Genomic DNA, 57671 nt, shown 5'->3' on the forward strand with positions numbered 1-57671 from the left:
GATTGATACAATGAATGAAACTCTTAAGCATTGATATTGGAACTACACATTGTAAAGCAGGGTTGTTTACCGAAGAAGGAGATGCCGAAAAAATTGTCGTTCTTCCAAACATCAAATATTATGATCGGAACGGTTATCCATATTATAAGCCAGAGCAACTTTGGCAAACGATCGTAACCTGTATAAAAGATGTATTGATAGAAAATAAAGAAGTTATTTCTGCCATTGGGATAACGGGCATGGCGGAAACAGGTTTGTTATTGGATTTAAAGACAGGGCAGCCAAAAACAGATTTTATTCCATGGTTTAGTAAGTGTGCAGAAAAAGAGGCAGAGATGATATGTAAAGAGGATGATCCGTTTCTCCGCTTTTGTAAAACAGGCCTTCGTAGTAGCTATAAATATGGATTGGCAAAACTTCTTTGGTTGAAAAAACAAGATTCTTCCATTTTTAAAGATGCCATCTGGCTTTCTGCACCAGATTATATAGCATACAGAATAACAGGTACTATTAAAACGGATTATACGCTAGCTCAGCGAACATTTGCATTCCGAATTGATCAAAAAGTGTGGGATTTTGAATGGCTTGCCCATTTTGGGTTACCAAAAGAAATATTTCCTGAAGCTTTGCCAAGTGGTACCAAAGTAGGGGAAACTAATCAAGAAGAATTAATAAGGTTGGGCATTGCCTTCGGAACACCGGTAGCTATTTCAGGACATGATCATGTATGTGCATCTGTAGCTGTTGGTGCAATTAATCCAGGGACTGTTTTTAATTCAATTGGTACAGCGGAGACATTAGTTGGTACCTTGAAGGAACGACAATTAGGTAAAAAAGAGTTTCAATCGGGATTATCTTTTGGCTGTCATGTATTAAAAAAACGCTTTTTTTGGATCGGAGGAATTCAGTCTTCTGGTGGTTCAGTAGAGTGGCTCAGAGTTTTATTATCGGATGTTAAATTAACTTACGAGCAGGTCCAAAGACTTTCTTCTTCAACTAGGGAAGGGCCGACCGGAATTTTATATTATCCATATTTAGCGGGGGCTGGAGCGCCGCTACCGGATTCTGCTGCCAAAGCTGCATTCATAGGATTGACGGCATCACACAAGAAAGAGGATATATTAAAAGCGGTTTTTGAAGGGATATCTTTTGAAATTGAAAGTATTCGTAGGGCTGCGGAACAAGTAATCGAATTACCTATTCGAAAAATGTTTGTTGTCGGCGGCGGCACAAAAAATCGCTATTGGATGCAAATAAAGTCTGATGTCACAAACTGTTGTTTGTCTATTCCGCCCGTTTCTGAGGCTACGCTTCTTGGAGCAGCGATTACAGCTGGAATCGGATGCGGAATCTATAAAGATGAAAACGAGATGGTTACTATTCTTTCGCAAGGCGAAACAACAGAAATTTATCCCAATCAAACATTCCACCAACGATATAAAACGTTATATGAGTGTGGATATTTGCAGTTACAACAAGCATTAAGGAAATTTTATCACATTCAGCAAACAGTCTTCTCAACGGAAAAGGAGAATCTAGTCAAATGAATAAAAAAATAAAATTTAAGAATGTTTTAACTTTAAAAAAGGTATTGGAACAAGCGGAGAAAAACGGATATGCTGTCGGTTCTTTTTCACCTCGCTATATACCAATGATTAGACCGGTTTTGCGAGCAGCGCAAAAAACAAAATCTCCAATCATTGTTCAAATCTCGCAAAAAGAAATGGATATATATGAAATTAAGCCGTTTGAGTTTGCTGCTGAATTTTATAGAGTACTAGAAGAAGAAGCAATTACGGTACCAGTTGTTCTTCATCTCGATCATACGAAAGAGTTATCTGTCATAAAAGAGGCTATTGCGGCAGGTTTTACCTCTGTTATGATTGATGCTTCGGATAAGCCGTTATTAGAAAATATGAAAATTACGAAAGAAGTAGTAGAATATGCACATTCTAAGGGGGTATCAGTAGAGGCGGAACTTGGAAAAATTGGATCAACAGATTTGGTCGAGACGGATACGGATGAAGAGCTATATACAGACCCTAAAGAAGCGATGCTTTTTGTTAATGAAACAAAATGTGACGCATTGGCAGTTTCCATTGGAACCGCCCATGGCGTTTACCAAGTACAGCAACCAAAATTAGATTTCAAGCGTTTACGGGCGATTCGTGAACTAACTCCTGTTCATCTTGTATTACATGGGGGGTCTGGAGTGCCTTCCGAGATGATTCAAAAAGCAATACATATTCCATGTGGCGGCATTAGCAAAGTAAACATTGCCACTGATCTAGAAGTAGCTTTATTAGAAGCGTTAGGGCGTAAGAAACGAATGACAAATTCCGAATGTAAAGCACTATCAAAAGAACAATTAGCATTGGCCCAAACAGCAGTAGAACAGATTGTTATAGATAAAATAACAAACTTTTTGGGGAGCAAAGCAAGGTCATCTGAGCTCTTCTGATTAGCAAGGAGTGAGTTACATGGTTCATTCCCCTTTTCAAATTCGTGGAGTTATAGAAGGGTTTTATGGGGTTTTTTATACACCACCGGAACGCAACAACTTAATTTCTTTTCTTGGTGAAAATGGTTATAATCTGTACATTTATAGTCCGAAAAATGACCGTCAGCACCGTGTGCATTGGCGTGAACCTTATCCTGATTCTATTATGGAACAATTTCAAAAAACGGTTGAACTTTCCCGAAAAGTCGGTGTTGAATTTTGTTATTCCCTTAGTCCTGGTCTTTCCATAAATTATGCATCTGAAGAAGACTTTAAGATTGTTGTATCTAAACTTAAGACGTTTTATGACATTGGTGTCCGTACGTTTATGGTTTCTTTAGATGATATCTCATCTAAATTTCGTTATAAAGAAGAGAAGGAAAAGTTTAAAACCTATGCGGAAGCACATGTATATCTTGCCAATCGATTATATGCATGGTTAAAAAAGCTCGATAATAAATGTCGCTTGATGCTTTGCCCGACTGATTATTACGGAAAAGCGCCTTTTAGTCAATACATCTATGAATTAGGAGAAGGATTGCATCCAGATATTGATGTTTTTTATACGGGACCTGATATTTGTTCCGAGACGATTTCTGAACAAGAAACCGGTGATTTTGCAGAGGCAATTAAACGACGGCCTATTATTTGGGATAATTATCCGGTTAATGATTTAGCAATGAGAGTAGAAATACATATCGGTCCAATAACAGGGCGCAGCGCTGCGTTGCCTAGTGTGTGTAAAGGGTTTGTTGTTAATACGATGAGTGAGGCCGAAGCCTCAAAAATTGCGTTGCTAACTTTTTCTGATTATTTTCGAGATCCTGTCCATTATCAACCTTGGGTGTCTTGGGAAAAGGCTTTGCAAAAAGTTGCAGGCAAAGAACATTCGGACGCACTGAAAATATTTGCGGAAAATACGTTATACTCCTGTCTTAAACATGTAAGTGTGGAGAAATTGAAACAGCTTACAGACAAAGCTTTAGACTTGCTTTATGCAGGAGAAAGGGCAACAGATAGTTTGGCGATACAAAGATTACATAGCTATTTGGATTCTATTGATGAAGCATGCTATGATTTAAAATTTCGAATGTCAAATTATGCGCTACGAAATAATCTCCTACCATGGATTGAGTCACTCGAAAGTTGGGCATGGGCTGGAAGAAGAGCTATTGCTGTTTTAAAAGCAATTGAAAATGAGGAAGATATAGCAGAACCGTATAAATGGTTGGAGGAATCCTTGAAAGAAGTTGAAAATCATCTAAAACGTGTATCTGGAAGTCTACTTGTTCCAATTATCGAGTATGCAAGATTAAAAGCAGATCAAGAAAAGGGGATAATAAGATGAGTAGACAAATTATCGACGAGAGCCTGGTGAAAGAAGGAAGAAAGCATGCTGAAAGATTGTTGATAGCAAATGGCGGGGAGTTAGGTTTACTAGGATCTAATCAAGCATATCAGCAAGTCTGGGCAAGAGATAGCATGATTAGCGGCTTTGGGCTATTGCTTTGTGACAGCGATGAAGGGAAAGCTATTCACAAACGTTCTTTGGAAACTTTGCGTAAATTCCAATCAAATCTTGGAAAAATTCCTCATAATGTTGGATATACAAATGTTAATGATCCAGCGCTAATCGCTCACGGAGGAAAACTTAAAGTAACTGGAAAAGAAGGAGTTCCGATTGAGGACACGATTCATGCAGGCTGTATTGACAGCAATCTTTGGTACATTATAGGGCATTATTATAACTATATGGTAACTAAAGATAAAGAGTTTCTTCAAAATGCATGGCCGAGTTTGGAAAAGGCATTGCTGTGGCTGCGCTATCAAGATTCTAATGAATGCGGGTTATTAGAAGTACATGAGGCCATGGATTGGGCTGATTTGTTTGGTAATCGTTATAACGTTTTATTTGACAATGTTTTATATTATGCAGTTTGGACTTGTATGGCACATTTAGCAAACGAACTGGGTTATAACAGTGACTTTTACATGAATCATGCAAAAGATGTACATAAAAAAATTAATGTTCTTCTTTGGGTAGGACCAGAAGAACCAAAGGATTATGAATGGATAGCAAATGAAAGAAAGGAATGGCTGTATCCGTTAAAGCGTGTTGAAACCGAACTAGTAGAACGTCCATTCTACTTGCCATACATGGGATTTCGTGATTTTGCTGATCGTTTTGATACATTGGCTAATTTGCTAGCTATCATTTTTGGAGTTGCAGATAAAAACAAGGCAAATAAAATTTTAGATTATATTCATGATTGCGGTTTAAATGAGCCGTTCCCTGTTCAAGCTCTTTACCCTGTTATTCGTCCGGGAGAAAAGGATTGGAGAGAGTATTATCGCGTTCGTAACCTAAATCAACCGCATCATTATCATAATGGAGGGGCGTGGCCTTTTATTGGCGGATTTTACGTGGCTGCCCTCGTTAAAGTTGGGCGAATGGAAGAAGCGGAAAGACAACTTGTAAAACTTGCCGAAATGAACAGGATGGGGAAGAAGCATGAATGGGAGTTTAATGAATGGTTCCATGGTTTATCTGGACGTCCAATGGGCTATGGCGTCCAATCCTGGTCAGCAGCGATGTATCTATACGCAGAAAATGCCGTCAACAGAGGAGAGTTAAATATTTTTAACTCTCAAAATGGCTGGGATTGCAACTAGTTAACTGCATAGTGCGGAGGGGTTTTTATGAAACAAATCTCAGAAAATTTATTTCTCTATGAGGACACTTGTAACGTGTACGTAGTCAAAAATGGCCATTCGGCAGTACTAATAGATTTTGGAAGTGGCGATGTATTAGACGAATTAGCTGCAATCGGTGTCAAGAGAGTGACGGATGTTTTATTAACACATCATCATCGTGACCAGTGCCAAGGGCTGGAAAGGGCAAATCATGAAGGGATTAACATTTGGGTTCCACATATGGAACAGGATTTGTTTCAAGAAGTAGATACACACTGGCAGGCAAGAGAAATTGATAATAATTATAACATGCGCCAAGACCGTTTTTCTTTGCTATGGCCTGTTACAATTACTGGCACATTAACTGATTATTCGACTAGAGTTTTCAATCAGCAGCTATTTACCATTATTCCAACACCAGGCCATACAGTTGGTTCGATAAGTATTATAACAGAACTCGATGGAAAAAAGATTGCTTTTACAGGTGATTTGATAGCTGGCCCAGGAAAAGTATGGTCTTTATCTGCAACTCAATGGACTTATAACGGTGGAGAAGGGATCGCACTAACCGTTTTATCTTTATTAGATCTACAGGAGAGGGAGATAGATCTTCTTCTTCCTTCGCACGGTGTCGTTATCGATGAACCTGATTTTGCGATCAATCTGCTCATTGAGCGTTTGCGTGAATTAATGAAGCGCCGCAAACAGAATCCAAGATTATTTGAATTAAGAGAGAAGCCGTATGAAACTATTACACCACACCTGTTAAAAAATCGTACTAGTTTATCTAACTCTTATGTGTTGATATCGTCAAGCAGAAAGGCATTAATGATTGATTTTGGTTACGACTTTGTCGGAGGTGTGGCTGCAGGGGCCGATCGCGCTTCAAGGAGACCATGGCTATATACCATTTCCGCATTAAAGAGGGATTTTCATGTAGACAGCATTGATGTTGTTATCCCGACTCACTTTCATGATGATCATGTAGCAGGTTTCAACTTGCTAAAAAGTGTTGAGAATACACAAGTTTGGTGTCCAGAAAATTTTTCTGATATTTTGGAAAATCCCCAGAGTTATGATCTCCCTTGTTTATGGTATGATCCCATCTCCGTCGATCGTAAACTTCCCCTTCACCAAGCTATTCAGTGGGAAGAATATGAATTGACATTGTATGAGCAGCCGGGCCATACCTTATATGCAGTGGCCATTCAGTTTGAAGTAGACGGAAAAAAAATGTTGGCGGTTGGAGACCAATACCAAGGGACCGATTATAACTATGTCTATCATAATGGCTTCCGTATTTGGGATTACCGTGCCAGCGCTCGGTTATACAAAAACATCCGGCCTGATATTCTACTTTTTGGTCACTGTGATCCTATATATGTAACGGACGAATATCTTGACATTATTACGGAAAATGGAGAAGCACTAGAACGATTGCACCAAGAATTATTGCCACTTGAGACGATAGATTTTGGAGCAGAGGGATTCGGAGCGACAATAAAGCCATATCAGATCTTTGTAGAGGAAGGTGGCACATTTTCCATTGAAGTGGAGATAAAAAATCCATTTCAAGAAGAAGAGGAAGCGATTGTGAATGTTGTTGTTCCTAACAAATGGAAAGTGAGAAACGGGAAGATGAAAGTGGGAATTTCTGGAAAGGGAACCGCCAAAGTGAAAACGGAAATCACAGTTCCTCCTCGCATGAAAATACGCCGTGAGCGAATTGCAGTAGACCTTACTATTGGTAAAAAGAGATTTGGGCAGCATGCAGAAGCGCTTGTAACTATCAAATAATGGAAAAGAGTTATTGAAGGGAGGTATTAATAATGAAAGAACAAATGCAAGTACAAGAAAGAACATTGTCGAAGCCGAAAATGAAAGAGAAAACATTACACATGATTGGCAATGCCCATCTTGACCCTGTTTGGTTGTGGCAATGGCAGGAGGGTTTTCAAGAAACAAAGGCTACCTTTCGTTCGGTTCTGGATCTTATGAAAGAATATTCAGATTTTGTGTTTACGAACAGTTCAGCAGCAAATTATGAATGGATTGAAAATAACGAACCTGAAATGTTTGAGGAAATTAAACAGCGTATAAAAGAAGGACGCTGGGAAATCGTAGGAGGATGGTGGGTGCAGCCAGATTGTAATATTCCTGGCGGTGAATCATTTGTGCGCCAAGGACTATATGGACAACGTTATTTTCAAGAAAAATTCGGTGTAACAGCAAAAGTTGGTTATAACGTTGATAGTTTTGGACACCATGGTATGTTACCGCAAATTTTAAAGAAAAGCGGAATGGATTATTACATTATGATGCGACCAAGTCCTCAAGAAAAAGGCCTTCCAGGCCGTCTTTTCTGGTGGGAATCGGATGATGGATCACGTGTGTTGACTTTTCGTATCCCATTTGAATATTGCACATGGGGGAAAGATCTTGAAAAGCATGTCCGTCGGTGTGCAGGTGAATTAAAAGCGCCATTTAACGATTTAATGTGTTTTTATGGCGTTGGTAACCATGGCGGTGGTCCGACAAGAGAAAATATTGAAAGTATCTATCGATTAAACGAAGATCCTGAATTTCCAACGTTAATATTCAGCACCCCGAACCGTTTTTTTGAAGAAATCAGTAAAAAAGATTTACCATTTCCAGTTGTTCATGATGACTTGCAACACCATGCAAGTGGATGCTACTCAGTTCATTCTGGAGTAAAAAAATGGAATAGGAAAGCAGAAAATTTGCTTATTAGAGCCGAGAAATTTTCTGCAATCGCCAGCTGGATAACTGGACAAAAATATCCACAAGATTTTGATCGTGCTTGGAAAAACGTGTTGTTTAATCAATTCCATGATATTCTTGCAGGAACATGTATTGAAGAAGCCTATGAAGATGCACGTGATATGTATGGTGAAGCAATGTCTATTGCTAGTCGTGGTTTAAATTATGCTATCCAATCATTGTCATGGCGAATTGATATTGAAAAAGAAGAAGGGATGAAGCCAATTGTTGTCTTTAATCCAAATTCATGGGATACTAAAGTGAATATTGAGGTCGAAGTAGGAGGGTTAAAAGACCATCATATCTTAGTCGATGAGCAAGGGAATCAAGTGCCAATGCAGTTAGTGCAGTCACATGCAACTGCGAATGGGCGTTTCCGTGTTAGCTTCCTTGCGGATCTTCCTTCATTAGGATATCGTGTCTATAAAATTGTTGAACGCCCATCCTCCCGTACATTTACAACGATTAGAGCAAATGATCATTTGCTGGAAAATGATCGTTATCGAGTCGCATTTGATCCTGAAACTGGTTTTATAATAAGTATTTTTGATAAGATCAAAAACCTCGAATTACTTGATGGCCCAGCAGCCAGACCAGTTGTGATGAAAGATCATAGTGATACATGGTCACATAATGTTCTGCAATTTAAGGACGTCATTGGTGAATTCAAAGCGAAAAGTGTCAAACTTGTAGAGCATGGAGCAGTAAAATCTGTGATTCGGGTAGTCAGCGAATATGGAAAATCAATTCTTGTGCAAGATTTTTCCTTGTATAAAGAACTAAACCAAATCGATGTAAAAGCAACACTAAATTGGCAAGAGAAGTTCAAAGTATTAAAACTCAAATTTCCTGTGAATATCGTTTTTCGAAAAGCAACTTACGAAATTCCATATGGGCATATTGTTAGAGAGTGTAATGGTGAAGAAGAACCGGGACAAAGCTGGATTGACATTTCTGGAACACATCCATTGACGGGCGAAATGTACGGCTTAAGTATCTTAAACGATAGTAAATACAGCTTTGACATTCATGATAAAGAGATGAGTTTAACGGTTGTGCGTAGCCCTATTTATGCGCATCATGATCCGGTTGTGCCAGAGGAAGACGGTCATTATTCGTTTATCGATCAAGGTATTCAAACGTTTATGTACACATTGTTGCCGCATGAAGGAAATTGGGAAACGGCAGGTACAGTGAAACGGGCGGCAGAATTGAATCAACCACCTGTGACAATCATTGAAACATACCATAAAGGGACACTACCACAAAAAGATTCATTCCTTTCTGTTAGTGCTGATAATATCATTGTTAGTGTTGTGAAAAAAGCGGAGGATAATGATGATTTAATTGTGCGTGCTTACGAAACGACTAATATGGAAACAAAAGCAATAATCACTTTACCAAAATGGAATCGCGTGATTGAAGCAACATTCAAACCATCGGAAATTAAAACATTTCGTGTGCCGCGGGATCAAGCAAAGCCGATTGTTGAAACCAACTTACTGGAATGGAGCGAGTAGACAGGGAGGATAATGAATGAATCAAACGGTAAAACAACTAATTGAAGCAGGGCGATATATGGTGCAGCATCGGTTAGTGTGGGGAAATGCGGGAAATATTAGCGCTCACACTGGCAAAGACCGATGCCTTATCACCGCTACAGGTACCAATCTTGGTGAGCTAAACGAAAAGGACTTTGTGGAGTGTGCCTTTGCTGAAGATCTAAATATGTATAAAAAAAGACCGTCAAAAGAATTACCAATGCATCGTGCAATTTATGAAGAAAGGCCGGAAATAAACGCCGTTTTACATGCTGCGCCATTTTACACCATGATAGTTGCTTGTTCAAATATACTTCTTCCTTCTAATTTATTTGTTGAGTCCATGTATTATTTAGAAAAAATAGAGAGGGTTCCTTATTTTCATCCTGGTTCGGAAGAATTGGGCGTAGCGGTAAGAAAAAAGCCGGAAAAGCAAATATCCTCTTTTTGGAAAATCATGGTATTCTTATCTATGACATAAATTTGAAAAGAAGTAATCATGGCTTTAGAAACATTAAAAATAGCTTGTAAAATGATGGTTATGGCACATAATAGTAAAATTGAGTGGAATTTAATACCAGAAAGTAAAGCGGAAGGATTTTTGTACTATTCAAGGTGTAGACCGAGAAGGAAGTGGGATGGCAAATGATGGGGATTGTAGCCGACGACATTACGGGTGCGAACGATATCGGGGCGATGTTTGCAAAATCAAATTATGTAACACATATCTACAGATATGATGAATGGGAAGCTTTCAAAAAGGAGAAAAATAATTTCCGTGATGTGTTAATTTTAGACACTGATTCAAGATTTGATTCGCGAGATGTTGCATACAAGAAGGTATTTCGTGCTACAAAAGCATTGCAAAGGGCTGGAGCTACACAATTTTTTAACAAAACATGTTCAGTTTTTCGCGGAAATGTTGGGGCGGAATTTGATGCGATGTTAGATGCACTAGAAGAAAATTTTGCGGTTATTGTTTTAGGTTTTCCGAAAAACGGCAGGAAAACAATTAATGGCATTCATTATGTGCATGGAGTAAAATTGGAAAATTCAGAGTTTTCCTACGATCCAATTCACCCAATGACAAATTCCAACTTATTGGATATTCTGCAATCCCAGACAAAAAGGAAAGTAACTGTTGTCGGTTATGAGATAGTCAAAAAAGGAGCTGCTGAACTTCGAAAGTACATTCATGCCTTGAAAGATAAGTTTCAATATATCATTTTAGATGTTACGGATCAGGAGGATCTCCGCATAATTGCGGAAGCAGTGTATGATATGAAAGTTTTAGCAGGAAGTTCAGCATTAGCAGAAGAGTTGGCTGCTTTTTTAGGAGAAAAGAAAGAACAGTCCAGTTCTATTGCTTTACCGCCGTTGGATAAAGAGAAAGGAATTTTTTGTGCAGCAGGAAGCTTAATGCCACAAACAGCAGCACAAATTGATTATATGTATCGTAAAGGAGCAGTCGTGTTCGAACTAAACAGCCTTCAACTTCTCGATGAAAACAAAAAATGCGAATATCTAGAAAAACTGACTGCACAAATTATCGAAAACATCCAAATGGGTCATAACGTCGTACTGCATTCATCTAATAGATCAGATGTTGTGAAAAAAACAAAGGCAGAGGCACTCAAAAAGGGAATGAATAATAAAGAAGTATGTCGTCTTGTTTCTTCTACGATTGCCAATATCACAAAGGAAGTTATTCAAAAAACTAATCAAAAAAGGTTTGTGATTGCCGGAGGAGATACTTCTGCAGCTGTTTGCCGCAGTCTAGGGATTTACGGAATGAGGGTTTGGCGGGAAATTCAGACAGGGTTGCCTTCATGTATTTCATTATCAAAAGATCCTATGTTGTTTGTATTGAAATCAGGTAGTTTTGGCAAAGAAAACTTTATTGATCAGGCAATTGCTCATTTGAAAGCACAATAATAGAAGAAAGGAGGAGAGTATGGATGATGGCTATTGAACGGCGTAATAAAATTAAAGAAATGTTATTGAAAAATAAAAGCGTTAAGGTTTCCGAGCTAGTAGAGCTATTCAACGTTTCAGAAGAAACAATTCGACGCGATTTATATCAGCTAGAAAAAGAAGGGATTGCCCAGAAAAATTATGGTGGAGCCATTTTAGTGGAAACGTTACAAAAAAATGACTTGATCCTCCCTGTTCGGCAAAGACAACTTCAATATTACCATGAAAAGGATATGATAGGGAAAACAGCCGCTAGTCTTGTGAAAGATGAACAAATTATTATTCTTGATGCTGGGTCAACTACCTGGTGTGTTGCGAGATATTTGAAAAATGCCAGCAACTTAACGATTATCTCTAATGCATTGAATGTTGTGGAAGAATGCAGCCAACATGAAACAGCATCAATTATTTGCTTAGGCGGAGAGCTAAGAAGAAATTCTATGAGCATGGTCGGGCCACAAACAGAAACAGAGTTAAGAAAATACAATGCTGATTACGTTTTTTTAGGAACGTCTGGAATCTCACTACGACATGGTTTTACAAGCTCTGATCTCTATGAGGCAGAGATTAAAAGAGCTATGGTATCGGTTGGGCGAAAAATAGTTGTACTGGCGGATCATAGTAAATTGCAAAAGGCGGGTCTTATCTCTTTTTGCAATTTTGATGAAGTTGATATTTTTATTACGAGTGAATTGGCGGATAAGGCTATTTTAAAGGAAATTGAAAAACGCGGGGTTGAAGTAATCACTACCCCTGTGTCGTAGTAAGAATTTACAAAATAGTCAGTGAAACAGTTATAAAGAGAGGGGAATTATGAAAGCAGCAATACAAAAATTGTTACAAAAGTATCCTGAACTTTCTAGTTGTGTTCCTGATATTGAAAAGGCGTTTGATATATTAAAAGAAAGTTTCCAAAAAGGAGGAAAAGTTCTTCTTTGTGGGAATGGAGGTAGTGCAGCGGACTGTGACCATATCGTCGGTGAATTAATGAAAGGCTTTTTATTGAAACGCCCGATTGATGCGGCATTTAAAAAGAAATTGGAAAAGGTAGCGCCGAATGACGCTGCCTATATTGCGGAGTATTTACAAGGTGCTCTTCCTGCCATTTCACTTGTTAGTCATTCCGCTTTTCTGTCAGCATTTTCTAATGATGTATCTCCTGATCTTGTTTTTGCACAACAGGTTTTCGGTTATGGAAAGGAAGGAGACGTCACTATCGGTTTAAGTACTTCCGGCAACTCTGATAATGTTATCTATGCTTTACAAGTGGCAAGAGCAAAGGGGCTTAAGACCATTGGTTTAACTGGAAGAAGCGGCGGGGCCATGAGTGAAATTTGCGATGTTACCATTAAGGTTCCAAGGGATTTAACGCCTGATATACAAGAGCTTCATCTACCAATCTATCATACGTTGTGTATTCTTCTGGAGGAGGAGTTTTTCGGTAAATGAGTGACTTCATCGCAGGATTAGATATTGGTGGAACAAAGTGTGCAGTTTTGATTGGAAAAAGGACAGAGAATGGGGTAGAAGTGGTAGTCAAAGAACAATTTCCAACGCCAAATTCACCTTATCAGGCAATTAAGCAAATGATGGAATTGTTGGATCGACTTCTAAAAAAAGTGGGGCGGATATCTATCAGTGCAATTGGCATTAGCTGTGGGGGGCCATTAGATAGTCGAAGAGGACTGATCCTTTCTCCTCCAAATCTCCCAAGCTGGGAGCGAATCGATATCATCAGCCCGTTTCGTGAAAAATATGGTGTTCCGGTTGGATTACAAAATGATGCTAACGCCTGTGCGTTAGCAGAATGGAAATGGGGAGCCGGAAGAGGAACAGAAAATATGATTTTTCTGACCTTTGGAACGGGAATGGGGGCCGGTTTGATTTTAAATGGTCAGTTGTACACCGGAACAAATGATATGGCTGGCGAGGTAGGGCATGTTCGCTTGGAAGATGATGGACCTTGGGGTTACGGTAAACATGGCTCCTTTGAAGGATACTGTAGTGGCGGTGGGATTGCAAGGTTAGCTATGTCGATGGCTGAACAAAAGTTAAAGGAAGGGAAGCCACCCCTATTTTGTCCATCGGTTGAGCATCTTCCCGCTATAACGGCAGAAAAGGTTGGAATGGCAGCTCAGAAAGGTGACGAATTAGCGCTTGAGATTTATCAGATTGTCGGTCAACAACTTGGCAAAGGGGTGGCGATGCTTATCGATATTCTTAACCCTGAAAAGATTGTCATTGGCAGCATCTATAGACGTCAACAAGCAATCCTCGAGCCAATCGTACTAGAAACTGTAAAGAAAGAATCATTACCAATTTCCTTGTCAATCTGTGAGATTGTTCCAGCCGAACTTGGGGAAAGTGTCGGGGATTTTGCTAGTTTATCTGTTGCTTTGCACGCAAAGGAAACCGAGAAATCGAAAATTTAGGACAGGTATTGTTTCTATTTATGGATTTTTCTACCTATAAGTTGTGAGGACCTAATACAAAGATGGGAGTGTTTTCTATCATGTAATGCAAAAAGAGGAGATGGCTATTGCGATGGTATATGTTTCTATGCCGAATAATAGACGGTACTCACGGAGCCAATGAAAATCTTCATCTATCTTGGAGTAGAAGAGAGAGAACTCGAAATGTCGAAGCAAATAGACGAAGATGTTTAAAAACATGATGTAAAGCTTATGGTTTCCTTTCCCTTATCATAGCAGAGGAAGATGCTTGATGTTGATCAGTAAAACTGCCCAACTACCAAATAAATACGGCCACTGCATTGAATGGAAGGCAAGAAAGGGAAGGAAAATGAAAACATGAAAATGAAAGCGAAAACATTAAAAGGGGAGAAGCAAATGGCCGACAGATTACGAGTAGCAATTATTGGCGCTGGTGGAATTGCTAGAGATGTACATATTCCCAACTATCTAAAATGTGGTAAGAAAGTAGAAATTGTCGCTATTGCTGATGTAGTGAGAGAGAAAGCAGAAGAATTAGCGAAAAACTTCAATATTCCTAATGTCTTTACAGACTATGAACAAATGTTAGCAGAAGTTGATATTGATGCAGTGAGTGTATGTACACCAAACAAATTCCATTATCCGGCAACAATAGCAGCTTTGAAAGCTGGTTGCCATGTGCTATGTGAAAAACCTCCTGCGATGACTGTTGTAGAAGCAGAAGAGATGGCATATGAGGCTGAAAAGGCAGGGAAGATTTTAACATATGGTTTTCATTATCGACATGCTCCTCAAGTAGAAGTATTAAAACGTTTCATAGATGCAGGTGAATTAGGCGATATTTATGCCGCTCGCGTTATCGCGATGCGCCGCCGGGGAATTCCAGGATGGGGAGTGTTCACGAACAAAGAGTTACAAGGTGGAGGACCGCTCATTGATATTGGGGTTCATATGCTTGATACAGCCTTATATTTAATGGGTTACCCTGAGCCTGATACCGTTTTTGGTGTCACTTATCAAAAAATTGGTAATCGTCCGGGTGTTGGCATTATGGGGGCTTGGGATTGGAAAAACTTCTCCGTTGAAGACATGGCACGTGGAATGATTACGTTTAAAAATGGCTCATCAATTTTACTTGAAGCTGCTTTTGCGGCTAATACCGAAAAAATTGATGAAATGAGCGTTACTCTCATGGGTGATCGCGGTGGTGCGGATGTATTTCCACTTAAAATCTATCAAGAAAAATATGACACGCTCATTGATATTACGCCGTCTTACTTACCAAAAAAAGGATTCCATGAGTTAGAAATTGAGAGGTTTGTTGATGCTTGCCTAACGGGCCGTGAACCGTTAAGTACTCCGAAACAGGGTGTTCGCCTGCAACAAATTATTAATGGTTTATATAAATCTGCAGCAAAAGGGGAAGCAATAAAATTAGGAGAAAAGGGAAAGGAGTAAGAGATATCGTTAGAAAATCATTCTAGATATTCTTATATGGAAGTGAGGAGAAAGTGATATGGGGAATATAGGTTTACAGTTATTTTCGATTTGGCTGGAGGCGAAAAGAGATTTTATATCTGCGGTGAAACAAGCGGCCGATCTAGGATATGAAGGTGTTCAGTTTGCGGGTTTTTTACAAACGCCGGCGAAAGAATTAAAAAAAGTATTGGCAGAGGAAAAACTTAAAAATGCCGGCGCTCATATTAGCATCGAACAGCTTTTAGGTGATCAACTGGAAAAAACACTTGAATACAATGAAACAATTGGGAATTATCTTCTTATTTGTCCAGCACTCCCCAGAGAAATGAGACAATCGGCGGATGATTATAAGCGGTCAGCAGAAATACTAAATCAAATTGGTGAAACATGTAAAAAAGCCGGTTTTACTTTTGCTTACCATAACCATGATTTTGAATTTGAAAAATATGGAGTTCAAACTGGATTCGATATCCTCTTTGAACAAACCGATCCAAAACTTGTGAAAATAGAACTTGATTGCTACTGGGCAGCGTTTGCCGGATATGATCCGCTAGAACTTATCAATCAGTATAAAGATCGTATCATATCTCTGCATATAAAAGATATGAAATTCGTCGGCAATCAAAAGAAAGGAACGACTATTGGAGATGGCATTATCGAATTTCAGACGATAATCCAATCAGGAATAAAGATTGGTGTGCAATGGTTTATAGTTGAGCAAGAAGAATTTGAAACAACTCTTTTTGAAGAATTAAAACTTAACAGAGAACGTTTACACTGCATGATTAGTGAAACGAAAGCAGAATGAAGCAACCGGGGCCGGAATACCTAAGAACCAATTTTCCTGTTTAATCGAAAATGAGGCCATTCTTGTGAAGTGTATAGTTATTTTGGAATGCAAAAATTATCTATTGAAGATGTTGAATTACCATTTGTTCAAGGTTTTTGTTGTACTCAAATGACAATGTTGAACAGGAAATAAATGGGCTGATCGTAAATCCAAAGTAGATTTAGCTTGGATTCGCAAAATGAATTCAAGAAAAAAATGTTTATAGGCTGTGGAGAAACGAATAAAAAATCAATTTTAGAGGTGGTAGCATGTTTTTCACAGTCGAAAAAATAACAAAATATTTGGGGGAAATCAAAGACTCGATTTATCGTCAAGTTCAAGATATTCCAACATTTAAATATAAGGAATGGCCATTCGGAGAGGAGATAAAAGAAGCTTATTTGCCGGATTTTGATGACCATGATTGGCAGGATTTCCATATTGGTGAATCGTGGGGGGGCTACGATAAGGCCGCATGGTTCCGAACAACTGTTTCAATTCCAGAAGAATGGAAAAATAAGCGGCTTGTGCTTCACTTTTTAGTTGGACCAAGAGATGGCGGTGGATCTACTGCTGAGGCATTGTTATACGTAAATGGAATGCCGTTACAAGGCATAGATGTTTGGCATGAAGAAGCTTGGATTCCGCCAGAATATTATTCAGAAAAAAATGAATTTCATCTTGCTATAAAAGCTTGGAGTGGCGTTTTACGAGTCCCTAAACGCAGGCGGTTTAAAGTAGCTCGGCTTGCTTGGGTGGATGAAGCTACGGAAAAATACTACTTTTTAGCTGACACCGTTTTAAAATCAGTTAACGTGCTAGATAAAAATGATATACGCAGACTAAAGATGTTACAGGCATTGAATGAATCTATATTAAAAATCGATTTTTTTAAACCGCGCTCTGAACAATATTATCATTCGATCCAAGAAGCATTAACCTATCTTCTACAAAGACTAGATGAACTAGAAAATCACACTGAAATGAAACCAAAAGTGTCGATAGTAGGTCATTCTCATATTGATATGGCTTGGTTATGGCGATTGTCCCATTCAAGAGAAAAAGCAGCACGAACTTTTTCGACGGCTCTTCATTTAATGAAACAGTATCCAGAATACCGTTTTATTCATACCTCCCCACAGCTTTATAAATTTCTAAAAGAAGATTATCCAGAAATTTTTGCCAAAATTAAAGAAAAAGTTGCAACAGGGCAATGGGAAGTCACTGGTGGTATGTGGGTTGAATCAGATACTAATTTGCCAAATGGTGAATCGTTAATCAGACAAATTTTGATTGGAAAGCGCTTCATAAGGGAAGAGTTTGGGGTTGATGCAAAAGTTTTATGGCTCCCAGATTCATTTGGATATACTTGGGCATTGCCACAGATTATGAAAAAGAGTGGCATTGAATCCTTTATGACAACGAAAATAAGTTGGAACCAATACAATCGCTTTCCATATGATACGTTTCTATGGCGTGGAATCGATGGAACGGAGATTTTGACTCATTTTATTACCACGCCAGAAAGGGGAGCAAAGCCTTATACATACAATGGAGTCGTTGAACCATACAGTGTCAAAGGAATTTGGGATGCTTACAAGCAAAAAGATATAAATGATGATTTGCTCTTGGCATTTGGCTGGGGAGATGGAGGAGGCGGTCCTACAAAAGAAATGATTGAGGCAGCAAGAGCGATGAAAAATCTCCCTGGGATTCCAAATGTGAAGATGGATAAGGTTGAGTCCTACTTTGAACGTTTGCAGAAAAAAGTAAAAGATAAAAAACTGCCAGTTTGGGATGATGAACTGTATCTTGAGTATCACCGTGGGACCTATACGTCACAGGCTTCCTTGAAAAAAGCAAATCGAGAAAATGAAATCTTATATCATAATGCTGAATGGCTATGTGTGATGGTCGGTCTTTTTTTAAATTGGGAAAAATATCCTCGTGAATCGTTAAATGCGGGATGGGAGATCATGTTGCTTAACCAGTTTCATGATATTTTACCTGGCTCTTCTATCCGCCAAGTGAATGAGGATGCAAAAGCTGATTATCAAAAAGTAAAAAGCATTGGTAAAAACGCCTTATCTGAGGCACAAGATTTCATTGTAAGCAATATTTATACCAATCAAGATAGTGTAGTTGTTTTTAACTCTCTTTCTTTTGAAAGAAACGGTATTGTTGAACTTCCTTTTTCGAATAAGATGAACGGCAACGTTACTATTATTGATGAGAAAGGAATAAAATCACCGGTACAAATTGTGGATGACGGTGGGAAAAAGAAAGTTCTTTTTGAGGCTGCAGAGGTTCCTGCATGTGGTTACAAAACCTATAAGCTGATAGAAAGTGAGCCATCTGCGTCAAATCTTGTCATTAAGCAGGATTATCTTGAGAACCGTTATTATCGAATTCATCTAAATAAAAATGGGCAAATTGTTTCCATTTTCGATAAACAAAATAAAAGAGAAGTATTGGCTAAAGGAGCGAAGGGAAACGTATTTCAAGCCTTTGAAGATAAACCAATAAACTTTGACGCTTGGGATATTGATCTGTATTACCAAGAAAAAATGCGTGAGATTACGGAATTAATAGAAGCGAAAGTTACAGAAGTAGGTCCAATCCGCGGAAGCTTAAAATTAACTTGGAAATTTTTTGACTCAACTATTACCCAATATTTGACGATATATGATTATTCTCCGAGAATTGATTTTCGGACAAAGATTGACTGGAAAGAGAAACAAACATTATTGAAAGTGGCATTTCCAGTAAATATACGTTCAACAAAAGCAACATATGATATTCAATTTGGGAGTATTGAACGTCCTACACACTGGAATACGAGCTGGGATTATGCACGCTTTGAAGTAGTTGGTCACAAGTGGGTCGATTTGTCAGAAGGGAATTATGGTGTCAGTCTATTAAATGATTGTAAATATGGCCATGATGTAAAAGATAATGTTATACGTCTTACGCTCATCAAGTCTGCTATAGATCCTGATGAAACAGCTGATCGAGGGAAACATACGTTTGTGTATAGTTTATTACCTCACAAAGGGGATTGGAGAGAGGGGAATGTAGTTAAGGAAGCATACAGTCTAAATTACCCATTATTTGCAAAAGGAATAACTGCCAACGAGAATGGAACTCTTTCTGAAACCTGCTGTTTTGCAGAAGTAGATGCCGACAATGTTCTTATTGAGACTGTAAAAAAAGCGGAAGATGATGATGCTATTATTGTTCGTTTTTACGAATATAAGCAATTTCGAACAAATGGCGTGAATGTGAAATTTGCAAAGCAAATCAAAAAGGCGGTTGAATGCAATCTGATTGAAGAAGAGCAACAGGAAGCGTGTTATGAAGGAAATATGCTTTCTTTTGACATTTCACCGTTTGAGATTAAAACATTCAAAATTTGGATGTAAACTTGACTAGGTTAAGTAAGGAATGGAACTACCTGTATATTTTAGTTGCAAAAATTGTTAATTTGTAGGGAGAGAACAAACATGGGAGAACAAGTAATTTGGTCAATTGGTTCTTCGAACGGTTGTTCCCGTGAATTCGTGGATAACTATAAACAGCCAGATTTACTAGGGAACGTAGTTTATTATGCGACAAATCAAGAAAAAAGCACACAAAAATGGCCATTGTTTCATCCGAGTGAAGCTGATCCCGATGGAGGTTATCGTTTTTATCCGTTCACGATTAAGTTTCATTTAAGTGAACAGCCTAAGGGAGATTATGCTTTCCGGATATATTATCTTGTGATTTCGCCTAGGTTGCCATATTTGAAAATCAATGTAAACGGAACAACTGGATTTGGGTATTTTCAACCATCTCCTTCTAAAACAACAGATATTGCTTTGCATGCTGGTTTGCATACGACCATTTACTCAGAAGGGGTTTTAGAAGTCATTATCCCGCCCCAATTGTTAAGAAAAGGGGAAAATTGCATTGAGTTGATTAGTTGTGATGGTGGTGATTTTATTCATATCGAGAATATCGAAAAAATTAAACGATTAGACCGGATGGCTAACAGCGCAGGTTTTATCTATCAATATATTACATTTTCTAAAATTGATAATAAGGGAGAAAGTATTTCTTCCCTTATTATCAAACCATCGGTTCTCTATAAAACAACAGCAGCAGGCGACCTTGTAGAACGATGTCATCTGTATATAGAGCTTAATAAACCAGTACCCAAAACAACTTTTTGGTTAGAAATAAAATACGAAAATGAAAAAGAAAAAGAGGTTATTGAAGTCCCAATACCAGAAACAAAGTTCGGTCATCTACACAAGGCTTTTTATATAAAAGATGGGACTGGAAATGTACACTATAAAATAACTGGACGCATTAATGGAGAAGAGTTTACACACTCCGGAACAATTTTAAGAAGGAAAAAATGGAAAGTCTATATTTCTCCTCATGTTCATACGGATATCGGATATACCCACCGACAATGGGAAGTTGCCGAAAGATTAGGTCGTAATATCGATACAGCATTGGATATTTTAGAAAAAGAGGAAACAGAAAAGCTAGATATTCCTGCTTTTGCATACCACCTTGATGCTTCATGGGTATTGGAAACATATCTTGCCACCCGCAGAAAGGAGCGAATTAAAAAGTTTTTTGAATATGTAAAGGCAGGAAAAATTGGTATTTCCCACTCTTATGTTGATTTGTTAACTCAATATGCTTCACTAGAAGAACTTATCCGAAATGGAGAGTATACGGAATCTTTGCTCCGTCCCGAAGGAATGAGATCTCCATTTACATCCATTGTTGATGTCCCATCGTTGTCAAGTTCTCTTCCTGCCATATACGAAGGTTCAGGTGTCAAATACGTAGTGCATGCCAGCAACCAGGATAGAGGTCCATTCCGATTAAATAGCGGTCTACACAAAATTTCGCCATTTTATTGGGAGGGGGTGAATGGGGGGAAAATTCTCGTTTGGTTAGCAAAAATGTACTGTGAACTTCGAAAAGTTTGTGGAAGCCCCCCAGTTATCAGTTCTGCAGAACGTGGAATAGAAATGTGGCTAGATGAATATGAAACTGAGTCTTACCGACCAGATGCTGTTTTACTGTACGGTCAAGAGGCAGATAATACTGATTTGGATCCGCAGCCAGTCCAATTCATTAAACAATGGAATGAAACTTATGCTTATCCTAAATTAATCGCTTGTAATGTAATAGACTTTTTTGAATATATAGAATCAAATTTTAGGGAGACATTGCAAACAGTAAAAGGGGACGGCGGTGCTTATTGGGAAGATGGGGTTGCTTCAAGTATTGTTCCATCCATAGACATCCGTCATGCCCAAGCAATGTTACCTGCAGCAGAACGTTTAGAGTCATTAGCTGTAATTCATAATGACGGGTGGGATTACCCTGAACAGCAGTTTGATGAAGCATGGCGTTCAACTCTTCAATATGTAGAGCATACTTGGGGCGCATTTTTAAGTGTAACAGATTCTAAGGCCGCGCTACAAGAAGATCAATGGGCTGTAAAAGAAAATTTCGCAAAAAATGGATTGCAGTGGGCTAAGAGACTTCTTCATGTCGCAGCGACGCGCCATAGTTTAAGCTGGAACAACAATGGTCGTGAAGTTGTCGTATACAATCCACATAGCTGGATGGTAAGCAGTATTGTAACAGTTGAGATTGGACGGAATGAAAAAGTTTTTGATTACCGAAGTGGTAAGGAAGTTCCGATGAGAGTTATTCAAACAACTGATTCGCAAGCTCTTGTCGCTTTATGGGTGGAAAATGTTCCGGGCTTAAGCTATCGACGAATGGAGTTAAAACCAACTGACACAGCATCAATTTATGAAGTTGCAAAGGTACAAGGGGGAACTAAATCTGCTAATGAGTTTCCGAATACGAACAAAGTGACCTTAGAAAATAAATATTATCGATTTATTGTTGATGTGACAAAAGGTTATGTGGTCAGCATATTTGACATACAATTGCAAAAAGAATTAGTAGATACAAAGGATGAATGGGGCTTTGGACAATTTTTATATGCAAAAGGTGGAGAAGGGACACGTCTAGTCGGAAACCAAAAAAATTTAGCTGATAGTAATTTGGAAGTATTACATCACTTTATATTGTTAGACTACAATGTTGAAACCTTTGCTTTTGGAACATCATTGATGATTAAAGCGAAAGTGCCATATGGAGAGTTAAAAGTTGAATGGCAATTACTGGATGATCAGAAACGGATAGATGTGAAATTTATTTACGAAAAAGAGGAGCGACTGGAGAAAGAAGCAGTTTATATTGCCTTTCCACTCGATGCTTCTTTAGCAAGAGTTCTATCCGATTCGCAACTTGGATGGGTTGATTGGGATAAAGATCAATTGCCTGGAGGATGTAAAGAATGGCTTCCGTTGCAAACAGGAATTCTTATAGACGGAAGAGATTATGACGTATTTATTGCTTCACCAGATATTCCGCTATTTTGTGTTGGTGATATTGTTCGAGGAAGTTGGCCAAAGTTTCAAAAGCTATCGGGAGGAAGAATTTTTTCATATGTCCTAAATAACTACTGGAACACAAACTATAAAGCCTCTCAAGGAGGAATTATTCATTTTCGTTATTCCATTACAAGCGATCATTTTATTGCGAAAGATCAAGCATTTCGGTTCGGGTGGGAAGCACGACTACCTCTATACGGACACCGAATTAGTCTTCAGGAATTTCGAAATCCGAGCCCTCCTTATAACAATCTGATTGAGGGAACGTTAGCAAAAATTAGTTCTGAAACAGTCACTGTGTCGACGATAAAAAAAGCAAAATGGAATGATGGATGGATTATACGCTTACAGGAAATTTCTGGATTAAAACAAAAAGCAAAAATCTCTTTTCCTGAGAAAAAAATCAAGGAGGCTTGGGAGATAGATTTGTTAGAAAAAGAGACTCGAAAAATAGAAGTGGAGAAGGATGGTTCGTTACGTGTCACTATAGGTCCTTGGGGACTTGCAACAGTGCGTATCACTTTTGAATAAAAGTTCGTGTTCGCATCTTCATAAGGAGCTAATAGATGGGAGCATGATTAAATTATCATATGTTTACTGGTATTATCGATGTTTCATTGTGGTTAGCAACAACTATATGGAAAAAACTACCGATATATGAGTAAAAACAATAGAGGTTTTAACTAACGAAAAATATTCATAAGAAAATTTGCTGAAAAGGAGAGAAAAAGATGAAAGTATCATGTCATTTAATTACGTGGGGTGAAGATTTTTTAAAAGGATTAAAAGAAGCTTCAGAACTTGGATTCCGTGCATGTGAAACTTTTACACATATTGCTCTTAAGTATGAAGAGCGATTAGAGGAATTTCAAAGCTTGCTTGCTACCCATCATTTTCAATTATCAGCATTATATGGTGGAGGAAGATTTAGTGAAAAAGGAAAAAGAGAAGAAATTATTGAGTATAACACTAGAGTAGCCAAATTTTTGGCAGCGAATAAAAGCGATCGAATTGTTTTTGGGCCTAGTGGTCCTCGGCGAGAAGGGGGCACTTCCTTAGAGGAATTAAAAATCGCAGCTAATACAATCAATGAGGCTGCTAAAAGATGCTATGATCTTGGTGTGAAAGCATGTATTCACCCACACCTTGGAACGGAAATACAAGATGAGAATGAGATTGACGTTATCATGGAGTTAACAGATCCTAACTATGTTTTCTTTTGTCCAGATACTGCCCACTTAGCCAAGGCAGGAATGGATCCGCTTACTATTATGAAAAGATACAAAGATCGGATTGCTTATCTACATATTAAGGATGTAACACCACAGGAAGCAACTAGTGTCTTAACATCCGATAAAGAATTGCCTGTTTTTTGTGAATTGGGTTTGGGTATCATTGATTTTCATTCCATCATTACGTTTCTCAAAAATATCCATTACGATGGATGGATAACAGTTGAAATCGATCAGTCAACAAGTACTCCTTACAACAGTTTGAAAATATGCCGTGATTTTGTCGAACATAATTTAGGTTTAAAAGTAGGAACGTAAAAACGCTTAGAAGAACAATAGCTTTTTGTTGTCAATAAATAAAAAATAGAAGGGGTGCTGGTTTATGAGAAAAGTAAAAGTAGGAATTATCGGTTGTGGAAATATAAGTGGAACTTATTTAAAATCCGCAAAACGATTTGATTCGTTGGAAGTTGTTGCTTGTGCGGACATTGATATTGAAAAAGCGCAGAAAAAAGCAGAAGAGTATAACGTGCCAAAAGCTTGTACGGTGGAAGAATTACTAGCAGACGAAGAAATTGAAATTGTCGTTAATCTCACTGTTCCAAAAGCCCATGCAGAAGTTTGTTTACAGGCGCTCAATGCAGGTAAGCATATCTATGTAGAAAAACCTTTAGCCATTACAAGGGAAGAGGGGAAAAAGATTCTTGAGCTTGCAAGAAAAAAAGGGTTACGGGTAGGTGCTGCGCCAGATACGTTTCTTGGAGGAGGAATTCAGACATGCCGCAAACTTATTGATGACGGTTGGATTGGCAAGCCAGTGGCGGCAACTGCTTTTATGATGAATCATGGACATGAAAGCTGGCATCCAAACCCAGAATTTTATTATGACGTTGGTGGGGGACCGCTGTTTGATATGGGACCTTATTATTTAACTACTCTTATTAATTTAATAGGTCCGGTAAAAAGGGTAACAGGTTCTGCCCGAATTACGTTTCCGGAACGCACCATTACAAGTAAACCGAAGTATGGCAAAAAAGTTCAAGTAAATACGCCTACACATGTTGCTGGGGTCATTGATTTTGAAAATGGAGCTATCGCAACAATGATTACAAGTTTTGATGTTTGGGGGGCTAAACTCCCACATATGGAAATTTACGGATCAGAAGGTTCGATCATCGTACCCAATCCAAATGAATTTGGTGGGCCTGTTTATGTGAGAAGGGCAGATGACAAAGATTGGAGAGAGGTTTCTCTTACGCATGGATATATTGATAACTGTAGAGGACTTGGTGTCGCAGATATGGCAAATGCAATTTTAACAGATAGACCTCATCGAGCGAATGGTGAAATGGCTTACCATGTTTTAGATATTATGCAGGGACTTTTAGAGGCTTCTGCGAAAGAAAAACACTATTATGTAACTAGCACCTGTCAAAAACCAGATCCATTACCTTGCATTGCGAACTGGAACTAATTTTTCTGTGCGCGCCGGTGCATTTCGTGCCGGCGCATCTGCTTTAAAAGGCTAGATCAATAAACCCCAATCACCTTTGATGAACAGCAAATTTAGTTGTTCTTTTTTAGCAGGAATTTCGCTGACATATTGTGAATTGTTTTATTAGGCAGCAAATATACAAAATATACAAGGAAAGAGGAGAAGCGATGTTACACACCCTTTCTGTTCCTATTATTCAAGCGCCAATGGCCGGCGGGGTTTCAACGCCGGCGTTAGCTGCGGCAGTGTCCGAAGCAGGAGGACTTGGCTTTTTGGCCGGCGGTTATAAAACAGCGGAAGAAATGCGAAAGGAAATTGCCGCGCTTCGAGCGCTGACTGATCAGCCATTTGGCGTTAATGTGTTTGTACCAAGCGAGGATGATGCAGATGAGAAAGCGGTGCGCCGCTACAAAGAGATGCTGGAAGAAGAGGCAAAGCGGTTAGGAGTATCCCTTGGCGAGCCTAAATGGGATGATGATGATTGGGAAGCAAAACTTACAGTTTTGTATGAAGAAAAAGTTCCTGTCGTCAGTTTTACGTTTGGCTGCCCTTCGTCCAAGATCATCAGCAAACTACAAGACAATGACTCCTTTGTCATTGTAACCGTTACCTCCAAAACCGAAGCGCAAATCGCGGCAGGGCAAGGAGCGGACGCCCTATGTGTGCAAGGGCCGGAAGCGGGAGGACACCGCGCTACGTTTCGCAATGACGAAACAGTGGATGAGAATGTAAGTTTGCTTGTTTTGCTGCAGCAAATTCGCGAGGCAGTAGACCTCCCGCTCATTGCCGCTGGCGGCATTATGCACGGACGCGATATTGCCGCGGTACTGGCGGCGGGGGCGTGTGCCGCCCAATTAGGGACAGCGTTTTTGCGCTGTCCGGAAAGCGGAGCGAGTCCGTTGCACAAAAACGCCCTTATCGACCAGCAGTTTCAAACAACCGCCATCACCCGTGCGTTTACCGGCCGTCCTGCGCGTGGGCTAGTCAACCGTTTTCTTACTGAATATGACGCGCTTGCTCCTGCAGCGTATCCTCATATTCATCATATGACAAAACCGCTTCGCAGCGCTTCGGCCAAGGCCAATGACCCGCAAATGATGTCTCTGTGGGCGGGGCAAGGGCATCGTTTGGCAAGGAATATACCGGCTCAGGAGCTTGTAAGGGAGTTGATGAAGGAGATGGAAGAGGCGGTACAAGGACTAATAAGGAAATAAGGCATTTTTGAATGGTAGAAGTAGAAGGAAAGTTTTCTAGAAGAAAATTTTGCAACAGCGAAAGCGTGAATGATGGGAAATAAGGGGATTTGCGGACAAATTGAACAAGATGACACCGCGCCATATTAATACGGCCGCGGTGTTTCTGTTTTTTTCCATCTTTTTAGCTTTTTGATCAGCGTGGAGTGATCGATTCCCAGCCGTTCCGCCGCTTTTCGCAGCGATGGGGATTTTTCGATCGCTTCATAGACAAGCCGCTTTTCAAACTGCTCCACTTTTTCTTTCAGCGTGAGGCAGGAGGAGGTGTCTGATCGACTGCGAATATGAGTTGGGAGGTCATCTGGTTCAATGTATCGGGCAGGGACAGAAACGACCAAGCTTTCCATTAAATTTTTCAGCTCTCTGACATTACCGGGCCAATGGTATTGCTGCAAAACCGCTTTTGTGCGTGGAGAAAGCCGCTTGTGGATGCGATAGAGCTTGCAATAAAATGTAAAATAATGGTCTAAAAGTGGTTCGATGTCTTCCGGGCGTTCCGCCAGCGGAGGGATAAATAGTTCGATCACTTGCAAGCGATAGTATAGATCGGAGCGGAATTTTCCAGACGCGATCAGTTCAGACAAGTTTTGATTTGTCGCCGCGATAATACGGATATCGAGTTTTTTTGCATGGCGGCTGCCGATGCGCTGTATTTGTTTTTCCTGCAGGACGCGCAATAATTTCACCTGTAAGGATAGCGGCATTTCCCCAATTTCATCAAGCATGATCGTTCCGCGGTCCGCCAGCTCAAATAAGCCGATTTTGCCGCTTGCTTGCGCGCCGGTGAACGCACCCTTTTCATAGCCGAACAGCTCGGATTCAAGCAGTGTCTCGGGAATCGCGGCGCAATTGACTTTAATAAACGGCTGATCTTTCCGCGGACTAAGATGATGAATCATATTGGCGATCACTTCTTTTCCTACGCCGGATGGCCCAGTGAGCAGCACGGTCGTAGGATAGGCGGCGATTTGTTCGACCTTGTGAATAAGCGTTTTCATGAGGGGACTGCGGCAAATGATTTGCTCATCGCTGTCGCTAGTGGAAAAGGTGTAGCGATGCTGGCTCATTTGTGAGAAACTTTTCGCTTTTTCCAGCTCCATTTTCAGCTCGTTCAGCTTGGAAATATCACGGACGCTTGTGACGATCATGTCAATTTCCCCTTGGTCGTTGAAAACCGGATTTCCCGTGACGATCACATCTTTTTTGCCGCCGATTTTTTGCAAAATGGAAATACGCTGTTTTTGTTGCAAAACGAGAAGGGAAACGGACTGGTCAAAGTATCCTTTACCAACCAGTTCCTCCATATGTCTCCCTATCAATTCCTCGCGGCGAAATCCGGTGATCTTTTCATAGGCGGAATTGACCATGAGCGTAACTCCGTTTCCATCGACGACATAAATGCCATCGGTGGAAAATTCGATAATCGTTTCCATTTTTTTAGACAGTTGATGATAATGCTCCATTTCCGAAATATCTTGCAGCACAGCGATCGCGCCGATGCGTTTGCCGTCGCAATAGAGCGGCGTGCGATTGACCAAACAGGCCCGTCCGGCGATGTTCACTTTGACGCCAATGGTGCTTTCTCCCGTTTCTACTACATGTGGAAGCTGGGTTGTCGGAATGAAACCACGAATATCTTTTCCTTTCCAGTGATCGTGTTCGATATGCAGCAATTTTTTCGCCGCCTTGTTTAAAAAGACGATGCGGTTATGCTTGTCGATCACTATGATCCCGTTATGAATGGAGGAAAAAATATGTTCGAGCATTTCGGAAGCGATGATGGCCATCATCCGATCTCTCCTTTAAAAACGGTGAATGATTTCACCGAGTGGTGAAAACGGTCACAATTTATTCATTTCGCTATCACTATGGTTTCTCCTTTGTTAGTGGTGATTTTTTTCAGCATGCCTATCAGTTTTTGCTAGATAAATCAGGCTTTTACGAGGTGGCATAGGACTTGCAAGACAAAAAAGGGGGGGAGAGGCCGATATTGAAAGCATTTTTTGTACACCGGTTGGTCCTGATGAAGAAGGAGCATTATTTTGACAAGGGGGAGGATCAATAATGGCGAATGTGATCAAAGCACGTCCTAAATTGTATGTGATGGATAACGGGAGAATGAGGATGGATAAAAATTGGATGATCGCGATGCATAATCCAGCAACGATTCATAATCCAAATGCACAAACAGAGTTTGTGGAATTTCCTATTTATACGGTGCTGATTGATCATCCAGAGGGAAAAATTTTATTTGATACCTCTTGTAATCCTAATTCAATGGGACCTCAAGGACGATGGGCAGAATCGACGCAGCAAATGTTCCCGTGGACGGCAACTGAGGAGTGCTATTTGCATAACCGTCTGGAACAGCTGAAAGTAAGACCGGAGGATATTCGCTACGTAGTCGCTTCTCATTTGCATTTAGACCATGCCGGATGTTTAGAAATGTTTACAAACGCAACGATCATCGTTCATGAAGATGAGTTTAACGGGGCATTGCAATGCTATGCAAGAAATCAAAAAGAAGGAGCATATATTTGGGCGGATATCGATGCATGGATAAAAAATAATTTGCAATGGCGGACGGTCAAGCGGCATGAGGATAACATCCTCCTTGCGGAAGGGGTGAAAGTCTTAAACTTTGGCAGTGGACATGCGTGGGGAATGCTGGGGCTGCATGTGGAGTTGCCGGAAACGGGAGGGATTATTCTCGCTTCTGATGCGATTTACACAGCGGAAAGCTACGGTCCGCCAATTAAGCCGCCAGGTATTATTTACGACTCGCTCGGTTATATGAACACCGTTGAACGAATCCGCCGTATCGCGCAGGAAACAAAGTCACAAGTATGGTTTGGGCATGACGCCGAACAATTTAAAAAGTTTCGCAAGTCTACGGGAGGATATTACGAATAAGAAAGGAGCAAGAACCAAATGTCAGTCGCACGCATCGTATTTACACCACTTAGCTATGTCGGCTGGGGAGCGCTAGATCATTTAGTCCCGGAAGTGGAGCGGTTTTCCGCGAAAAAGATATTAGTTGTCACCGATCCGGTGCTAGAGAAAATCGGCCTTGTCGTGCAAGTAACAAAACCGCTTCAGGAAAAGGGCTATGATGTTCATGTTTATACGGATGTCGTACCAGAGCCGCCGTTAGAAACGGGGGAAAAAGTGGTCGCTTTTACCAGGGAAGGCCAATTTGACCTCGTCATTGGCGTCGGTGGCGGCAGCGCGATGGATTTGGCGAAACTGGCTGCGGTGCTTGCCGCACACGAGGGCTCGGTTGCCGAATATTTAAATTTGACAGGAACAAGAAAGATTGAAAAAAAAGGCTTGCCGAAAATATTAATTCCGACCACATCCGGAACGGGATCGGAGGTCACGAACATTTCCGTATTATCGTTAGAGACAACGAAAGACGTTGTTACTCACGACTACTTATTGGCGGATGCCGCCATTGTCGATCCGCAATTAACCGTTTCCGTCCCGCCGCGGGTGACGGCCGCAACAGGAATTGACGCGCTAACCCACGCGGTCGAAGCGTATGTATCTGTTAATGCCAGCCCGACGTCAGACGGTTTAGCGCTTCAAGCAATTCGTTTGATCGCGCGGTCGTTGCGCAAAGCGGTGGAAAACGGCGCAGATAAGCAGGCGCGGATCGATATGAGCAATGGCAGCTATTTAGCCGGTTTAGCGTTTTTTAACGCCGGGGTCGCAGGAGTGCATGCACTCGCCTATCCGTTAGGCGGGCAATTTCATATCGCCCACGGCGAATCGAACGCCGTATTGCTTCCGTATGTGATGGGGTACATCCGCAAAAGCTGCACGAAGCGGATGGCCGATATTTTGAATGCGCTGGGAGGAAACTCGAGCTTTCTTTCTGAAGAAGAAGCTTCGTATAAATGCGTCGAAGAGCTGGAGCGAATCGTCCGCGATGTCGGCATCCCAAGAACGCTCGGCGGCTTTAACATCCCGGAAAGCGCATTGGAAAGCTTAACGAAAGATGCCGCCCAGCAAAAACGATTGCTGGCGCGCAGCCCGCTGCCGTTATTGGAAGACGATATACGGACGATTTACCAATCCGCTTTTAAAGGTGTGGTGACGGAGCCGAAATAAGATAGAGGGATGAGCAGGAAAAATATTGATAGAAACGGCCTGCTGTGCTACGGTGAAGAAAAGGGAAGCCTGATCCGGCTTTCCTTTGCGTTTTTATTTGGAACAGTTCGTTTGCCGTAAAACCTTATTTATCGCAATGATCGGAGCTGCCTCTTGCCTAGCTAGAACGAGTTACATTTTTTAAAAATCAGGGAATGGAGGTTGTCAATGTTTACAACTGTCATTGTCCCAAGAGTTTCCGAAACAGACGGCGTCGGCCATATTAACAACACGACGATTCCGGTATGGTTTGAAGCCGGGAGGGAAGAAATTTTTAAAATGTTTACTCCCGATCTTTCCTTTAAGAATTGGAGAATGGTGATTATCCATATGGAAGTAGATTATGTGAATCAAATTTATTATGGCAGGGAAGTGACCGTTTATACAGGAATCGAGCGTATCGGCAACACAAGTCTAACCATCTACGAAGAAATTCATCAAAGCGGGCGACTTTGCGCGAAAGGAAGATCGGTTTACGTCAATTTTAACTTCGAAACGCAAAGGCCGGAGCCGATTCCGGATGGAATAAGAGAGAAATTAAACGAACATTTGTGGCGCCCGCAAGAATGAGAGAAGAGGTTTGGGATGTTGGCGGTTTTTGGATCGTTCAGAAGCTGCAAAAAACATGAAAAGCGGCATCAATCAGTCCGCCGAAGCGGTGAAACAGTCCGTAAGAGCATAACACAGAAACAAGGATCTTGCCGGTATTTTGTCAGCAAGAGATGCAGGCAAGCGCAAAAAGAAAGGGACAGCGTCCAGCTGTCCTTTTCTGCCGTTATATACGGTTTTGGACGAAACGCAGTACTTCGTAGGCGCGCTCTCCAATTAATTGGATCAATTGTTCGAACATCGCGTCGCGCTTCAAATCAAGTTCTACGATCCGTCTGGCCAGCTCAAGAGCTTTTTGGTCCATGTTCATCCCCCTGCTTCTTCTTTCGTATTCTGTGCCGTTCGTATTCGCTCTGCAATTCGCTTACTGTCCATTGTTGCAGTGCGGCAGAGTCATGAAACAAGCCAGTTTGCAACAGTCTATCAATATAAAATCGCTTTTGCCTCGTAATTGCTGTGCGCATCAGTTTCCCCATCTTTTTTCCCTCCTCGTATTTATCCCTTAATATACGGTGTTTTTCTTCATATTACATTTATTTTGTTAAGCCACTTTACAATAAAATTAAAAAATATGTTAATTTTATTTACAAAAATAATCATAAATGGTAAAAAATCGTTATAATTATGTTAGGAAATATAACATGTGAGGTGAAGAGGATGACGAATAAAGAAGATTCCTATAAATTCAAAAAAGTCATCTCTATCGGCATCGTCAGTGAATTAACGGGGCTATCGCAGCGGCAAATCCGCTATTATGAAGAGCGGAAGTTGATTTTTCCGGATCGCTCGAACGGAATTCGCAAATATTCGTTCGCCGATGTTGAACAGTTAATGGAGATTGCCAATAAGCGGGAAGAAGGGGTTCCGACAAGGGAAATCCGCCAGGAAATGACGAAAGAGCTGCGGGAAAAAATGTTAAAAGGGCAGATGAACGCCCATTTCCGTTTTCGCCCTTAAACAGCTCTTTACCTTAGATTACGTAGCAATTAGGTCTGTCTAAGAAGACGAGCCTTTCTTTTTGCCGGCCGCAGGATTGTTTGCGCCAAGAAATAATGGCTTTTCCAAGGAAACGAGCTTCGCGTAGAGCAACGCTGCTGGGTGCTCGGCAGAAAGCTGGCGGTGGTATTGTTCGACATGGGCGAAATAGTGCGTGATTTGCGGAGAGTGAAGAATAGAAAGAATAGCATCGGAAATATTACGCAACTCCTTCCAGTTTAAAAAATCAAACACGAGATGATGCCGCTTCAATATGCGAAAGTTGATTTCCTCTTGCCCCGGAAGCGTATCATAAATAAAAATCGGCAGTCTTTTATATAAACATTCGCTAATGGTCACGCCGCCTGGTTTGGTTAAAATAAAATCTGCTTGATCATAAAGCGCGTTCATCTCCTGGCGTGATGAAATGTAAGGAAGCGGAATAAGGCGAGGATGGTTTTCGCTTTGCAGCTGCTTGTACATTCGTTCGTTTTTCCCGCAAAGGACATAATAATCGATTGGATCGTCGTGAGAAATTTTTTTCAACATATGCTTAAGCGTGCCAATGCCTAAGCTGCCGCCGGAAATAAGCCCGAAATAGCGGGAGCGCTTCATTTGTTTTTCCCGTTTTCCGATCGTTATGTCAGGGTGAAGCGGGATGCCGGTTACACAAATGCGGTTTTCCGGAACTCCTTTTTTACGCAGCTGCATTTTCATATAAGGATGGCCGATAAAATGGCAATCAATAGCTTCCGTTCCCCATAAACCATGAACAAAATAATCGGTATAGACGTTGACGACCGGATTGGTTATTTCCCCGTTTCTTTTGAGCCGGTTTAACAAGTAGGAAGGAAGGGAATGTGTACAGACGATGATATCTGGCTGGACATGTTTCACTATATTTTTTACATGTTCAAGAAAAAGCAGTTCGTAATGCGGAAATGATAGCTGTCTCTTTTTCTGGCGGACGACGGAGTGATAGTACAAGGTGTTGTATGTTTTAGGGAAATGACGAATCCAGTTTACATAAATATAGGAAACTAGCTTTTCCCCTCTTCCTAGCCGCGATGAGAGCAGTTCTATTTTATGGCATTGTAACTGTGGATCCATAGCTAGAAGTCCATCTTTTAACGCATCCGCCGTCTGGTGATGGCCGGAGGGGATTTGCAACAATGGAAGAAAGAGTACGGTTTTCATGTCAATCACCTGATGAACAAGATTATTATCGAGTTTGTGCAAAATATGAATTTTTATGCGGTTTGTCCGTCCCTTTTTTATCCATTTATAAACCTTAGGAGAATGTTTCACAATATCAATGTAAATGAGCAATAACCGGAAAAGAGGGGAGTGTATGAAGGAAAAAGCGAGACAATGCGTTTTAGCGGTATGGGGGGCGTTTGATCCGATTTATTACGCATGTTCCAGGCTTGAGTATGTTGGAACGGAAAGGAACGGCTGCCAGCCGATTTTTCGTGTCCGCATAACGAGGTATAAAGGACGGGAAGTGGTGTTATCAGACGGCACGAAAATACAAAAAAATGACCTTCTCCTCAAAATTCATTTGCATAACGTTCGTCTTATTCGCGAGCTTCTTCGCTTCGATAGCGAAATTAAAAAAGGCCGTTATATTTTTGAACAAGTGAAAGCCGGGCTCCCTTACGTTGCCCATTATCTCCGCCATCATGAACAATTTCCGGAAATCAAAGGGATTATTGGCATTACAATGTTAAACAAAGGATGCGAGCGATTAGGATTTGAAACATTTTCTATCGTCAATCCGTTTTATAAGTGGTTTAAAACCATCGGGCTCATTCCAATGACCGTAGTTGCTCGACTCCGTTTTCAACCGTTGGGGCGGCCGCCGAAATATTTATTCATGTCGAAAAAGAAGCTATTGGCATTATACGGTTACCAGCCGATCCATTAACTCCCTCTTTTTTCTCTCTTCCCATTTACTATAATGGTAAAGAGGAGGAGAGAGCAATGATATTCTTTTTTGTTTTTATTATTCTAATGCTTCTTTTATTTATGATTTATAAAGCGCACCGCAATACGTATGAAGCGGTTTTGCATAAAGTGAAAGTGCATTGCCACGAGAGTGATCCAGACGTCGTCCGTATTTTGCATTTATCAGATCTTCACTTAGAAAAACTATCGATTTCCCCTGACTATCTATATAAGAAATTAAAAGATGAACCAATTGATTTGATTGCTTTAACCGGCGATTTTCTTGATCGTGAAACGAGCATTCCTAAGTTTGGTCCGTATTTGACGGCATTGCAAAAGCTAAATCCGACATACGGCATGTATGCGGTGTTTGGTAACCATGACTATGTTTTACAAGGAGAGCAGTTCGAACATTTAAGAGCAACGTTAGAACAACATGGATGCACCGTTTTGCAAAATGAAGCAAAGTCGGTTTCCATTAAAGGAAAAACGGTGAATATCATCGGCATTGATGATTTTTATACAGGGCGCAGTGACGTGGAAAAAGCGTATGTCCATGTAAAAGACGGCTTAAATCTCGTACTCACGCACGACCCGAATATTGTATTGCACATGCGCCATTATCACTTTGATTATTTGCTTTCTGGGCATTTTCACGGCGGACAAATTCATTGGCCAAAGCCGTATCATCTTGTAAAAATGGGAAAACTAGTGCGGATGAATATCATTAAAGGCTATCACGAACTGGAGGGTAAGCCGTTTTATATTAGCGAAGGATTAGGTCAAACGGGGGTAAACATCCGCATTGGCACAAAACCGGAAATTACGCTGCATACATTGTCGTTAACACCATTGCATCAAGGCGAAGCGGTGAAGGCTGTCTAAAGCGACAGCCTTCTTTGTTTATAAGGATGGTTCCTCGTCTCTGATGATCCCCGTGCTTGTTCCTATTAAGACTTTTTTGCCATGTTGATTTCGATCCACCGTCTTCATCGCCACTTTTTTGTATCCGTCCATCGGGACGACATCGGTAATCGTTAGTTCGCACGTAATCGTATCGCCGGAAAACACGGGGCGGATAAACTCACTATGCATTTCTCTCGCAATATAGTTTAAGTCTCCGCGATTTTTGTGCCGATGCTGGCGGTAAACAATCCTTGGACTATCAGCCGACCTTTCTCATCCCGTTCCATATGATGTCTCCCTTTGTCCCAGATAACTCAGCGAATTGCCGTATTTCTTCCTTTGCGAAAGTGCGCTACCAAGTAAATACATCCTCAGGTTTTAAATTCGTTTCTTCCCTTCTGCCTGTTCATCATTTATATCATAAAATTTTTATAATAATCAGAATATTTATAACAATCTAGGCGTTTTTGCATGAAAATAAATTGCAATGCACTTACTTAGCATAGAGAAACTGATCAATGCCCATACTTTTAAAGAAGAAAAAGGAAAAGGAGTGATGGCATTCATGGAACCATCATGGAAAGCGCTGCTTCCGTTTTTAGTGGTGATTCCCATATCGATTTGGACGAAACAAGTGATCCCTGGCTTGTTTGTTGGGTTGCTTTTAGGCAGTTATTTAATGGACCCGTCGCTGCTTGGCGGCTTGCGTACGATGCTTTCGTATTTAGTTAAAAATGTAATGCAGATGAATAATATTCGCATCATTATTTTTCTGTATGTATTTGCTGGGCTGGTTAGTATGATTAAGTATACGGGCGGAATTAAAGGATTTGTGCATCTGATCAGTAAAAAAGTGAAATCAGCGAAAAGCGCGTTGATGTTAACATGGATTTCGACGATGGTGACATTTAGCGACCCTGATTTCCGCATTGTGACGATTGCACCGATTATGAAAGCGTTAAAAAAACGCCTCGGATTATCTTCGCAGCAAATCGGGTTTGCGATTGAAGTGACGTCCAATCCAGTGGTAGCGCTTATTCCGTTAGCGACGGCATTTGTCGGCTATATGGTTTCCGTGATTGATAAAGCGCTAAAAACAGCGGGTATTGGCGCACAGCCATATATTGTATATGTCAAAAGCATTCCGTTTAACTTTTTTTCCTATACGATTATTATTGTTGGACTTTATTACAGCTTCTTTAAATATTCACGGAAAGCAGAAACACGTGCTGCGGCAGAAGGAGAAGGAAAGGTTGCGCCGATCCTCCGATGGAACGAACGGCTAGCCTTGGAGTTTGCCGAGGAAAATCAAGTCCATACGAATAAACAAGAAAAGGAAAATCCAAACGAGGCGCAAGGGGAAGAAGGGGAAGAGATGCAAACTTGCCCGCGCGCGTATAATAAGGAAACCCCAATCAAGCCATGGAATTTGATTGTTCCGTTATCCATTGTGCTTGTGCTGACGTTATTTTTAAGCTGGTGGGACGGACATAAAGGGGCAAAAACGTTTTTCGATGCGTTTTTGCGCAGCGATGCACTTGGCGCTATGTTAGAAGCATTATTTTTAACAGTAATCATTACGGTTGTTTATTTTCTCTTGCAAAAGTTTAAATTAAATGATCTGTTGACGCATTTTGTGAAAGGCGGAAACGAATTAATTTCCGTGATTTTAATGCTAGCCCTTATTTGGGCGCTTTCGGCGGTGTCGGAGGATTTAGGATTTTCGCAGTATATTACCGATCATGTAAAAGGGTGGATTCCACAATATTTTGTGGCCCCTGTGCTGTTTTTGCTTGGTGCGGTCATTTCCTATTTTATCGGCTCTTCATGGGGGACATGGGGGATGTTAATGCCGCTTGGCGTCACGCTCGCGCATCAGGCAGGAACAAATATTTTACCGGTGATTGGCGCCGTGTTTGCAAGCGGGACGTTCGGGGCGTTTGCCTCGCCGCTGAGCGATAATACGGTGACGTTATGTACGATTTTAGATTTGCCGGTGATGGAATATGCACGGACAAAATTAGTTCCTGCGTTTATCGCGGCGGGAATGGCTGCCGTTCTGTTTGGTGTCATGTCGTTTATCATGCGCTAGGCCTTATCGGTAAAGTCTGCTCGAGATTTGCGAGCGGACTTTATTTTTTTGGCAACGAAATAACGCAGAAGTGGTAAACTGTAATACAAAGGGAAAAGGGAGCAAGGTGAAACGAATGGAAGAAGTACGGAAGCAACTAGAAGAATTGCAGCAATGGCAGGGGAATGATCCACAGGAGCAATTAGACGTCTTGCAAGAGCATCTTAAGCATATCGAAGCACAAATGGATGTGTATTACGATGAACAGGAAGATATCCGAGCGATGCATCGGTATTACCGGCGTGTACCGTTGGAAGGGGACGGACTTACGCTGTTTGTGAAATATCATGAACTCGTTTCGCGCACGCATAAGCGGCGGCTTCCTTATTTTTTCAGCAAGGATGAATATTTATATACATGGGTCGATTTGCAGCCGGATGGAACGGTCAGAAGCATTTATTCAGGAGAGAAGAAAGATCCAAAGACATTAATTCTTCAAGATTATGAAACGATGAAAAAACGCTATGATGCGTTCCGACAATTGTTGAAAAGAACAAGGGAATGGGAAAAAGAGGAAAAGTATCGGGTGAAAAAGATTGAACAGCAATGGAAGTTTAACGCCGAGCATGTCGTGCCACAGTCATGGTTTGGCGCAAGAGAGCCGATGAAAGGGGATTTGCATCACCTCTTTGTTTGTCAGCCCGAATGTAATACGCTGCGTTCGAATTTTCCGTACGCTGATTTTCCGTTTTATAATCCGGAATCACCAAAAGAGAAGATTCAGAACCGCTGCGGCGTCGTACAAAATGGCTATTTCGAACCGGAATACGGAAAGGGAACGGTGGCGCGGGCGATGCTCTATTTTTTGTTGCGCTATCCGCACACTATCGCCAAAGCGTTTCGGAGTAAAATCGACGTTCCGCTTCTGCTTCGCTGGCATCGGCAATTTCCAGCAACCATTTATGAGAGGCACCGTAATAGCGCTATTTTTTTCATTCAAGGAAATCGCAACCCATTTATTGATATTCCGGAGCTTGCAGAACGAATTGCGTTTCCGTTAAACTTAGCTCCATAAAAAACGGGCTCCCCGCCGGGGCCCCGTTTTTTATGCAGAAATTGTGGATTGATCCACTTTTTCCTTCTCACTTTTTTTGCGGAAATAGGTTGCAACAATTGGTCCGGAAATGTTGTGCCAGACGCTGAAAATGGCGCTTGGAACAGCAGCGAGCGGCGAAAAATGAGCGGTTGCGAGCGCAGCGCCAAGCCCGGAATTTTGCATGCCGACTTCAATGGAAATCGCTTTTTGTTTCGGTACCGATAAGCGGAATAGTTTTGCAAACCAGTAGCCAAGCAATAATCCAAGCCCGTTATGAACAACGACGATGAAGAAAATGGCAAGCCCGCTTTTGGCAATCGCCTGCTGGTTTTGTCCGACGACGGCCGCGACAATGGCGACAATCGCGATGACAGAAACGAGCGGCAGAACTGGGATGCACGCTTTCACTTGTTTTTGGAAAAGAGTTTGCGCAATCAACCCTAAAATAATCGGAATTAGGACGATTTCTACAATCGACCAAAACAGCGATGCAGCAGAAACGGAAAGCCATTTTCCGGCAAGCAGCAAAATCAGCGACGGTGTCACGATCGGTGCCAGTATCGTAGAAGCGGATGTCACGGCAACCGACAGCGCGGTATCTCCTTTGGCCAAATAGGTCATCACGTTAGACGCTGTTCCGCCAGGACAGCAGCCAACGAGAATAATGCCAAGAGCGACTTCCCTCGAGACCGGCAAATAATGAGCAAGCAAAAAAGCAACAAGCGGCATAATGAGAAATTGGGCGACTACACCGATTAGCACCTCTGTCGGGCGCTTGAATATTTCTTTAAAGTCATTGACCGATAAGGTAAGGCCCATGCCAAACATGACAATGCCAAGCAGCGGGGCTATGTATGGAGCGATCCACGTAAAAGCGTTTGGATTATAAAAAGCAAGAGCAGCAAATAAAAGCACCCAGACAGCAAAGGTGTTTCCAACAAAGTTGCTAAATTTCTCCAATGCCTTCATTGTTTTTCCTCCTTTAGTTAGTGAATATATACAAAGTATTATATATATTATTCTGAAAAGTTCAACTATACAGATTTTAGATTTGTAATTAGCCTGCTCCTTCCTCTAGACAAATACACCCAACGCATGGTATTTGTGAATTTATTGTGACGATAGAAAAAGTGTGAAAAAAATCACTTTCACAATCGTAAATTGTGGTATTATATTAACTGAGAAAAATAATCATTATTGTTCTATGATGAAAACCATTCTTATTTAAATCAGGAAAATGCTAAACACCACTTTATAAATTTTCACACGTTGACATATTGCTAATTGAAAAAAAGAATCATTGTTGACTGGGGGACGGAAAAGGTGGTTTTGACTGATCTTCGACAAGGGCAAAAGGCCGTTATTACAAATCTGGCAATAACCAATGAAGTAGTGAAACAACGTCTTCTTCATATGGGGATGCATGAAGGCGAAAAAGTTTGCGTGAAATGCGTAATGCCGTTTGGCGGGCCGGTCATGGTAGAGGTCGATGGACAATACATTTGTCTGCGGCGTAAAGAGGCTTCTTGCATTGGGGTGAAATAATCGATGTCATCATATATTGCGTTATTCGGCAATCCTAATACGGGAAAAACTTCATTGTTTAATAGTTTGACAGGCTCCTATGAATATGTCGGAAACTGGAGCGGAGTAACGGTAGAAAAAAAGGTTGGCGTATTGCGGCAGCACGGTGTTCCCATCGTTGACCTTCCGGGAATCTATTCGCTGCAGCCGCTTTCCCGCGATGAAGGGGTAGCGACCGACTTTTTATTAACGGAACCTTGTTCTGCGATTGTCAACATTGTCGATGCTTCCCAGCTGCGGCGGAATTTGCATTTAACCGTGCAGCTTTTGGAGTTTGGCAAGCCGTTGATTGTTGCGTTAAATATGGTGGACGTAGCGGAAAAGCGTGGCGTCAAAGTCGATGCGGAAAAACTGTCGCGATGTATTGGCGCTCCTGTCGTTCCGGTGATTGCCCGCACTGGAAAAGGAACGAAAGAGCTTGTTCGCGCGATTTTGTCTTTGTCCGAACAAAGTGGGGAGCGGGAGCATGTCGCGATCGATTACGGCCGAGATGTGGAAGCAGCCGTACAAAAAATCAGCGAGCAGCTGCCTGACGGTTTGCTGGCATCAAAGCGCTGGCTTGCGCTTCAGTTTTTAGAAGGAAATGAGCGTATTCACGCTTATTTGCAAACGTATATGGACATCGCCCCGCTTGTGGCGGTTCGTGATGAGGCACAGCAAGCGCTCGGCCGTCCTTTAGCTGAACATATTTATGACGCGCGCGACAAATGGATTGTGCATGCCATCGAAACGTCAACGGTTATATTTCAGCAAAAGCCGCTTACATTAACGGAGAAAATCGATGCTGTCGTCACTAATAAATATTTGGGCTTGCCGATATTTCTGGCATTTATGTATATCATGTTTATGTTAACGTTTGATTGGCTTGGTTCGCCGCTTGCTGATTTGCTAGATCAGTTTTTTTCCGGTCCGTTAACGGAGTGGCTTTCTAAGCTGTTGACGATTGTAGGAGCATCACCGTTCATTCAAGCGCTCGTATTGGATGGAATCGTCTCCGGGGTTGGCGGCGTGCTTGTCTTTGTGCCGCAAATTTTCATTCTCTTCTTTTTCATCTCGTTGTTGGAGGACTCTGGATATATGGCGCGCGTCGCCATGGTTATGGATCGGTTTATGGAAGCGATTGGCTTAAACGGGAAAGCGTTTATTCCGATGATTATCGGTTTTGGTTGCAACGTTCCCGGCGTCATGGCCGCGCGAACGATTGAGCAGCCCAAAGAGCGGCTGTTGACGATTTTGTTGCTGCCGTTTATGTCTTGCTCTGCGCGTCTGCCGGTATATGCGTTATTTGCTGGTACATTTTTTGCAAAAAACCAAGCAATTGTCGTGTTTTCGCTATATGTATTAGGGATTGTTGTCGCACTTGGTCTTGCAAAACTGTTTTCTTCTACCTTATTAAAAAATGAAAGCTCCATTTTTGTGATCGAACTGCCGCCGTATCGGATGCCGCAAGCGTTGACATTGTGGCGGAGCACATGGGACAAAGGAAAAGGATTTGTGCGAAAAGCTGGTACGTTTATTTTCGGCGGCTCGGTTGCGATTTGGTTATTGACGTATGTTGGACCAAAAGGAATTGGCGTTTCCATGGATGACAGTTTTCTTGCGGTCATAGGCGGTGTGCTCGCGCCGATTTTGGCGCCGCTCGGCTTTGGAACATGGCAAGCCGGTGCGTCGTTGATAACGGGATTTTTGGCAAAAGAAGTCGTGGTTTCGACGATGAATATTATTTATCATGCAAAAGATATGGACTTGCTGCAAGGGGCAATCACACAACACTTTACGCCGCTATCAGCGCTTAGCTTTATGGTGTTTGTGCTCCTTTATATCCCATGTCTGGCAACGGTGGCGACGATCCGCAAAGAAGCGGGTTCAAGGAAATGGACGTTGATTTCCATTGGCTGTGCGTTAACGGTTGCGTATATCATTTCTTTCTTTGTCTATCATGGCGGAACATGGCTTGGATTTTCGTAAATAAAATGAAATGAAAAAGAGGCGAAAAACAATGATTGCAAATATTTTGATTGGTGCCATTATTTTTGGATATGCAGGTTTTGTGCTTGTTCGCCATATTAAAAAAAGCTCTAAAGGGAAATGCGCAAGCTGTTCTCTTGCTAAGAATTGCGAAGGTTCATGTGCTTCGACATACTCATATAAACAAGAAAATCGCATCTGAATGAGTGAACGAGGATTCTGTCCATTCCATCATGGGCGAGAATCCTTTTTCTATGGCCGTCTTGTCGACATTATATGTCGAAATATAATTGAAAAATTTATCTAATAACCATGAATTTTAGGGAAATTAGAAAAAAATTACTCTAATTAGTAAAAAAGACCTATTTACATAGACGACAAAAATCGATATTAATGAAGATAGAGTAAATAGTTTTGAAAAGAATAAATATTCTGTCTAATAAAAATGATAGGAGAAAACATCATGGTATATGATGGAATTTTATTATCGTTGCTAGTCGGCTTTTTTCGCGGGGGAAGTTTAAAAGGCCTCGCCAATATGAAGCTGCGTGGCGGCTGGTTGTTTCCATTATTGTTGGCAGTGCAGTTCGTTATTTTTGCTCTGCAAGATAAAGTTGCAATCATTGGTAAACTCAGCAACGTCTTGTTTCTTCTCGTATATGTAATAGGTCTCTTTTTTCTCTGGCTTAACCGAAACCAACCTGGATTTATCGTTATTTTCGCGGGAGTTTTATTAAATTTCATCGTCATGGCTGTAAACGGCGGAAGGATGCCTGTATCGATCGAAGCAGCGCAATTTCTTGGCAGCGAATACATCGACGCACTAAAAGCGGGAACATACGGCAAACATCAGGCGATTACGTCTGATACATTATTGCCGTTTTTAGGCGATATTATCCCATTATCCCCGCCATACCCGCGCCGGCAAGTGATCAGCATTGGCGATGTTGTGATGAACGTAGGAGCGTTTTTCTTTATTCAGCATTTAATGCTTAGTGCACCAAACAAAAACACATCTGTCGCTCCTGCGAGCAAATAAAAATAATTATAATTATCAAGGAGGAAAAAAGTATGAGTGTGAAAGTAAAACAAGTACTTATTAATCTTTTTATTATTGGTTCTATCGTTATAGCATTAACTTCGGGATTTAGATTGACGTAGTATTAACTTTGGGATTTATAATAGACAAGCATAGATTTTTACATTGACATATAAATCATATTTAAGAAGGGAGAATGAGAAATCACTTCTCCCTAAAATTTTTTAAAACGAGAGTTGATAATAAATGTTAGTCGGTTTTTTAAAAAATTACGTCAAATGGTATGTAATGTTTATTTATCTCTTGGGTATATCTCTTTATTTTTGGAAAAGTGATTTTTTTTCTCAATCCGTAGAGGATTGGGCTTTAATTTATATGTTATCAGCATCTGTTCTTTTATTAAGTTACTTTACTATTCACCTTCCTCCGAAAGATAATTCGTTTTCTATGGATTCAGCGATTTATTTAGCTTCTATATTTTTATATGGAATTTCTCTAACGATTAATGTACTATTTGTAAGTATTATTATTGAATTAATGTATAAAAAAAGGGTTGCTCCATGGAAGCATGTTTTTAATTTTTCTATGTACTGCATCATGATAATAGGAGCATATTATTCTTTCTTATTGTTCGGTGGAAAGGTCGGCGAAATCAATATCTATAATTTATTTCCATATATGATTAGCCTATTAGTCTATTTTAGCTTAAACATTTTTTTAATTTTTCTCTTTTTCTTTTTTTCTGGACAGATGTTTAAAGGTACCTTTGATGCAGGAATTTTAAAAGAAGCTTGTATCAGCTATTCTGTGACCTTGTTGTTGTCTTTAGTATTAACAATTTTATTAAACGAGCAAGGATTTTTTGGCTTGTTTTTATTCACGGTTCTAGTTGTGTTACTGTCGTTCGTATTTCGTAAGTTTTTATATTTGTATCGAGATGTTTCGGAAAGAGCTAACAAAGACCATTTAACAGGTTTGTACAATCATGGATTTTTTAAGGAAGCATTAAATGAACATTTCTCCGACGCGAAAAAGTTGCAGCAGCCGTTTTGTTTAGCGCTACTTGATCTGGATGATTTTAAAAAATATAATGATCGAAATGGTCATTTGCAAGGAGACAAATTATTGCAGTTTTTCGGCAATTTGCTACGGACAGGAATAGAAGACAAAAATTACATTGCGGCTCGTTACGGCGGTGAGGAATTCGCGCTTTTAATGCCGAATACGACGAAGGAAGAGGCGCATGTTTTTTTAGATCGGCTGCGCAAACAAGTCAATGATACATATTTTCCCGGGGTGGAGCATGTTCCTTACCGTTGTCTTTCTTTTTCCTGCGGGATTGCGGAAATGGAAAAAGGAATGTATGACAGCGGTGAGTTGATCCATAAAGCGGATCAAGCGCTTTATTATGCAAAAGCGCAAGGGAAAAACAATGTGCAAATCTACAATGAGCAGCATAACATCTGTCTTGATGAAATAAAGTTCAAACAAGATTTAGACACGCTGGAGCAGCAAATAAAGTTTTTCTTATCTAAGGACGTTTATACATATCGCCATAGCAAACGCGTCTTCAAATATGCGCTCGAGTTCAGCAAGCAGCTTGATTTAACGGATCATGAAAAGCAGACGCTAATTTTAGGCGCGCTTATTCACGATATTGGAAAAATCGAAGTGCCACGTGATATTTTGAATAAAGAAGAAAAATTGACTTCGCATGAGTGGGAAATTGTAAAAAAACATGTCACATGGGGAAAAGAAATTGTTGCCGCGGAAAAACAATTTGATGATTTAATTCCGCTTGTCGAGCTTCATCATGAACGCTATGATGGAAAAGGATATCCATACGGACTAAAAGGCCAGGAAATTCCCAAACTTGCTCGTATTTTGTCTATTATTGATTCGTTCGATGCGATGACGACAGAAAGGCCGTATCAGTGCACGAAAACGTTTGAAGAAGCGATCGCGGAGATTGAGCGGTGCGCCGGAACGCAGTTCGATCCTTTGTATGCGAAAATGTTTATCGAGTTTATTCAAACAAATTATTTGCCGCGTTTACAGGGGCAGGCGCCAAGTTAAGAATTTTTTTGTACACTTGTCAGTTTGGCAGGTGTTTTTTTATTGTATTCACAATTTGTTCATGATCCGTTCAAACATCGTTCACTTATTTTGGAAAAAAAGTGATTTTTTGCACAGTTTGCGTTTAGTCCCACTAGCTATAATGTTGGCGGATTTTCAAAAAGAAAGGGGGATGTTCATGAAACAAACCGTGATCATTTTCATCATTGGCGCGTTGATCGGCTTGGCGGGCGGGTATTCATATTTCCAACTCGCGGATAAAAGTGAGTCTGCCAATACGAAACATGAGACAGCTGCAGTTCAAAAAGAAACAACCGCTTCCAAAGAAACTACTACTGCGAAAGAAGTTACAAGCACAGGCACACAGGAGGGGAATATTCTCAAACAAAAAGGCTGTCTATCCTGCCATTCGGTCTCGAAACTAAATTTGCAAGGTGGGACGACAGGTCCAGATTTATCGAATGCTTATAAAGAAGTAGAAGGGAAACATGGAAAGCCGATTGAGGAGTTTTTGAAAGCCCCGACTTCTGCCGTAATGTCAGGGGTGATTAAATCCAATCCGCTTACAGATGAAGAGCGCGCAGCCATTATCAAAGTATTGAAAACCGCATCGGAAAAATAATTGATGGGAAAGAGGGGGGAAAGCAATGAAGAAGAAAGTCATTTCCGCGCTTTCGGGACTCGCCGTCGGCATTTTAGCTTCCACTGTATTTTTTGGGAACTTTTCTTCGCAAGAAACGATTCCAACGGCAGCAGCAAAAACGGACGCGGAAAAAGTATATGTCCCGTTTGGAAAAAAGGATGAATATTACTTATTTGCCTCTGGCGGACATTCGGGACAAATGTTTATTTATGGTGTACCATCGATGCGCCGCATTCGCACTGTTCCTGTTTTTTCATTAGACTCGGCGACAGGTTACGGCTGGGATAAACATTCGAAAGAAATGCTTGGCGGTTATACATGGGGCGATTTGCATCATCCGGCATTTTCGGAAACGAATGGGGAGTATGATGGAAAGTACATGTTTGCGACTGATGTGGGCAATAGCCGCGCAGCAGTCATGGATTTAAAAACGTTTACGGTAAAAGACATTATTCAAGTTCCAAATACGAGTGGACCACACTGTGCTGCGTTTGTGACGGAGAATACGGAATATTTATTTTTGCCGACACGGTTTTCGGTGCCGATCGGCCATAAATACGCATCACTTGACAACTATAGCAAAGAATATCGCGGCGTTATGAGCGCGGTGACGTTTGATGAAAAAACGCAAAAATTACACATCGCCTACCAAGTTGCATTGCCGCCTTGGTCGTATGATTTATCTGACGCAGGGAAAAAGATTTCCAAAGATTGGGCAGTTCTTACTACCTACAATACCGAAGAAGCGACGACAAACTTAGAAATTAACGCATCGAAGGAAGACCGCGACTTTATTGTCCTGTTTAACTGGAAAGAGCTCGAGAAAATGGTGAAAGAGGGCAAATATGATAATGTTGGCGGCCAAAAAATGATTTTCCCAGAAAAACATAAAGGCGGCATTTACTTAGTGCCTGTCGCCAAATCCCCGCACGGAGTCGACGTTACCCCGGACGGAAAGTACTTTATCGCGTCAGGGAAACTCGCGCCGCTATTAACGGTTTTTTCATTCGAGAAAGCGTTTAAAGCGATTAAAAATAAAGAATTTGCCGGCGAACGGAACGGCATCCCGATTTTAAAATATGAGTCGGTCATGGAACGGGAAGTAAATCCGGAAAACGCACTCGGGCCGCTTCACACTCAATTTGATGATAAAGGCATGGCTTACACGACGATGTTTATTTCATCGGAAATTGTGAAATGGAATCCAAAGACGGGTGAAGTGCTTGACCGTGTTCCTGTTCAATACTCTCCAGGGCATGCGGTGGCGGCAGAAGGGGATACGGTTTCTCCGGACGGCAAATATTTAGTGTCGTTAAATAAACTCTCGAAAGACAGCTATTTATCCGTCGGTCCTTCGCACCCGGAATCAATGCAGTTAATTGACATTAGCGGCGAGAAAATGAAAGTGATTCAATCGGTTCCTGTTGACCCGGAACCGCACTACGGTCAAATGATTAAAGCGGATAAAATTAAAACGATCGAAGTATATCCGAAAGACGAAAAAAATCCAGATGCCGTCTACAAACAAAAAGACGCCCGCATTGTCCGAAAAGGCAATGAAGTGCATGTATACGGCATTGCGATGCGCTCCAAATTTATTTTTGATGCGAAGGCAAAACGGCCAGATGTCATTGAGGTGAACCAAGGCGATAAAGTTGTTATTCATATAACCAACATTGATTTTGACGAGGACATCACCCATGGATTTGCGATTAACCAATACAACCTTAATATGGAAATCCAGCCAGGCCAAACAAACACGATAGAATTTGTCGCTGATAAGCCAGGCACATATCCGCTTTATTGTACGAACTTCTGTTCCGCGTTGCATCAAGAAATGTCCGGCTACTTGCTAGTCAAACCAAAACAATAGGAAAAAGCGGGGGGATCTTCTATTAGATTCCCCCTTTATCAAAAGAGGTGTAAAACGAATGCCAGCCAAAAAAATGTCTGTATCATCTGCCATTTCGATTAGTATTGCAGGAGTGCTGCTTATCATCTCTTTATTTTTTCCGTGGTGGGGAATGAATTTTATTGCGCCGCAATATCCGGAAGGATTAAATATTATAGTCTATCCCAATAAGCTGAAAGGAGATATTGAGATTATTAATCGGTTAAACCATTATATCGGAATGAAATCGTTTAGTGAAGAAAGTTTCCCTGAATTAGCGTATTTGCCTTATCTTATCGTGTTTATGGCATTGTTTACGTTTGTAGTCGCTTTTTTAAGAAAAAAAAGTTGGCTGTATGCATTGATTGTCGTTTTTCTCATCGGCGGAGCGCTAGGCATTTATGATATACACCGCTGGCTTGTCGATTTTGGAACAAATTTAAACGACAATGCTCCGATTCGAATAGACCCGTTTGTTCCGCCTATTTTTGGGGAAAATCGGATTGCCAATTTTACGACTTTTAGCTACTTTACAACCGGTTCTTACATCGTAGGAGCTGCCTTCTTATGTTTGTTGTTTCCGTTATGGAAGGAGCGGAGAAAATGAAAAAGCGGCTGCTTTCATGCTTTCTTCTTCTTTTTTGTTTAGGAAAAGACGTAAAAGCGGAACAAACGTTGCAGCAACTCATCGATGCTGCTCCTGCTCACAGCACGATACGTTTAGAAAACAAAACATATGTCGGAGATATTGTTATCCGCAAACCGTTAAAGATTGTCGGGGCATCCCATACGGTCATTAAAGGAAGCGGCCGTGGAAATGTCGTTTCGATTCGATCGCCGCATGTCGTGCTGGAAAACGTAACGATTACCAATAGCGGGAAAAGCCGGGATACACAAGAAGAATATGCTGGCGTGAAAGTATACTCCAACTATAATACGTTAAAAGCGATTACCATTAAAAATTCTTTTCATGGCATTTACTTGAGTAAGGCACACCATAATCGAATTGAAAATGTGCGCATAGTTGGAGAAAGAAATGGAGAAATCGCTGGTCAAGGCAACGGTTTGCACATCTACTATTCGAACTTTAATTATTTGGTTGGCAACACGATTGACGGGACAAGAGACGGCATCTTTTTCAATTATTCCAATGGAAACGTTGTGAAACAAAATAGCGTATCGCATACAAGATATGGTCTTCATTATATGTATTCGGACGACAATGAGTTTTACAAAAACGAGTTTATGTTTAATACCGGCGGGGCGGCGATCATGAACTCGAACCGAATTATTTTAAAAAATAATAAGTTTTTATTGAATCAAGGGATGCGTTCCTTTGGAGTGCTGCTGCAGATGGCAAATCATAACAAAATTATGAACAATGAATTTTATCAAAACCAGCGGGGATTGTATATCGATCAATCCAACAGCAATTTTCTCAAGGGAAATATATTTTTGCAAAATCAAATTGGTGTGGAGCTTTGGGCAAGTTCACAGAAACAAATATTTACGGACAATAGATTTCTAAAAAATACTACCGCCGTATTGCGTTTAGGCGGTGAAGACAGCAATCAATGGAGTTTTAACGGAGTAGGCAATGATTGGGGAGGCGAAGCACGAATTTTTGATCTCAATCAAGATGGAAAAGGAGAATCACCTTTTAAATATACATCTTCGCTACACAAAATTGTGGAGCAAAATGAGCTAGCCTATTTGTTTTTGAATTCGCCAAGCATCCAGATGTACGAAAAAATCAATGAGCTTTTACAAGCGGAAGAAGTGATGGCTGTTGATCGGCATCCGCTCTTGACGCAAGCCGGACTGCCGGTTCTGCAAATTAGCGGATGGCTGCTGTTGATCGGGATCGGCATGATAGTAGTAACAAAATTCCAAAGGGGTTAATAATGATGGATTACATTTGGAAAGAATGGCTGGAAATTTCAAGGGGAAAAGCGTTTTGGTTTTTCCTTATTCTTATTATTGCTACATCCCTTTCCGTATTTTTAAATACGAAAGGATTGCCTCCTGACCATGGGTTTGAGGTGTTTTTATTGACGCTATTCGAAATGGACACGTACGTTATTCCGCTGCTTTGTTTATTTTTCGCTTCCTTTTCGATTATACAGGAAAAAGAGTTGCGAACGCTTATTATGATTCTGGCTAAAAACGATTCATACGGACAATTTTTATGGAAAAAAAGTCTAGCTGTTCAATTTATTTCGATGGCGGCATTTATCATATGGTATTTCATTTTAATGATACCGGTAAAATTTTTATTTTCCTTCCATCTGTCTCATTTTTTCTATTTCTTGCTTGCTATTGTCATAATGATCCTTATTTTTAATCAAATCGGTATTTTTTTAGGAAGCGTTTGCGGCACGAAAGTTCAATTAATCGGTGCAAATATTTTTACGCTATTCTTTTTCATTTATCTATATGACTTCGTTTTGCTTTATTTTCTTCCGAAAGTCACTTATGAAAATGTGAAGCTGTTTTCTTTCATTTATTTTCTTCATCCACTTCATACGCTGCGTTTTTATTTAGAAACATCGCTCGGAACGTTCTCGCTTGACTACTTATCTAGAATGATGACGAAATTTTTCTCATTTTCTCCTAGCATTTTAATAGCGATAAATATCCTGGTTTGGGGGATGATGATCTTTTTCGCATCCGTTTTATGTTATCGGAAAGGGGAACAAGGATGATTCGAGTCGCTCATTTAACAGTGGCATATAAAAAGAACAAAGTACTCGACGATGTGAATATGGTGATTGAAAAAGGGGAGAAATGTGCGCTGATTGGAAGAAACGGAGCGGGGAAATCAACTTTTATCCATAGTTTGTTGAATTTGATTCCCATTCTGAGCGGGGAAGTTTTCATCAACGGAGTGAACCATAAGCGGCACGAATGGAAAAAACATATTGCCTATCTTCCGGAAAAATTTCAACTATATCCTCACTTAACTGGGGAGGAAAATTTACGTTTTTTCGCATCTTTAAATGCTTCAAAGATAGACGAGAAAAGAATGGAAGAAATATTACGGTTAGTTCATTTATGGGAAGCGCGAAATGTAAAAAGCAAGCAATACTCAAAAGGAATGCTTCAGCGGCTTGGGCTAGGGATCATGCTTTATTACGATGCGGACATTTTAATATTGGACGAACCGACAAGCGGACTTGATCCGCTGGGACGGGCCGACATCCTTTCCATTTTACGTTCATTGCCTGATAAAACCATTTTATTATCGTCCCATCATTTAGATGAAGTAAAGCAGCTTTGTACGCATATCGCTTATTTAGAAAACGGAAAAATTACGAAATATTCAATTGCGGAATTTGAATCAATCATGTGGACGGGAGAGGGGGAGGAATAAGATGAAAAAAATGGCTGTCGCCGTTCTTATTATCACGTTGTTTCTTGTTGGTTGTCACAAGCAAGACTGGGAAGTTTCCATAAAAACGAAGCCTTTTTATAAAGAAGGAGTACCGGCTCCGTTTGCGGTAGAAGTTAAAGCAAATGGGAAACCTGTTAGCGGATTGACAGTTCACGCCACGTTTGAGATGGTAAATATGGATCACGGCACGATAACAACGACATTGAGGGAGAAAAGCGAGGGGGTCTATGAAGGGAAAGTGCAGCTGCCAATGGAGGGAGATTGGGAAGCGCTTTTACGGATCAAAAATGGAAAACAAACGATGGAAAAGCTAGTGAAAATGAAAGTGAAAAAAGAAGATGCAGTCGCGATGATCAATGGTTTAGCGATAACGATGAAAGATGTCCATTTTTACCAAACGCTTTCACAAATTGGGATTGCCATCGGCAAGGAAACGGATCAGGCGAAATACAAGGGGGAAGAATTAAAAGAGAGGCTTAACTATTGGGAGAGGCAAAATCAACATTTACAGCAAATACATCCGTCTGTAACACATTTGATTGAATTGCATTCGATGGCGCTTCTTGCGAAAGAAAAAGGATATTCAGTGACAAAAAGTGAAGTGGCCAAAGAATTAACAGAACGAAAGCGGCAATATGACCGATATAAAACGGCAAAAGAAATCATTCGCCAATACGGGGAGAAAAAGTTTTGGAAACAACAGCAACAATATGCCGAACTAGTCTTGCTGGCCAAAAAAGTATGGAACGACATGGTGAAACAGACGGAAAAAGAAAACCCAAATGTTGCAAAAACAGAAATTTACTTTTTGGCTCAGAAAAAGTATGACGAGCTGCTCATTTCTCAAGTAAATTCGTTGCAAATTAAATTGTATCTTCCAAGCGAGTCGTAGTGGAAGCTGTCTAATGATAAGCAGGCAGCTTTTATTTTTTATCGGATTTGGCTGTTTTTGAATGTTTTATAACATTTTTTGATTTAAAATGATTATTTTTGATTGATTTTGATTGATCTTTCGATAAATTTCGCTTATGATAGTAGTACAATCCATTTGATTCATTTATGGGAGGTAAGGTGGTTGCTTACAGAAGAACGCCATCGCATTATATTGGATCTGTTAGCGCGAAAAGAAGTAGTCAAGCTGCAAGAGCTGGTTGAGGCAACTAATTCTTCCGAATCCACCATTCGCCGCGATTTAACGCAGCTCGAAAAAGAAAAAAAGCTGCGGCGGATTCATGGCGGTGCCACGTTGCTTCACCAAAAACGGGAAGAGTTAAGCGTGTTGGAAAAATCGGCGAAACATATCGAAGAAAAGAAACGAATTGCTGAATACGCGGCAAGCCTTGTTGAGCACGGGGATTGTATTTATTTAGATGCGGGCACGACGACGTTCGAGATGATCCCGCACTTGCGCGGCAAAGATATCGTGGTCGTCACAAACGGGATGATGCATCTAGAGCTGCTTTTAGAAAATGACATTGCGACTTATTTGCTTGGCGGTTTGTTGAAAAAGAAGACAAAAGCGCTCATTGGCCGCGGTGCATTGCAGTCATTGCAAAGCTACAGCTTTGATAAATGTTTTATCGGCGCCAACGGGGTTCACTATGAATACGGATATACGACGCCGGATCCGGAAGAGGCGATGGTAAAGCATACAGCGATGCGTCTGGCGCAAAAAGCGTATGTGCTTGCCGATCATTCAAAGCTGAACGAAAGCACGTTTGCGAAAATTGCCGATTTGCATGAAGCAATATTGATCACCGATCAGTTGGATGAAGAGTGGCAAGAACTATATAAAGCAAAAACAGCAGTAGAGGTTGTGGCAAAATGATTTACACATGTACATTAAATCCATCTGTCGATTATGTGGTGCACGTCGATGAACTTCGCGTGGGAGAATTAAACCGCGCAGTGAAAACGTTGACATTCCCTGGCGGAAAAGGGATTAACGTGTCGCGGGTATTGAAACGGCTCGGTGTCGACAGCACCGCACTCGGGTTTATCGGCGGTTTTACCGGCGAGTTTATCGAAAAAGAGCTTGGCAAAGAAAACATTGTGTGCGATTTCGTGAAAGTTCCGGGAAATACGCGCATTAATGTGAAATTAAAAGCGGGGCTAGAAACGGAAATTAACGGCCAAGGGCCGACGGTAGAGGCGGAACACGAGGTGCAGCTTCTTGAAAAAATTCGCTCGCTGACGGAAAACGATATCATCGTTTTGGCAGGAAGCGTGCCCTCTTCTATGTCTTCAGACATTTATGAGAAAGTTTGCAACGAGGCAGAAAGACGAAATGCAAAAGTAGTGGTGGATACAAGCGGGCCGGCATTGAAAGCACTGCTTGCCCACAAGCCGTTTTTCGCCAAGCCAAATCATAAGGAATTAGCCGAGCTATTTGGGACAAGCTTTCAGGCTAAAAAGGAAATCATCGCTTACGGCCGCCGGCTTGTCGAAATGGGCGTAGAAAACGTGATCGTATCAATGGCCGGCGATGGCGCGTTCTACTTTAACCGCGCGGTGACGCTGTTTGCCAAAGCGCCGCAAGGAACAGTGAAAAATTCCGTTGGCGCGGGCGATTCGATGGTGGCAGGATTTCTTGCCGCATATACAAGCGGAAAAAGTTTGGAAGAAGCGTTTGCTTATAGCGTCGCATCCGGAAGTGCAACGGCATTTTCCGAAGATTTATGCACGAAAGACCGTGTCGAACAGCTGGTACATGAAGTTAATGTTATGCGTTTCTAATGGTATGTGAAAAAGGGGGATCATTTTGATGAAAATTACCGATTTACTCACAAAGGAAACGATTATTCTCCATCTTAAAGCGAAAACAAAAGAAGAAGTGATTGACGAACTTGTCGCAAAATTAAAGGATGCAGAAGTATTAGCGGATGCCCAAGCATTCAAAGAGGCGATTTGGGCGCGCGAAGCGCAAAGCACGACAGGCGTCGGCGATGGCATTGCCATTCCGCACGCCAAGACGGCGGTAGTAAAACGCCCGGCTGTAGCGTTCGGCCGCTCGAAAGCCGGCATTGATTATGATGCATTAGACGGAAAACCGAGCTGCTTGTTTTTTATGATCGCTGCGCCGGAAGGAGCGAACAATACCCATTTAGAGGCGCTTGCCCGCTTATCGTCGATGCTGATGGATGCGTCGTTCCGCGCACAGCTTGAAAGCGCTTTAGACGAAGAAGAAGTGCTTCGCTTGATTGCCGAAAAAGAAGGAGAAGGAGAGACGAAAGCGGAAAAGACCGCTGCTTCGGCAGCAAAGCGACCGAAAGTCGTTGCGGTTACTGCTTGTCCAACGGGCATTGCCCACACGTATATGGCAGCCGATGCGTTAAAAGCGCAAGCGGCCGAAATGAACGTAGACATCAAAGTGGAAACGAACGGCTCTAGCGGAGTGAAAAACGAATTGACCAAACGGGATATTGAAGAAGCGGTGGCGGTCATCGTGGCGGCGGACAAGCAGGTCGAAATGGAGCGGTTTAACGGAAAACATGTTATCCAAGTGCCTGTGGCGCGGGCGATTCGCAAGCCGAAAGAACTAATTGAACAAGCTCTCCGCCAGGATGCGCCGATTTACCAAGGAAGCAGCGCCAAAGAAACGGCGGGGCAAGGAAAGTCGCGCACCGGGTTTTATAAACATTTAATGAATGGCGTTTCCAATATGCTTCCGTTTGTCGTCGGCGGCGGGATTTTAATTGCAATTTCGTTTATTTTTGGCATTAAGGCGTTCGATCCGAAAGATCCGTCGTACCACCCAATCGCCAAGGCGCTGATGGATATCGGCGGCGGCAATGCTTTCGCCTTAATGATTCCGGTGCTTGCGGGATTTATTGCGATGAGCATTGCCGATCGTCCGGGGTTCGCGCCGGGAACGGTCGGCGGCTTTATGGCGGCTAACGGCGGAGCAGGATTTTTGGGCGGATTAATTGCCGGATTTCTTGCGGGCTATTTAGTCGTTGGCTTGAAAAAGCTGTTCAGCCGTCTGCCGCAGCCGCTTGAAGGAATCAAACCAGTCTTGCTTTATCCGCTGTTTGGCATTTTTATTACGGGAATGATCATGATGTATGTCGTTATCGATCCGGTTAAGGCGCTTAATGAAGGATTAAAACATTGGCTCGAACATATGGGAACGGCGAATTTAGTATTGCTCGGCGCGATTCTTGGCGGCATGATGGCGGTCGATATGGGCGGTCCGATTAATAAGGCAGCGTTTACGTTTGGCATCGCGATGATCGATGCCGGCAACTATGCGCCGCATGCGGCGATTATGGCGGGCGGAATGGTGCCGCCGCTAGGGCTCGCGCTGGCGACGACATTCTTTAAAAAGAAATTTACAAAAGCGGAGCGGGAAGCGGGAAAAACGTGCTACATCATGGGGGCGACCTTTATTACCGAAGGCGCGATTCCATTTGCGGCCGCTGACCCGGTGCGGGTGATTCCGTCTATTATTGTCGGTTCCGCGGTGGCCGGAGCGTTGACGATGTTGTTTCACATCGGTCTTCCGGCGCCGCACGGCGGAATTTTCGTCATTCCGATCGTAAAAGGCAGCGCTTGGCTATATGTATTGGCGATTTTGATCGGCTCGCTTGTCACGGCGCTGATGGTCGGATTGTGGAAGAAAGAAGTGGAAGAATAACGAAATGGGAGTCGGAGCGGTTAGTTGCCGCTCCATTTTTTTATACAAAAACAATATTTTTATTAAACTTTCATGAAAGGGGGAATGTTTCATGGTACAATAAACGACTGTAATATGAAAAAGGAGAGCTTACAAAACTATGAAGACATTTCTCCAGCTGAATACGATATTTATTAGTATATTAATAGAATCTTTGCCATTTGTTGTGCTTGGCGTGTTCATTTCCGGCATCATTCAAATGTTTGTGACGGAAGAAATGGTAGAGAAATGGGTGCCGAAAAATAAGGTGCTGGCTATCATCTATTCGACGCTGATCGGTGCGTTGTTTCCTGCCTGCGAATGCGGGATTGTGCCGATTACGCGCCGGCTTGTCGCCAAAGGTGTGCCACTGTATGCCGCGATTCCGTTCATGTTAACTGGTCCGGTCATTAATCCGGTTGTCTTGTTTTCGACCTATATTGCGTTTGGAAGCAACTGGACGATGGTATTATATCGCTCTATTTTTGCCTGTATCGTGGCCATTGTCGTCGGTTTCGTTATCGCTGTCCAATATAAAGAGACTCAATTGCGCCATTTGACGCCGGCTCCGAGCATCGCGGCAAAATCATGGAAAGAAAAGATTATCGGGACGCTAGAGCATACGATCGAAGAGTTTTTCACGACCGGAAAATATTTAATCATTGGCGCATTTTTCGCTTCAGCGATGCAAACGTATGTAAAAACGTCGGCGCTGCTGGCGATTGGTCATGGCAAAGCGTCTTCCGTGCTGGTGATGATGGCGCTGGCCTTTGTCTTGTCATTGTGCTCGGAAGCGGATGCGTTTATCGCTTCCTCGTTTCAAAATACGTTTCCGTTTAGCGCGCTTGCCGCGTTTCTCGTATACGGACCGATGTTGGATATAAAAAACACGCTGATGTTGTTGCAGTCGTTTAAAACGCGTTTTGTATTGATGCTCATTTTGTATATTACGATATTCGTATTTATCGGTTCGTTATTGATATAAGGGGGTGAAATGGCATGTTGCGCATGTATATTTTGCTCGGATTTACATTTTTATTCTTTCATTTATATATTACAGGGGAAATAAGCAAATATATTAATATGCGCTATTCATATCTATCTTTTAGCGCCATCTTTGTTTTTGCCTTGTTGACGATCGTTCAGTTTATTTTCGCAAGCCGGAAAGAAGAACACGTTCACTGCGATGATGACGAGTGCTGTCACCATCACCATGAAGAACAAGCGCGTTGGAAACGGGTGCTTAACTATATGGTATTTATATTTCCAATTGTATCGGCACTGCTGTTTCCTGTTGCCACGCTTGATTCAGAGATGGTGAAAGCGAAAGGATTTCATATTCCCAAATTGGCGGCCGACAGCGGTGACCCGTTTGTCCAGCGGCAATTTTTGCGTCCTGACACCAGCATTTATTACGGAAAAGATGATTATGATGATTTAATGCAAAAGGAATTGAAAAAATACGGGAAAGCATCGCATTTAACACTAGACGACCAAAATTATTTAAATGTGATGGAGACGATTTACCAATTTCCGGGCCAGTTTGACGATCGGGACATCGAGTTCGATGGATTTGTATACCATGATGAAACGACGAAAGACAATCAAGTTTTTGTGCTTCGCTTTGGCATTATTCACTGTGTGGCCGATTCGGGGGTATATGGGCTGTTGACCGAGTTTCCACAGCAGGCGCGGCTGAAAAATGATGAATGGATTCATGTCAAAGGAACGCTTTCCACCGTTTATTATCAGCCGTTTCATACGAACATCCCTTATGTGAAAGTGACATCATGGCAACGGATCAGCGAGCCGAAGGAGCCGTACGTATTTCGCCAATATAATCAGTGAAAGGGAGCCGATGGCTAGGCTCCTTTTTTACATTGCCCGGAAAGGTTGCCAACTTGAAATTGGCTTTAACAGGAAGCGTTTCTTATGTATCACAGTTGAGCACTTCCC

At 41.3% G+C, this 57671-nt stretch carries 50 protein-coding genes and 1 pseudogene (2 of these 51 running past the window's edge); 44 read left to right on the top strand and 7 right to left on the bottom strand.

The annotated features are described in order from the left end of the window. The 19 genes from HT574_RS09190 to HT574_RS09280 form a co-directional block, all read left to right on the top strand. A protein-coding gene (locus tag HT574_RS09190; protein ID WP_175244355.1) for an aspartate/glutamate racemase family protein crosses the window boundary here: on the top strand, positions 1–14 show its final stretch. Its footprint begins 655 nt before the window's first position; the window shows 14 of its 669 coding nt (coding positions 656–669); the start codon falls outside the window, past its left edge; it ends in the stop codon at positions 12–14. Next, a complete protein-coding gene (locus HT574_RS09195) occupies positions 15–1547 on the top strand; it encodes an FGGY-family carbohydrate kinase (protein WP_175244356.1) in 1533 nt (510 codons plus the stop codon). It abuts the gene before it with no gap. Next, the gene (locus HT574_RS09200; RefSeq protein WP_175244357.1) at positions 1544–2461 is read left to right on the top strand and encodes a class II fructose-bisphosphate aldolase; all 918 of its coding nucleotides are present in this window, start codon (positions 1544–1546) and stop codon (positions 2459–2461) included. The genes HT574_RS09195 and HT574_RS09200 overlap by 4 nt, the downstream gene beginning before the upstream one ends. Positions 2462–2480: 19 nt before the next feature. Then, the gene (locus HT574_RS09205; protein WP_175244358.1) at positions 2481–3848 is read left to right on the top strand and encodes a protein O-GlcNAcase; all 1368 of its coding nucleotides are present in this window, start codon (positions 2481–2483) and stop codon (positions 3846–3848) included. Further along, on the top strand, positions 3845–5173 hold the full coding sequence (locus tag HT574_RS09210) for an amylo-alpha-1,6-glucosidase (RefSeq protein ID WP_175244359.1): 1329 nt from the start codon (positions 3845–3847) through the stop codon (positions 5171–5173). Before HT574_RS09205 ends, HT574_RS09210 begins: the two co-directional genes overlap by 4 nt. A 27-nt stretch (positions 5174–5200) precedes the next feature. After that, positions 5201–6991 carry an MBL fold metallo-hydrolase gene (locus tag HT574_RS09215; protein WP_175244360.1) on the top strand — a complete coding sequence of 597 codons (1791 nt, stop codon included), beginning with the start codon at positions 5201–5203 and terminating at the stop codon, positions 6989–6991. 32 nt (positions 6992–7023) lie between these two features. After that, entirely contained in the window at positions 7024–9495 is a 2472-nt protein-coding gene (locus tag HT574_RS09220; protein ID WP_217499480.1) for an alpha-mannosidase, read from the top strand. Between the two features lie 16 nt (positions 9496–9511). Further along, a complete protein-coding gene (locus tag HT574_RS09225; protein WP_175244361.1) occupies positions 9512–9997 on the top strand; it encodes a class II aldolase/adducin family protein in 486 nt (161 codons plus the stop codon). Between the two features lie 164 nt (positions 9998–10161). Further along, positions 10162–11451, top strand: a complete 1290-nt coding sequence (locus tag HT574_RS09230) for a four-carbon acid sugar kinase family protein (RefSeq protein WP_175244362.1) — start codon at positions 10162–10164, stop codon at positions 11449–11451. 23 nt (positions 11452–11474) lie between these two features. Then, positions 11475–12254 (top strand): DeoR/GlpR family DNA-binding transcription regulator, encoded by a 780-nt coding sequence (locus HT574_RS09235; protein ID WP_175244363.1) that lies wholly within the window; start codon positions 11475–11477, stop codon positions 12252–12254. A gap of 49 nt (positions 12255–12303) precedes the next feature. Then, positions 12304–12939 (top strand): D-sedoheptulose-7-phosphate isomerase, encoded by a 636-nt coding sequence (locus HT574_RS09240; protein ID WP_175244364.1) that lies wholly within the window; start codon positions 12304–12306, stop codon positions 12937–12939. Beyond that, positions 12936–13922, top strand: coding sequence for an ROK family protein (locus HT574_RS09245; RefSeq protein ID WP_175244365.1), 987 nt, complete (start codon positions 12936–12938; stop codon positions 13920–13922). Before HT574_RS09240 ends, HT574_RS09245 begins: the two co-directional genes overlap by 4 nt. A 417-nt stretch (positions 13923–14339) precedes the next feature. Then, positions 14340–15401, top strand: coding sequence for a Gfo/Idh/MocA family protein (locus HT574_RS09250; protein WP_175244570.1), 1062 nt, complete (start codon positions 14340–14342; stop codon positions 15399–15401). Between the two features lie 58 nt (positions 15402–15459). Beyond that, positions 15460–16230: a sugar phosphate isomerase/epimerase family protein gene (locus HT574_RS09255; RefSeq protein ID WP_175244366.1), complete on the top strand. Its 771-nt coding sequence runs from the start codon at positions 15460–15462 to the stop codon at positions 16228–16230. A gap of 290 nt (positions 16231–16520) precedes the next feature. Next, positions 16521–19673, top strand: coding sequence for an alpha-mannosidase (locus tag HT574_RS09260; protein WP_175244367.1), 3153 nt, complete (start codon positions 16521–16523; stop codon positions 19671–19673). 81 nt (positions 19674–19754) lie between these two features. Next, entirely contained in the window at positions 19755–23261 is a 3507-nt protein-coding gene (locus HT574_RS09265; RefSeq protein WP_175244368.1) for a glycosyl hydrolase-related protein, read from the top strand. Between the two features lie 200 nt (positions 23262–23461). Beyond that, positions 23462–24280 carry a sugar phosphate isomerase/epimerase family protein gene (locus tag HT574_RS09270; protein WP_175244369.1) on the top strand — a complete coding sequence of 273 codons (819 nt, stop codon included), beginning with the start codon at positions 23462–23464 and terminating at the stop codon, positions 24278–24280. Positions 24281–24344: 64 nt separating this feature from the next. Beyond that, a complete protein-coding gene (locus HT574_RS09275) occupies positions 24345–25436 on the top strand; it encodes a Gfo/Idh/MocA family protein (RefSeq protein WP_175244370.1) in 1092 nt (363 codons plus the stop codon). A gap of 188 nt (positions 25437–25624) precedes the next feature. Further along, complete coding sequence (locus HT574_RS09280) at positions 25625–26671, top strand: nitronate monooxygenase (RefSeq protein WP_175244371.1); 1047 nt, start codon at positions 25625–25627, stop codon at positions 26669–26671. Between the two features lie 125 nt (positions 26672–26796). Here HT574_RS09280 and HT574_RS09285 read toward each other — a convergent pair whose 3' ends face one another. Then, on the bottom strand, positions 26797–28500 hold the full coding sequence (locus tag HT574_RS09285; protein WP_175244372.1) for a sigma 54-interacting transcriptional regulator: 1704 nt from the start codon (positions 28498–28500) through the stop codon (positions 26797–26799). A 274-nt stretch (positions 28501–28774) separates the two neighbouring features. Here HT574_RS09285 and ahlS point away from each other — a divergent pair, with 274 nt between their 5' ends. The 3 genes from ahlS (at position 28775) to HT574_RS09300 (ending at position 31432) form a co-directional block, all read left to right on the top strand. Continuing rightward, entirely contained in the window at positions 28775–29623 is an 849-nt protein-coding gene (ahlS, locus tag HT574_RS09290; protein ID WP_175244373.1) for an AhlS family quorum-quenching N-acyl homoserine lactonase, read from the top strand. Positions 29624–29641: 18 nt separating this feature from the next. Further along, the gene (locus HT574_RS09295) at positions 29642–30823 is read left to right on the top strand and encodes an iron-containing alcohol dehydrogenase (protein WP_175244374.1); all 1182 of its coding nucleotides are present in this window, start codon (positions 29642–29644) and stop codon (positions 30821–30823) included. Positions 30824–31030: 207 nt separating this feature from the next. Beyond that, positions 31031–31432: an acyl-CoA thioesterase gene (locus HT574_RS09300; protein WP_175244375.1), complete on the top strand. Its 402-nt coding sequence runs from the start codon at positions 31031–31033 to the stop codon at positions 31430–31432. A 205-nt stretch (positions 31433–31637) separates the two neighbouring features. Here HT574_RS09300 and HT574_RS09305 read toward each other — a convergent pair whose 3' ends face one another. Together HT574_RS09305 and HT574_RS09310 are read right to left on the bottom strand one after the other, a co-directional pair. Further along, on the bottom strand, positions 31638–31775 hold the full coding sequence (locus tag HT574_RS09305; RefSeq protein ID WP_017434248.1) for a hypothetical protein: 138 nt from the start codon (positions 31773–31775) through the stop codon (positions 31638–31640). Continuing rightward, positions 31756–31947: a Fur-regulated basic protein FbpA gene (locus HT574_RS09310; RefSeq protein ID WP_175244376.1), complete on the bottom strand. Its 192-nt coding sequence runs from the start codon at positions 31945–31947 to the stop codon at positions 31756–31758. Before HT574_RS09310 ends, HT574_RS09305 begins: the two co-directional genes overlap by 20 nt. 181 nt (positions 31948–32128) lie before the next feature. Between HT574_RS09310 and HT574_RS09315 the strand changes: the two genes are divergently transcribed. Beyond that, positions 32129–32428, top strand: a complete 300-nt coding sequence (locus HT574_RS09315; RefSeq protein WP_042409306.1) for a MerR family transcriptional regulator — start codon at positions 32129–32131, stop codon at positions 32426–32428. A gap of 39 nt (positions 32429–32467) precedes the next feature. Here the strand turns inward: HT574_RS09315 and HT574_RS09320 are convergent, their stop codons facing one another. Then, positions 32468–33643, bottom strand: coding sequence for an MGDG synthase family glycosyltransferase (locus HT574_RS09320; protein WP_254698632.1), 1176 nt, complete (start codon positions 33641–33643; stop codon positions 32468–32470). Between the two features lie 154 nt (positions 33644–33797). On the opposite strand from HT574_RS09320, the gene HT574_RS09325 reads away from it, so the two are divergent. Both HT574_RS09325 and HT574_RS09330 read left to right on the top strand, forming a co-directional pair. Beyond that, entirely contained in the window at positions 33798–34373 is a 576-nt protein-coding gene (locus HT574_RS09325; protein WP_175244377.1) for a YkoP family protein, read from the top strand. A gap of 56 nt (positions 34374–34429) precedes the next feature. Next, on the top strand, positions 34430–35278 hold the full coding sequence (locus tag HT574_RS09330; protein ID WP_175244378.1) for a metallophosphoesterase: 849 nt from the start codon (positions 34430–34432) through the stop codon (positions 35276–35278). An 18-nt stretch (positions 35279–35296) separates the two neighbouring features. Here the strand turns inward: HT574_RS09330 and HT574_RS09335 are convergent. Then, positions 35297–35630 (bottom strand): annotated as a pseudogene (locus HT574_RS09335) (hotdog family protein). Between the two features lie 234 nt (positions 35631–35864). Between HT574_RS09335 and HT574_RS09340 the strand changes: the two are divergent. Together HT574_RS09340 and HT574_RS09345 are read left to right on the top strand one after the other, a co-directional pair. Next, positions 35865–37391: a Na+/H+ antiporter NhaC family protein gene (locus tag HT574_RS09340; RefSeq protein ID WP_175244379.1), complete on the top strand. Its 1527-nt coding sequence runs from the start codon at positions 35865–35867 to the stop codon at positions 37389–37391. Between the two features lie 115 nt (positions 37392–37506). Then, a complete protein-coding gene (locus tag HT574_RS09345) occupies positions 37507–38445 on the top strand; it encodes an endonuclease I family protein (RefSeq protein ID WP_175244380.1) in 939 nt (312 codons plus the stop codon). Positions 38446–38475: 30 nt separating this feature from the next. On the opposite strand, the gene HT574_RS09350 is transcribed toward HT574_RS09345, so the two are convergent. Beyond that, entirely contained in the window at positions 38476–39435 is a 960-nt protein-coding gene (locus tag HT574_RS09350; protein WP_175244381.1) for a bile acid:sodium symporter family protein, read from the bottom strand. A gap of 354 nt (positions 39436–39789) precedes the next feature. On the opposite strand from HT574_RS09350, the gene HT574_RS09355 reads away from it, so the two are divergent. The 17 genes from HT574_RS09355 (at position 39790) to HT574_RS09435 (ending at position 57563) form a co-directional block, all read left to right on the top strand. After that, a complete protein-coding gene (locus HT574_RS09355; RefSeq protein ID WP_175244382.1) occupies positions 39790–40011 on the top strand; it encodes a FeoA family protein in 222 nt (73 codons plus the stop codon). A gap of 3 nt (positions 40012–40014) precedes the next feature. Further along, positions 40015–42018 carry a ferrous iron transport protein B gene (feoB, locus tag HT574_RS09360; RefSeq protein WP_175244383.1) on the top strand — a complete coding sequence of 668 codons (2004 nt, stop codon included), beginning with the start codon at positions 40015–40017 and terminating at the stop codon, positions 42016–42018. Between the two features lie 31 nt (positions 42019–42049). Continuing rightward, entirely contained in the window at positions 42050–42220 is a 171-nt protein-coding gene (locus HT574_RS09365; RefSeq protein WP_175244384.1) for a FeoB-associated Cys-rich membrane protein, read from the top strand. Positions 42221–42481: 261 nt separating this feature from the next. Further along, the gene (locus tag HT574_RS09370; protein WP_175244385.1) at positions 42482–43057 is read left to right on the top strand and encodes a DUF5317 domain-containing protein; all 576 of its coding nucleotides are present in this window, start codon (positions 42482–42484) and stop codon (positions 43055–43057) included. Positions 43058–43345: 288 nt separating this feature from the next. Then, positions 43346–45133: a diguanylate cyclase gene (locus HT574_RS09375; RefSeq protein ID WP_254698647.1), complete on the top strand. Its 1788-nt coding sequence runs from the start codon at positions 43346–43348 to the stop codon at positions 45131–45133. A 178-nt stretch (positions 45134–45311) separates the two neighbouring features. Then, the gene (locus HT574_RS09380) at positions 45312–45755 is read left to right on the top strand and encodes a c-type cytochrome (RefSeq protein ID WP_175244387.1); all 444 of its coding nucleotides are present in this window, start codon (positions 45312–45314) and stop codon (positions 45753–45755) included. A 25-nt stretch (positions 45756–45780) separates the two neighbouring features. Then, positions 45781–47649 carry a Sec-dependent nitrous-oxide reductase gene (gene nosZ, locus HT574_RS09385; RefSeq protein ID WP_175244388.1) on the top strand — a complete coding sequence of 623 codons (1869 nt, stop codon included), beginning with the start codon at positions 45781–45783 and terminating at the stop codon, positions 47647–47649. A 58-nt stretch (positions 47650–47707) separates the two neighbouring features. After that, positions 47708–48274: a hypothetical protein gene (locus HT574_RS09390; protein ID WP_175244389.1), complete on the top strand. Its 567-nt coding sequence runs from the start codon at positions 47708–47710 to the stop codon at positions 48272–48274. After that, positions 48235–49569 carry a nitrous oxide reductase family maturation protein NosD gene (gene nosD, locus HT574_RS09395; protein ID WP_175244390.1) on the top strand — a complete coding sequence of 445 codons (1335 nt, stop codon included), beginning with the start codon at positions 48235–48237 and terminating at the stop codon, positions 49567–49569. The genes HT574_RS09390 and nosD overlap by 40 nt, the downstream gene beginning before the upstream one ends. Positions 49570–49571: 2 nt before the next feature. Next, positions 49572–50372, top strand: a complete 801-nt coding sequence (locus tag HT574_RS09400) for an ABC-2 transporter permease (RefSeq protein WP_254698633.1) — start codon at positions 49572–49574, stop codon at positions 50370–50372. Further along, positions 50369–51040, top strand: coding sequence for an ABC transporter ATP-binding protein (locus HT574_RS09405; protein ID WP_175244391.1), 672 nt, complete (start codon positions 50369–50371; stop codon positions 51038–51040). Before HT574_RS09400 ends, HT574_RS09405 begins: the two co-directional genes overlap by 4 nt. Position 51041: 1 nt before the next feature. Beyond that, complete coding sequence (locus tag HT574_RS09410; protein WP_175244392.1) at positions 51042–51953, top strand: FixH family protein; 912 nt, start codon at positions 51042–51044, stop codon at positions 51951–51953. A 183-nt stretch (positions 51954–52136) separates the two neighbouring features. Then, a complete protein-coding gene (locus HT574_RS09415) occupies positions 52137–52889 on the top strand; it encodes a DeoR/GlpR family DNA-binding transcription regulator (protein ID WP_175244393.1) in 753 nt (250 codons plus the stop codon). After that, positions 52886–53797, top strand: coding sequence for a 1-phosphofructokinase (gene pfkB / locus HT574_RS09420; protein WP_175244394.1), 912 nt, complete (start codon positions 52886–52888; stop codon positions 53795–53797). The genes HT574_RS09415 and pfkB overlap by 4 nt, the downstream gene beginning before the upstream one ends. Before the next feature lie 28 nt (positions 53798–53825). Then, positions 53826–55697 carry a PTS fructose transporter subunit IIABC gene (locus HT574_RS09425; RefSeq protein ID WP_175244572.1) on the top strand — a complete coding sequence of 624 codons (1872 nt, stop codon included), beginning with the start codon at positions 53826–53828 and terminating at the stop codon, positions 55695–55697. A gap of 139 nt (positions 55698–55836) precedes the next feature. After that, the gene (locus HT574_RS09430; protein WP_175244395.1) at positions 55837–56700 is read left to right on the top strand and encodes a permease; all 864 of its coding nucleotides are present in this window, start codon (positions 55837–55839) and stop codon (positions 56698–56700) included. Between the two features lie 14 nt (positions 56701–56714). Continuing rightward, on the top strand, positions 56715–57563 hold the full coding sequence (locus HT574_RS09435) for a TIGR03943 family putative permease subunit (RefSeq protein ID WP_061579233.1): 849 nt from the start codon (positions 56715–56717) through the stop codon (positions 57561–57563). Between the two features lie 82 nt (positions 57564–57645). Here HT574_RS09435 and HT574_RS09440 read toward each other — a convergent pair whose 3' ends face one another. After that, positions 57646–57671, bottom strand: partial view of an MBL fold metallo-hydrolase gene (locus HT574_RS09440; RefSeq protein ID WP_175244396.1) — the end only. It continues 895 nt past the right edge of the window; 26 of the gene's 921 nt are visible here — the last part of the coding sequence; its start codon lies off the right edge, out of view; the stop codon is at positions 57646–57648.

It is taken from the genome of Parageobacillus sp. VR-IP (genome assembly GCF_013357975.1).
Classification (GTDB): domain Bacteria; phylum Bacillota; class Bacilli; order Bacillales; family Anoxybacillaceae; genus Saccharococcus; species Saccharococcus caldoxylosilyticus.

Coding starts and splice junctions, on each gene's coding strand:
- HT574_RS09195 (WP_175244356.1), top strand. CDS start 15: ATGAAACTCTTAAGCATTGATATTGGAACTACACATTGTAAAGCAGGG.
- HT574_RS09200 (WP_175244357.1), top strand. CDS start 1,544: ATGAATAAAAAAATAAAATTTAAGAATGTTTTAACTTTAAAAAAGGTA.
- HT574_RS09205 (WP_175244358.1), top strand. CDS start 2,481: ATGGTTCATTCCCCTTTTCAAATTCGTGGAGTTATAGAAGGGTTTTAT.
- HT574_RS09210 (WP_175244359.1), top strand. CDS start 3,845: ATGAGTAGACAAATTATCGACGAGAGCCTGGTGAAAGAAGGAAGAAAG.
- HT574_RS09215 (WP_175244360.1), top strand. CDS start 5,201: ATGAAACAAATCTCAGAAAATTTATTTCTCTATGAGGACACTTGTAAC.
- HT574_RS09220 (WP_217499480.1), top strand. CDS start 7,024: ATGAAAGAACAAATGCAAGTACAAGAAAGAACATTGTCGAAGCCGAAA.
- HT574_RS09225 (WP_175244361.1), top strand. CDS start 9,512: ATGAATCAAACGGTAAAACAACTAATTGAAGCAGGGCGATATATGGTG.
- HT574_RS09230 (WP_175244362.1), top strand. CDS start 10,162: ATGATGGGGATTGTAGCCGACGACATTACGGGTGCGAACGATATCGGG.
- HT574_RS09235 (WP_175244363.1), top strand. CDS start 11,475: ATGATGGCTATTGAACGGCGTAATAAAATTAAAGAAATGTTATTGAAA.
- HT574_RS09240 (WP_175244364.1), top strand. CDS start 12,304: ATGAAAGCAGCAATACAAAAATTGTTACAAAAGTATCCTGAACTTTCT.
- HT574_RS09245 (WP_175244365.1), top strand. CDS start 12,936: ATGAGTGACTTCATCGCAGGATTAGATATTGGTGGAACAAAGTGTGCA.
- HT574_RS09250 (WP_175244570.1), top strand. CDS start 14,340: ATGGCCGACAGATTACGAGTAGCAATTATTGGCGCTGGTGGAATTGCT.
- HT574_RS09255 (WP_175244366.1), top strand. CDS start 15,460: ATGGGGAATATAGGTTTACAGTTATTTTCGATTTGGCTGGAGGCGAAA.
- HT574_RS09260 (WP_175244367.1), top strand. CDS start 16,521: ATGTTTTTCACAGTCGAAAAAATAACAAAATATTTGGGGGAAATCAAA.
- HT574_RS09265 (WP_175244368.1), top strand. CDS start 19,755: ATGGGAGAACAAGTAATTTGGTCAATTGGTTCTTCGAACGGTTGTTCC.
- HT574_RS09270 (WP_175244369.1), top strand. CDS start 23,462: ATGAAAGTATCATGTCATTTAATTACGTGGGGTGAAGATTTTTTAAAA.
- HT574_RS09275 (WP_175244370.1), top strand. CDS start 24,345: ATGAGAAAAGTAAAAGTAGGAATTATCGGTTGTGGAAATATAAGTGGA.
- HT574_RS09280 (WP_175244371.1), top strand. CDS start 25,625: ATGTTACACACCCTTTCTGTTCCTATTATTCAAGCGCCAATGGCCGGC.
- HT574_RS09285 (WP_175244372.1), bottom strand. CDS start 28,500: ATGATGGCCATCATCGCTTCCGAAATGCTCGAACATATTTTTTCCTCC.
- ahlS (WP_175244373.1), top strand. CDS start 28,775: ATGGCGAATGTGATCAAAGCACGTCCTAAATTGTATGTGATGGATAAC.
- HT574_RS09295 (WP_175244374.1), top strand. CDS start 29,642: ATGTCAGTCGCACGCATCGTATTTACACCACTTAGCTATGTCGGCTGG.
- HT574_RS09300 (WP_175244375.1), top strand. CDS start 31,031: ATGTTTACAACTGTCATTGTCCCAAGAGTTTCCGAAACAGACGGCGTC.
- HT574_RS09305 (WP_017434248.1), bottom strand. CDS start 31,775: ATGGACCAAAAAGCTCTTGAGCTGGCCAGACGGATCGTAGAACTTGAT.
- HT574_RS09310 (WP_175244376.1), bottom strand. CDS start 31,947: ATGGGGAAACTGATGCGCACAGCAATTACGAGGCAAAAGCGATTTTAT.
- HT574_RS09315 (WP_042409306.1), top strand. CDS start 32,129: ATGACGAATAAAGAAGATTCCTATAAATTCAAAAAAGTCATCTCTATC.
- HT574_RS09320 (WP_254698632.1), bottom strand. CDS start 33,643: ATGAAAACCGTACTCTTTCTTCCATTGTTGCAAATCCCCTCCGGCCAT.
- HT574_RS09325 (WP_175244377.1), top strand. CDS start 33,798: ATGAAGGAAAAAGCGAGACAATGCGTTTTAGCGGTATGGGGGGCGTTT.
- HT574_RS09330 (WP_175244378.1), top strand. CDS start 34,430: ATGATATTCTTTTTTGTTTTTATTATTCTAATGCTTCTTTTATTTATG.
- HT574_RS09340 (WP_175244379.1), top strand. CDS start 35,865: ATGGAACCATCATGGAAAGCGCTGCTTCCGTTTTTAGTGGTGATTCCC.
- HT574_RS09345 (WP_175244380.1), top strand. CDS start 37,507: ATGGAAGAAGTACGGAAGCAACTAGAAGAATTGCAGCAATGGCAGGGG.
- HT574_RS09350 (WP_175244381.1), bottom strand. CDS start 39,435: ATGAAGGCATTGGAGAAATTTAGCAACTTTGTTGGAAACACCTTTGCT.
- feoB (WP_175244383.1), top strand. CDS start 40,015: ATGTCATCATATATTGCGTTATTCGGCAATCCTAATACGGGAAAAACT.
- HT574_RS09365 (WP_175244384.1), top strand. CDS start 42,050: ATGATTGCAAATATTTTGATTGGTGCCATTATTTTTGGATATGCAGGT.
- HT574_RS09370 (WP_175244385.1), top strand. CDS start 42,482: ATGGTATATGATGGAATTTTATTATCGTTGCTAGTCGGCTTTTTTCGC.
- HT574_RS09375 (WP_254698647.1), top strand. CDS start 43,346: ATGTTTATTTATCTCTTGGGTATATCTCTTTATTTTTGGAAAAGTGAT.
- HT574_RS09380 (WP_175244387.1), top strand. CDS start 45,312: ATGAAACAAACCGTGATCATTTTCATCATTGGCGCGTTGATCGGCTTG.
- nosZ (WP_175244388.1), top strand. CDS start 45,781: ATGAAGAAGAAAGTCATTTCCGCGCTTTCGGGACTCGCCGTCGGCATT.
- HT574_RS09390 (WP_175244389.1), top strand. CDS start 47,708: ATGCCAGCCAAAAAAATGTCTGTATCATCTGCCATTTCGATTAGTATT.
- nosD (WP_175244390.1), top strand. CDS start 48,235: ATGTTTGTTGTTTCCGTTATGGAAGGAGCGGAGAAAATGAAAAAGCGG.
- HT574_RS09400 (WP_254698633.1), top strand. CDS start 49,572: ATGATGGATTACATTTGGAAAGAATGGCTGGAAATTTCAAGGGGAAAA.
- HT574_RS09405 (WP_175244391.1), top strand. CDS start 50,369: ATGATTCGAGTCGCTCATTTAACAGTGGCATATAAAAAGAACAAAGTA.
- HT574_RS09410 (WP_175244392.1), top strand. CDS start 51,042: ATGAAAAAAATGGCTGTCGCCGTTCTTATTATCACGTTGTTTCTTGTT.
- pfkB (WP_175244394.1), top strand. CDS start 52,886: ATGATTTACACATGTACATTAAATCCATCTGTCGATTATGTGGTGCAC.
- HT574_RS09425 (WP_175244572.1), top strand. CDS start 53,826: ATGAAAATTACCGATTTACTCACAAAGGAAACGATTATTCTCCATCTT.
- HT574_RS09430 (WP_175244395.1), top strand. CDS start 55,837: ATGAAGACATTTCTCCAGCTGAATACGATATTTATTAGTATATTAATA.
- HT574_RS09435 (WP_061579233.1), top strand. CDS start 56,715: ATGTTGCGCATGTATATTTTGCTCGGATTTACATTTTTATTCTTTCAT.